The organism is Actinomadura darangshiensis (genome assembly GCF_004349235.1).
Lineage (GTDB): Bacteria > Actinomycetota > Actinomycetes > Streptosporangiales > Streptosporangiaceae > Spirillospora > Spirillospora darangshiensis.
This window is the reverse complement of sequence record NZ_SMKY01000048.1, coordinates 1-41,976: the sequence shown is the minus strand read 5'-3', so window position 1 is coordinate 41,976 and position 41,976 is coordinate 1. Positions and strand designations below refer to the sequence as shown.

Annotated in this window: 41 protein-coding genes; 24 read left to right on the top strand and 17 right to left on the bottom strand. The window is 71.6% G+C overall.

The annotated features are described in order from the left end of the window. Positions 1 to 130: 130 nt before the first annotated feature. Positions 131 to 361 (bottom strand): DUF6158 family protein, encoded by a 231-nt coding sequence (locus E1293_RS13720; protein ID WP_132197637.1) that lies wholly within the window; start codon positions 359 to 361, stop codon positions 131 to 133. Positions 362 to 462: 101 nt separating this feature from the next. On the opposite strand from E1293_RS13720, the gene E1293_RS13715 reads away from it, so the two are divergent. Together E1293_RS13715 and E1293_RS13710 are read left to right on the top strand one after the other, a co-directional pair. Next, positions 463 to 906, top strand: coding sequence for a 2,4'-dihydroxyacetophenone dioxygenase family protein (locus E1293_RS13715; RefSeq protein WP_132197635.1), 444 nt, complete (start codon positions 463 to 465; stop codon positions 904 to 906). Beyond that, complete coding sequence (locus tag E1293_RS13710; RefSeq protein WP_132197633.1) at positions 903 to 2,066, top strand: cytochrome P450; 1,164 nt, start codon at positions 903 to 905, stop codon at positions 2,064 to 2,066. The genes E1293_RS13715 and E1293_RS13710 overlap by 4 nt, the downstream gene beginning before the upstream one ends. Here the strand turns inward: E1293_RS13710 and E1293_RS13705 are convergent. Next, positions 2,047 to 3,669: a bifunctional phosphatase PAP2/diacylglycerol kinase family protein gene (locus tag E1293_RS13705; RefSeq protein ID WP_207938838.1), complete on the bottom strand. Its 1,623-nt coding sequence runs from the start codon at positions 3,667 to 3,669 to the stop codon at positions 2,047 to 2,049. The two genes, E1293_RS13710 and E1293_RS13705, sit on opposite strands and share 20 nt — an antisense overlap. 179 nt (positions 3,670 to 3,848) lie before the next feature. On the opposite strand from E1293_RS13705, the gene E1293_RS13700 reads away from it, so the two are divergent. From E1293_RS13700 to E1293_RS13670, 7 genes are all read left to right on the top strand, one after another. Continuing rightward, positions 3,849 to 4,751 (top strand): ABC transporter permease, encoded by a 903-nt coding sequence (locus E1293_RS13700; RefSeq protein ID WP_243716204.1) that lies wholly within the window; start codon positions 3,849 to 3,851, stop codon positions 4,749 to 4,751. Beyond that, on the top strand, positions 4,744 to 5,535 hold the full coding sequence (locus tag E1293_RS13695; protein ID WP_243716203.1) for an ABC transporter ATP-binding protein: 792 nt from the start codon (positions 4,744 to 4,746) through the stop codon (positions 5,533 to 5,535). The genes E1293_RS13700 and E1293_RS13695 overlap by 8 nt, the downstream gene beginning before the upstream one ends. A 320-nt stretch (positions 5,536 to 5,855) precedes the next feature. Beyond that, a complete protein-coding gene (locus E1293_RS13690) occupies positions 5,856 to 7,121 on the top strand; it encodes an ABC transporter substrate-binding protein (protein WP_207938837.1) in 1,266 nt (421 codons plus the stop codon). A gap of 5 nt (positions 7,122 to 7,126) precedes the next feature. Further along, entirely contained in the window at positions 7,127 to 8,230 is a 1,104-nt protein-coding gene (locus E1293_RS13685) for an ABC transporter ATP-binding protein (RefSeq protein ID WP_132197625.1), read from the top strand. Then, positions 8,227 to 9,171 carry a carbohydrate ABC transporter permease gene (locus tag E1293_RS13680; RefSeq protein WP_207938836.1) on the top strand — a complete coding sequence of 315 codons (945 nt, stop codon included), beginning with the start codon at positions 8,227 to 8,229 and terminating at the stop codon, positions 9,169 to 9,171. Before E1293_RS13685 ends, E1293_RS13680 begins: the two co-directional genes overlap by 4 nt. Further along, positions 9,168 to 10,043, top strand: coding sequence for a carbohydrate ABC transporter permease (locus tag E1293_RS13675; RefSeq protein ID WP_132197623.1), 876 nt, complete (start codon positions 9,168 to 9,170; stop codon positions 10,041 to 10,043). The genes E1293_RS13680 and E1293_RS13675 overlap by 4 nt, the downstream gene beginning before the upstream one ends. Before the next feature lie 53 nt (positions 10,044 to 10,096). Then, positions 10,097 to 10,618 carry a YbhB/YbcL family Raf kinase inhibitor-like protein gene (locus E1293_RS13670; protein WP_132197621.1) on the top strand — a complete coding sequence of 174 codons (522 nt, stop codon included), beginning with the start codon at positions 10,097 to 10,099 and terminating at the stop codon, positions 10,616 to 10,618. Between the two features lie 47 nt (positions 10,619 to 10,665). Here E1293_RS13670 and E1293_RS13665 read toward each other — a convergent pair whose 3' ends face one another. Beyond that, positions 10,666 to 11,166: a MarR family winged helix-turn-helix transcriptional regulator gene (locus E1293_RS13665; RefSeq protein WP_132197619.1), complete on the bottom strand. Its 501-nt coding sequence runs from the start codon at positions 11,164 to 11,166 to the stop codon at positions 10,666 to 10,668. 87 nt (positions 11,167 to 11,253) lie between these two features. On the opposite strand from E1293_RS13665, the gene E1293_RS13660 reads away from it, so the two are divergent. Next, the gene (locus E1293_RS13660; protein WP_132197617.1) at positions 11,254 to 11,943 is read left to right on the top strand and encodes a DUF4386 domain-containing protein; all 690 of its coding nucleotides are present in this window, start codon (positions 11,254 to 11,256) and stop codon (positions 11,941 to 11,943) included. 39 nt (positions 11,944 to 11,982) lie between these two features. On the opposite strand, the gene E1293_RS13655 is transcribed toward E1293_RS13660, so the two are convergent. Then, positions 11,983 to 12,957 carry an ArsR/SmtB family transcription factor gene (locus E1293_RS13655; RefSeq protein WP_132197615.1) on the bottom strand — a complete coding sequence of 325 codons (975 nt, stop codon included), beginning with the start codon at positions 12,955 to 12,957 and terminating at the stop codon, positions 11,983 to 11,985. A gap of 59 nt (positions 12,958 to 13,016) precedes the next feature. Between E1293_RS13655 and E1293_RS13650 the strand changes: the two genes are divergently transcribed. Continuing rightward, on the top strand, positions 13,017 to 14,210 hold the full coding sequence (locus E1293_RS13650) for an MFS transporter (protein WP_132197613.1): 1,194 nt from the start codon (positions 13,017 to 13,019) through the stop codon (positions 14,208 to 14,210). Positions 14,211 to 14,262: 52 nt separating this feature from the next. Here E1293_RS13650 and E1293_RS13645 read toward each other — a convergent pair whose 3' ends face one another. Continuing rightward, on the bottom strand, positions 14,263 to 15,579 hold the full coding sequence (locus E1293_RS13645) for a KamA family radical SAM protein (RefSeq protein WP_132197611.1): 1,317 nt from the start codon (positions 15,577 to 15,579) through the stop codon (positions 14,263 to 14,265). Positions 15,580 to 15,954: 375 nt separating this feature from the next. Here E1293_RS13645 and E1293_RS13640 point away from each other — a divergent pair, with 375 nt between their 5' ends. The 6 genes from E1293_RS13640 (at position 15,955) to argS (ending at position 21,530) form a co-directional block, all read left to right on the top strand. Continuing rightward, positions 15,955 to 16,680 (top strand): DUF998 domain-containing protein, encoded by a 726-nt coding sequence (locus E1293_RS13640; RefSeq protein WP_132197609.1) that lies wholly within the window; start codon positions 15,955 to 15,957, stop codon positions 16,678 to 16,680. Continuing rightward, the gene (locus E1293_RS13635) at positions 16,677 to 17,540 is read left to right on the top strand and encodes an alpha/beta fold hydrolase (protein ID WP_243716201.1); all 864 of its coding nucleotides are present in this window, start codon (positions 16,677 to 16,679) and stop codon (positions 17,538 to 17,540) included. The genes E1293_RS13640 and E1293_RS13635 overlap by 4 nt, the downstream gene beginning before the upstream one ends. Continuing rightward, entirely contained in the window at positions 17,537 to 17,902 is a 366-nt protein-coding gene (locus E1293_RS13630) for a hypothetical protein (RefSeq protein ID WP_132197607.1), read from the top strand. The genes E1293_RS13635 and E1293_RS13630 overlap by 4 nt, the downstream gene beginning before the upstream one ends. A 110-nt stretch (positions 17,903 to 18,012) precedes the next feature. Then, complete coding sequence (locus E1293_RS13625; protein WP_132197641.1) at positions 18,013 to 18,426, top strand: hypothetical protein; 414 nt, start codon at positions 18,013 to 18,015, stop codon at positions 18,424 to 18,426. Between the two features lie 124 nt (positions 18,427 to 18,550). After that, the gene (gene plsX, locus E1293_RS13620) at positions 18,551 to 19,732 is read left to right on the top strand and encodes a phosphate acyltransferase PlsX (protein WP_132197605.1); all 1,182 of its coding nucleotides are present in this window, start codon (positions 18,551 to 18,553) and stop codon (positions 19,730 to 19,732) included. Between the two features lie 52 nt (positions 19,733 to 19,784). Next, positions 19,785 to 21,530, top strand: a complete 1,746-nt coding sequence (gene argS / locus E1293_RS13615; RefSeq protein WP_132197603.1) for an arginine--tRNA ligase — start codon at positions 19,785 to 19,787, stop codon at positions 21,528 to 21,530. Between the two features lie 182 nt (positions 21,531 to 21,712). On the opposite strand, the gene E1293_RS13610 is transcribed toward argS, so the two are convergent. From E1293_RS13610 to E1293_RS13580, 7 genes are all read right to left on the bottom strand, one after another. Beyond that, positions 21,713 to 22,600, bottom strand: a complete 888-nt coding sequence (locus E1293_RS13610) for an LLM class flavin-dependent oxidoreductase (protein ID WP_132197601.1) — start codon at positions 22,598 to 22,600, stop codon at positions 21,713 to 21,715. Continuing rightward, on the bottom strand, positions 22,597 to 22,842 hold the full coding sequence (locus E1293_RS13605; protein ID WP_132197599.1) for a DUF2630 family protein: 246 nt from the start codon (positions 22,840 to 22,842) through the stop codon (positions 22,597 to 22,599). Before E1293_RS13605 ends, E1293_RS13610 begins: the two co-directional genes overlap by 4 nt. A 6-nt stretch (positions 22,843 to 22,848) precedes the next feature. Next, the gene (locus tag E1293_RS13600) at positions 22,849 to 23,751 is read right to left on the bottom strand and encodes a hypothetical protein (protein ID WP_132197597.1); all 903 of its coding nucleotides are present in this window, start codon (positions 23,749 to 23,751) and stop codon (positions 22,849 to 22,851) included. An 82-nt stretch (positions 23,752 to 23,833) separates the two neighbouring features. Beyond that, positions 23,834 to 24,688 carry an aldehyde dehydrogenase family protein gene (locus tag E1293_RS13595; protein ID WP_132197595.1) on the bottom strand — a complete coding sequence of 285 codons (855 nt, stop codon included), beginning with the start codon at positions 24,686 to 24,688 and terminating at the stop codon, positions 23,834 to 23,836. Beyond that, on the bottom strand, positions 24,681 to 26,114 hold the full coding sequence (locus E1293_RS13590) for an aldehyde dehydrogenase family protein (protein WP_132197593.1): 1,434 nt from the start codon (positions 26,112 to 26,114) through the stop codon (positions 24,681 to 24,683). Before E1293_RS13590 ends, E1293_RS13595 begins: the two co-directional genes overlap by 8 nt. Before the next feature lie 6 nt (positions 26,115 to 26,120). Continuing rightward, positions 26,121 to 27,050, bottom strand: coding sequence for a deoxyribose-phosphate aldolase (gene deoC, locus E1293_RS13585; protein WP_132197591.1), 930 nt, complete (start codon positions 27,048 to 27,050; stop codon positions 26,121 to 26,123). Between the two features lie 18 nt (positions 27,051 to 27,068). Beyond that, on the bottom strand, positions 27,069 to 27,647 hold the full coding sequence (locus tag E1293_RS13580; RefSeq protein ID WP_132197589.1) for a helix-turn-helix transcriptional regulator: 579 nt from the start codon (positions 27,645 to 27,647) through the stop codon (positions 27,069 to 27,071). Between the two features lie 327 nt (positions 27,648 to 27,974). Here E1293_RS13580 and E1293_RS13575 point away from each other — a divergent pair, with 327 nt between their 5' ends. Further along, positions 27,975 to 28,430, top strand: coding sequence for a hypothetical protein (locus tag E1293_RS13575; RefSeq protein ID WP_132197587.1), 456 nt, complete (start codon positions 27,975 to 27,977; stop codon positions 28,428 to 28,430). Positions 28,431 to 28,544: 114 nt separating this feature from the next. On the opposite strand, the gene E1293_RS13570 is transcribed toward E1293_RS13575, so the two are convergent. After that, entirely contained in the window at positions 28,545 to 29,576 is a 1,032-nt protein-coding gene (locus tag E1293_RS13570; RefSeq protein ID WP_132197585.1) for a medium chain dehydrogenase/reductase family protein, read from the bottom strand. A 121-nt stretch (positions 29,577 to 29,697) separates the two neighbouring features. Here E1293_RS13570 and E1293_RS13565 point away from each other — a divergent pair, with 121 nt between their 5' ends. The 4 genes from E1293_RS13565 (at position 29,698) to E1293_RS13550 (ending at position 32,742) form a co-directional block, all read left to right on the top strand. After that, positions 29,698 to 30,339, top strand: coding sequence for a TetR/AcrR family transcriptional regulator (locus E1293_RS13565; RefSeq protein WP_132197583.1), 642 nt, complete (start codon positions 29,698 to 29,700; stop codon positions 30,337 to 30,339). 104 nt (positions 30,340 to 30,443) lie between these two features. Further along, a complete protein-coding gene (locus E1293_RS13560; protein ID WP_132197581.1) occupies positions 30,444 to 30,836 on the top strand; it encodes a GntR family transcriptional regulator in 393 nt (130 codons plus the stop codon). Further along, a complete protein-coding gene (locus E1293_RS13555; protein ID WP_132197579.1) occupies positions 30,833 to 31,708 on the top strand; it encodes an ABC transporter ATP-binding protein in 876 nt (291 codons plus the stop codon). The genes E1293_RS13560 and E1293_RS13555 overlap by 4 nt, the downstream gene beginning before the upstream one ends. Beyond that, complete coding sequence (locus tag E1293_RS13550) at positions 31,705 to 32,742, top strand: ABC transporter permease (RefSeq protein ID WP_132197577.1); 1,038 nt, start codon at positions 31,705 to 31,707, stop codon at positions 32,740 to 32,742. Before E1293_RS13555 ends, E1293_RS13550 begins: the two co-directional genes overlap by 4 nt. Before the next feature lie 12 nt (positions 32,743 to 32,754). On the opposite strand, the gene E1293_RS13545 is transcribed toward E1293_RS13550, so the two are convergent. Both E1293_RS13545 and E1293_RS13540 read right to left on the bottom strand, forming a co-directional pair. Beyond that, positions 32,755 to 33,798, bottom strand: coding sequence for a beta propeller repeat protein (locus tag E1293_RS13545; protein ID WP_132197575.1), 1,044 nt, complete (start codon positions 33,796 to 33,798; stop codon positions 32,755 to 32,757). Positions 33,799 to 33,852: 54 nt separating this feature from the next. Beyond that, the gene (locus tag E1293_RS13540; RefSeq protein WP_132197573.1) at positions 33,853 to 34,611 is read right to left on the bottom strand and encodes an IclR family transcriptional regulator; all 759 of its coding nucleotides are present in this window, start codon (positions 34,609 to 34,611) and stop codon (positions 33,853 to 33,855) included. Positions 34,612 to 34,736: 125 nt separating this feature from the next. On the opposite strand from E1293_RS13540, the gene E1293_RS13535 reads away from it, so the two are divergent. Together E1293_RS13535 and E1293_RS13530 are read left to right on the top strand one after the other, a co-directional pair. Continuing rightward, positions 34,737 to 36,689 (top strand): acyl-CoA dehydrogenase family protein, encoded by a 1,953-nt coding sequence (locus tag E1293_RS13535; protein WP_132197571.1) that lies wholly within the window; start codon positions 34,737 to 34,739, stop codon positions 36,687 to 36,689. A 193-nt stretch (positions 36,690 to 36,882) separates the two neighbouring features. Next, positions 36,883 to 37,713, top strand: coding sequence for a class I SAM-dependent methyltransferase (locus E1293_RS13530; RefSeq protein ID WP_132197569.1), 831 nt, complete (start codon positions 36,883 to 36,885; stop codon positions 37,711 to 37,713). A 270-nt stretch (positions 37,714 to 37,983) separates the two neighbouring features. On the opposite strand, the gene E1293_RS50185 is transcribed toward E1293_RS13530, so the two are convergent. Together E1293_RS50185 and E1293_RS13520 are read right to left on the bottom strand one after the other, a co-directional pair. After that, positions 37,984 to 40,866 (bottom strand): ATP-binding protein, encoded by a 2,883-nt coding sequence (locus tag E1293_RS50185; RefSeq protein ID WP_279473107.1) that lies wholly within the window; start codon positions 40,864 to 40,866, stop codon positions 37,984 to 37,986. Between the two features lie 42 nt (positions 40,867 to 40,908). Continuing rightward, entirely contained in the window at positions 40,909 to 41,943 is a 1,035-nt protein-coding gene (locus E1293_RS13520) for a CaiB/BaiF CoA transferase family protein (protein ID WP_132197567.1), read from the bottom strand. Positions 41,944 to 41,976 lie beyond the last annotated feature (33 nt).

The window sequence follows — 41,976 nt, the reverse complement described above, 5'->3', positions numbered from 1 at the left end:
GCCCACTCCCCCCGAGGACCCCCCACCGGGATCCTGCACGGACCCTGCCGCCCTCATGTGCCCGGCGCCCGCACCTTTACCCGAAGCAGACGAACAGCCGGTCAACATGGGACGGGAGCGGGGACGGGGGTCAGCGGGCGCGGGCTCCGTCGCGGAGCCGCTCGGGGTCGATCTCGCGCCCCGGACGGCGGCGCAGGTACTCGGCCTCAAGCTCGTTCATGCGGCGGGTGTGCTCGCCGTAGGCCTGGTCGGCGGCGTGCCGGAGCGCGTCGAGCCGCGTCTCGTACAGGCTGCCGAGTTCGCGGAACAGGTCGTCGTCGGTGAGGTCGCCGGGGTCGATCCCCAGGTCGCGGCTCGTCATCGTGCGCTCCCTCCTGCATGGGCGTCCCGTCCCCTACCCGGTGCCCGCCGGGCGAATCGCGGGTCTTGCACGAGGCCGGTTACCTACCTAGCGTTTGCTACATGACTGAGACGAGCGGCCCCCTGGTCGGGCACGTCCACTCCGACGATCTCCCCTGGGTGCACATCGGGCCCGTCGGCCTGCAGGTCCTCCGCGTGTCGGCGGACACGTGGGTCGTCCGCAACCGGTTCGAGGCGGGCTTCCAGCTGCCGACCCACAAGCACACCGGCGGCGTCCACGGCTACACCTTCTCCGGACGCTGGCGGTACAAGGAGTACGGCATCGACTACGTGACCGGGACGTTCATCCACGAGCCGCCCGGGTCGATCCACACCCTGACGATCGAGGAGGACAGCGACATCCTCTTCATCATCGAGGGCGCCTTCATCGAGTACGACGCCGACGGGAACATCAGCGGGGTCGTGGACGGCGAGTCCACCCTCAACTCCTACTACGCGCTGTGCGACGACGCGGGGATACCGAGGCCGCAGGGCATCCTGTCGTGATCCCGGACGACTTCCCGGACGCGTCGTTCACCGGCGGCCACCCGTTCGCCCTGTACGAGCGGCTCCGCGCGGAGGGCGGCCTCGTCCGGCATCCGCGGCTGCCGATGTGGGTAGCGGCGTCGCACGCGGTGGTGCACGCGGTGGCGAGCGACCCGGCGGCCTACCGGTCCGGCGGCGGGATCCTGATCGACGAGATCGGGCGGCCGTTCGACACGCCTCCGACGATCATGCACACGGACCCGCCGGACCACGCCCGGTACCGCGGGCTGGTCGCGCCCGCCTTCCGGCCGTCGGTGATGCGGCGGCTGGAGGGCGAGGTCAGGGCCCGGGTCAGGGCGCTGCTGGCGCCGATCGAGGCGGGCCGGCCGTTCGACGTCGTCGGGGAGCTGGCCGTCCCGCTGCCGCTGCAGGTGATCTGCCTGCTGCTCGGCATCCCGGAGGACGACTGGCCGCGCTTCTTCCGCTGGACGGAGGCGATCATCCCCGGGGCGGCGCCCGAGCTGTCCGCCGAGGAGCGCGACACCCTGCACCTGGAGTGCGGGACGTACCTCCTCGGCGTCGCGCACGAGCGCCGCGCCGAGCCGCGCGACGACGTGATCTCGCAGCTCGCCCTCGCCGAGCCGGCCGGCGAGCGGCTGACCGACATGGAGCTGGTGATGTTCCTGATCCAGCTCCTCGTGGCGGGAAACGAGACGACGCGGCATTCGATCTCGGGCGGGCTGCTGGCGTTCGCCGAGAACCCCGGCCAGTGGCCCGCGGACGACCTTCCGGCGGCGATCGAGGAGATCCTCCGCTGGACGTCCCCGGTCGTCTACTTCCTGCGCGCCGCGACGCGTCCGGTCGTGCTGGGCGGGCAGAAGGTCGAGGCCGGCGAGTACCTCATGCTCCTGTACGGCTCGGCCAACCGCGATGCGGCGGCGTTCGGGCCGGACGCCGACCGCTTCGACGCCGCACGGCGCCCGGAGGCACCCGGTCTGGCGTTCGGCTACGGGCCGCACTTCTGCCTCGGCGCGGCCCTCGCCCGGCTCGAACTCCGCGTCCTGCTGGAGGAGCTCGCCGACCGGTTCACGGCCGTCGCCACCGAGGGGGTGCCCCGCTACAACGGGTCGCCGGTGGTCGTCGGCCTCCGGCACTGCGTTCTCAAGGTGACGGGGAGGTGAAAGGACAGAGAACTCTCAGGGCGCCGGCGTGCTTGCCGAACCGGACGGCCGGCGGCAGCGGCGCCACCTCGCCGTCCCGCGCCAGCCGCAGCCCGCCGTCCGGCGAGACGATCTCCATGCCGGTCGCCCGCCAGGCGCGGTAGCCGGGCGTGACGTGCAGGTGCCCTACGAGGATCGCGGCGACCGCGCGGACCCGGGGGACGCGCCGCCCGGTCGTGATCATCCGGACGTCGAGCCTCCCGTCGTCGAGCCGCTCCCGCCAGGTCGGGGCGGCGCCCCGCGAGCCGAACGCGCAGTTGCCGACGAACGCCAGCCAGACGCGGCGGCGCCGGCCGTCCACCGTCAGCTCGACCGGCTCGGAGTGCCGCAGCGTCCGGACGGCGGCGACGGCGAGCGCCGGCCACTTCCCGATGCGCCTCTCCAGCCGCTCGCGCCGGTCGACCAGCTCGGTGTAGGCGCCGAAGCTCGCGGTGTTGAGGAACAGGCGCTCCTCGTCGCGGTCGGGCCCGGCGGCCAGGGGCGTGACGTAGGAGACGTCGACCCGGCCGACCTCGGCGTTCCGGTACGCGGCGATCGCCTGCGCGGCCGACTCCACGCCGAGTGCGCGGGCGAAGTGGTCGAACGTCCCGCCCGGGACGACCAGCAGCGGGACGTCGTGCCGCAGCGCGGTCCGCGCGGCCGCGTTCACCGTGCCGTCCCCGCCGACGACCGCCAGGACCGCGGCCCGCTCGGCGGCCTCGGCGAACACCTTGTCGACGTCGTCATCGGGATCCAGCCGGACGATCTCCGCCGCGGGCAGCTCCGCCTCGATCAGCGCGAGCGCGACCTCCGCACGGCCGGGCACGATCCGGGCGTCCGCGTCACCGGCGGTGCCGGAGCCGAGGTTGACGACCGCGACGAGGCCGCGTCCGTCCGGCGTGACCTGGACGTTCCCGCCTTCGGCCCGGGTCACGCGGGCCACCGGAGGGCGGGCGGGCCACACCATGCGGGTCCCGACCGCGGCGAGCGCGCCGATCCCGGCGCCCGCCAGCACGTCGCCCGGATAGTGGGCGCCGGTGTAGACGCGGGCGAAGGCCACCGCCGCGGCCGTCGCCGCGACCGGGACGGCCACCGCCGCCGGCGCCTCCAGCGCCACACCGGTCGCGAACGCGGCGGCGGACGCCGTGTGCCCGGACGGGAACGCGTGCGAGGTCGGCAGCTTCCACCGGATCCGGATCGGCGGCACCAGGTCCACGACCGGGCGCTTGCGGCGGAACGCCTGCTTGCCGAGGATGTTCACGGCCGGGCTGGCCACCGCGATCGCGATCGACCCGCGCAGCGCCGCGCGCCGCAACCGGGGGTGCCCGGTGAGCCCCAGCGTGCCGGCGGTCGTGAACCACAGCATCCCGTGGTCGGCGGACCGCGACAGCCTCGGCAGGACGTACTCCAGCCCGCGCAGCCGGGCCGCCGCGACCCGGTCGAACGCCCACCGGTCGGCCCTGCCCAGCCGGCGCAGCACGCCGATGCGCAGCAGGCCGGACCGGCTCTCCTGCGCCGCCCGGCGCCGACGGCGAATGACGGACCGTGACGGCGCGGGTCCGCGCCGTGTGTGGTTGAGCCGCATCTCCCGGGTATCCCCAGGGACGCCGACATGATTCCGCAAAGATCTCAAATCGGGGGTCACATGCGGGCGAACGTCACTCTCGACTCATCGACTGCAATAGGCTTCGCGGCATGAGTCACCCGGAACGGCTCGGTTCCCCGGGTGGCGAGTCGGTCGGAACGATCGCGGAGCTTCCTCACGTGAACGAGACGCTGGCCGACTACGCCGCACGGTACGGGCTGAGGCAGAGCGCTGCGCGCCCCCCGCTGCGCAAATACATCCAGGATGTGTGGGCCCGCCGGAACTTCATCTGGGCGTTCGCCTCCGCCAAGAACATCTCGATGTACACCGACTCGCGGCTCGGTCAAGTCTGGCAGCTGCTGACACCGCTGCTCAACGCGGCCGTCTACTACCTGATCTTCGGGCTGCTGCTCGGCACCAGCCGCGGCGTCCCGGACTTCATCCCGTTCCTGGTGACCGGTGTCTTCCTGTTCGGCTTCACGCAGCGCTCGGTGACGTCGGGGGCGAAGTCGGTCGGCGACAACCTCTCGCTGATCCGGGCGCTGCACTTCCCGCGCGCCACGCTGCCGCTGGCGATCGCCGTCGTCGAGCTCCAGCAGCTGCTGATGGCGCTCATCGTGCTGTTCGTGATCGTGTTCGCGTTCGGTGAGCCGCTCAGCTTCAACATGCTGCTGTTCGTCCCGGTGGTGGGCCTCCAGCTGATGTTCAACGTGGGCATCAGCATGGTGATGGCCCGGCTGGGCGCGTTCAACCGCGACATCACCCAGCTGCTGCCGTTCGTCATGCGGACGTGGCTCTACGCGTCCGGCGTCATCTTCAGCCTGCCCCAGATGATGCAGTCCGGCCACAAGCTGGCCGAGTACGGCTGGCTGGGCGAGCTGATGAAGGCGAACCCGGGCTATGTGTACGTCGAGCTGAGCCGGCACGTGCTCCTCGGCGAGTACCGCGGCTACGTCTCGACCAACCTGAAGATCCATGAGACCACGCAGCTGTGGCTGTACGCCGTCCTGTGGGCCCTGGTGGCGCTGGTCGGCGGATTCATGTACTTCTACCGTGCCGAGGAGCGATACGGCCGTGGCTGACACGAAGGTCCGCGGGACCCTCGACATCGACCCGACGCGGGAGCCGATCGTCGTCGTCGACGACCTGCACATCGTCTACCGGGTGTACGGCGCGGGCGGCAAGGGCAACGCCGCGTCGGCGTTCTCCCGCGTCCTGCGCCGCCAGCACCGCCCGTCGATGACCGAGGTCCACGCGATCAAGGGCCTGTCGTTCGTCGCGTACCGCGGCGAGGCCGTCGGCATCATCGGCACCAACGGCTCCGGCAAGTCGACGCTGCTGAAGGCCATCGCCGGGCTGCTGCCCCCGCACCGCGGCGGCGTCTACACCGACGGTCAGCCGTCCCTGCTGGGCGTGAACGCGGCCCTGATGAAGGACCTCACCGGCGAGCGCAACATCGTCCTCGGCTGCCTCGCCATGGGCATGTCGCCGTCCGAGACGAAGTCCAAGTACAAGGAGATCGTCGACTTCGCCGGGCTGAAGGAGGGCTTCATCCAGTACCCGATGCGGACGTACTCGTCCGGCATGGGGGCCCGGCTCCGGTTCGCGATCGCCGCCGCCAAGACCCACGACGTGCTGCTGATCGACGAGGCCCTCGCCACCGGCGACGCCAAGTTCCGGAACAAGAGCAAGCGCCGCATCGACGAGCTGCGCAAGGACGCCGGCGCGGTGTTCCTCGTCGCGCACCAGCTGGACACGGTCAAGGAGATGTGCGACCGCGTCATCTGGATCGACGAGGGCCGCATGCACATGGACGGCGACCCCGCGGAGGTCATCGCCGCCTATACCGAGGCCACCGGCAAGTAACGGGCGTCGCGCAAGGGGCCGGTGAGACTGGCGTTACCACAGTGACGCAGAGTTACCGGATCGTCTCTGGATGAGACGGGCCAGGCGATCTACCGTCGAAGGGGCAACCTCCGAGCGAGGAGACCCCCATGGCCGAGCGGCTCAGTGTTCCCCGAGGGGGGACGGCCCCCCACGCCCCCCGGTCCGACTCCGTCGGATTCAGCAGACGCGGCTTCCTATCCTCCACAGCACTCGCGGCCGGCGCGTACGGCGCCCTGGCGGGGTGCGCCAGTGAGAGCAGCGGTCCCCAGGCGAAGAACAGCGGGAACGCTCCGAAGGAGGTGTTCACCGCCCCCGCGAAGAAGCTGAGCGGCTCGCTCAGCATCCTGATGTGGAGCCACTTCGTGCCCCGGCACGACAAGTGGTTCGACAAGTTCCTCTCCGACTGGGGCAAGAAGGTCGGGGTGGACGTCCGGGTCGACCACATCAACACCGTGGACGTCCCCCGCCGGGCCGCGTCGGAGATCCAGGCGGGCCGCGGCCACGACCTCATCCAGCACATCGCGCCGTTCTCGCAGTACGAGCCGTCCGTCCTGGACATGACCGACCTCGTCCAGGAGGCCAGCAAGCGGTGGGGCAAGCAGCTGGAGCTGTGCCGCAAGTCGAGCTACAACCCGAACACCAAGCGGTTCTACTGCTACTGCCCCGGCTGGTCGCCCGACCCCGGCGACTACCGCAAGTCGATGTGGCAGAAGGCGGGCATGCCGAACGGCCCCACGAGCTGGGACGACCTGCTGCGCGGTGCCGCGCAGATCAAGAAGCAGACCGGGGTGCCGTGCGGGATCGGGCTGTCCCCGGAGACCGACTCGAACATGGCGGCGCGGGCGCTGCTGTGGTCGTTCGGCGGGTCCGTCCAGGACGAGAACGAGCAGGTCGTCCTCAACTCCGAAGCGACCGTCGCCGCCGTGGAGTTCATGGCGCGGCTGTTCAAGGAGGCGGAGACCAGCGAGGTCTTCTCGTGGACGCCCGCGTCCAACAACCAGGCGCTCATCGCCGGCAAGTCGTCCTACATCCTGAACTCGATCTCCGCGTGGCGCACCGCGATGGGCACGAACCGGACGATCGGCGACGACATCTTCTTCGTGCCCGCGCTGCGCGGCCCGAAGGCGTCGATGGCGGCGCAGCACGTGATCCAGCAGTGGATCGTCCCGAAGTACGCGGGGAACCCGGACGCGGCCAAGGAGTTCCTGCTGCACTACACGGCGAACTTCCCGTCGGTGTCGTACTACTCCGAGCTGTACGACCTGCCGGGGTGGCCGTCGATCGTGCCGCAGCTGAACGGCTGGCTCGACAACGACCCGTGGGGCGCCAAGCCCGCGAACAAGCTGAGCCTGCTGAAGACGGCGACGTCGTGGAGCGCGAACATCGGCTACCCGGGCCCGTCCAACCCGGCGATCGGCGAGATCTTCAACACCAACGTCCTGCCGACGATGTTCGGCAGCGCCGCCCGCGGCCAGGCGTCCCCGCGCGACGCCGTCAAGGAGGCGGAGGGCCGCATCAACGCGATCTTCAAGAACTGGCGCGGCCGCGGCCTCGTCGGCGGCTGACCCCCGTGAACACCGTAGAGGTGAAGGGGCTGGTGAAGACCTTCGACGGGCATGTGCGGGCCCGCCGGGGGCGGTCGGACCAAGTCCGCGCGCTGGACGGCGTCGACCTGGCGGCCGAGCCCGGGGAGTACCTGGTGCTGCTCGGGCCGTCCGGCTGCGGGAAGACGACGCTGCTGCGCACGATCGCGGGCCTGGAGCAGCCCACCGAGGGCGAGGTCCTGATCGGCGGGAACGTGGTGAACGGGCTTCCGCCGCGGGTCCGGCAGATCGCGATGGTGTTCCAGTCGTATGCGCTGTATCCGCACAAGACGGTGCGGGACAACATCGTCTTCCCGCTGCGGGCGGAGGGCATGGCCCGGGAGGAGCGGGAGAAGAAGGCGACCTGGGCGGCGGAGCTGCTGGAGATCGAGCCGCTGCTGCGCCGCAAGCCCCGCCAGCTGTCGGGCGGTGAGCGGCAGCGGGTGGCGCTGGCGCGCGCCCTCGTCCGGGACCCGGCGGTGTTCCTGCTGGACGAGCCGCTGTCCAACCTCGACGCGAAGATGCGCGCGACCGCGCGGGACGAGCTGAAGCGCTTCCAGGAGCGGGTCGGGACGACCACCATCTACGTCACCCACGACCAGGCGGAGGCGATGGGCCTCGGCGACCGGATCGCGGTGCTGGAGCACGGCCGCGTCCGGCAGGTCGGGACGCCGCAGGAGGTGTACGACGACCCGTCCGACACGTTCGTCGCGACGTTCATCGGGTCGCCGCCGATGAACCTCGTCAAGCGGGACGGCGTGCTGGTGGGGTTCCGGCCGGAGCACCTGCTGCCCGTCGAGAACGTGGTGACGGAGCCGCGGCTGACGATGCCGTTCCAGGTCGAGCGGATGGAGTACCTGTCCGGCGACCGGCACGTCTACGGGACGATCACGGGCATCGGCGCGCAGACCCGCGTGATCGCCCGGCTGCCCGCCACCGTGGCGACGCCGCTGGAGGCCGGGGAGACGCACGCGTTCGCGGTGCCGTCCGAGCGGCTCCGGTTCTTCGACGCCGAGTCGGGCAACCGGACGGCGCCCGTGCCGATCGCGGATGCGGCGATCGGGGACGCGCCCCCGGGAGACGCACCGTGACGCACGCGCGGAGCGGCCCCAAGCCCGCCGTGGCGACGGCGGAGGGGCGGCGGGTCAAGGCGGGGCTCGCCGACCGCGACGGGTTCCTCGCGTGGGTGATGCTGCTGCCGTCGGTCGTCTACATCGTCGCGCTGGTCGGCATCCCGTTCCTGCTGGCCATCGCGTTCGCGTTCTCGGACGTGACGACCGGCGACCCGTCCTTCGACTTCGTCGGGTTCCGCAACTTCGACGAGATCTTCGCGGACGGGGTGTTCTGGCGGGCGCTGCGCAACACGCTCGTCTTCACGCTGGTGAGCATGGTGCTGATCGTCCTGTTCGGGAAGATCCTCGCCAACATCCTGGTGGCCGACTTCCGCGGCAAGTGGTTCGTCCGGTTCCTGGTGCTGCTGCCGTGGACGACGCCGGTGGCGCTGTCGACGATCTCGTGGCTGTGGTTCCTCGACTCGATCTACTCGCCGGTCGACTGGGTGCTGCGCCATCTCGGGCTGATCGACGCGAACATCGTGTGGCTCGGGCAGCCGGGCACCGCGATGGGGTCGGTGATCGCGGTGCAGACGTGGCGGCTGACGCCGCTGGCCGCGGTGATCGTGATGGCCGGGCTGGTCGCGATCCCCCGCGACATCGACGAGGCGGCGCGGATCGACGGCGCCGGGTTCTGGCGGCGGATGTTCGAGGTCACCGTCCCGCTGACGCTGCCGGTGATCGCGGTCGCCGGGCTGTTCGGCGCGATCATGACGTTCACCGACATGACCGTCCCGTACGTGCTGACGCGCGGCGGCCCGACCCACTCGACCGACGTCCTGGCGTCGTGGGCGTACTTCCGGGGCATCGAGGGCGGGGACGTCGGCCAGGGCGCCGCCATCGCCCTGTTCCTGTTCCCGCTGCTCCTCGCGGGCGCCATCGCGATCCTGCGCACGGTCCGACGTTGGGAGGCCCAATGACCACCGATGTCGTGGCGCTTCGGCGCAAGTACGCGCGGCGGCATGTGGCGGCGCGGTGCGGCGTGTACGGTGCGGCGATCCTGGCGGCGCTGGTGTGCGCGCTGCCGTTCCTGTGGAGCGTGGTCAGCGCGTTCAAGCAGAACCAGGACCTCTACAACCCGGAGAGCAACCCGTTCTTCTTCAACAAGCCGGCGACGCCCGACCATGTGACGTTCCTGTTCACCGACACGCCGTTCCTGACGTTCGTGGTGAACACCCTGATCGTGGGCGCGGCCGTGGTGCTGGTCACGCTGGTGCTGGCGCTTCCGGCCGCGTACTCGCTGGCCCGCCTGGACCGTCCGTGGGGCACGCCGATGGGCATCGCGATCTTCATGGTGTACCTGGTGCCGCCGTCGCTGCTGTTCCTGTCGCTGACCCGCGTCGTGGTGGCGCTGCACCTGGAGGACTCGCTCTGGTCGATGATCGTCGTGTATCCGACGATCACGATCCCGGTGTCGGTGTGGCTGCTGATCGGGTTCCTGAAGGCCGTTCCGAAGGACGTCGAGGAGCAGGCCATGGTGGACGGCTACAGCCGGCTCGGCGCGTTCCTGCGGATCGTCCTGCCGCTGGTGTTCCCGGGCATCGTGGCGGTCGTCGTGTTCAGCTTCACGCTCACGTCCAGCGAGTTCGTGTACGCGCTGGCGTTCGTGTCGGCGAGCCCGGAGATGGTGGTCAGCACGGGCGTGCCGACCCAGCTCGTCCGGGGGGACGTGTTCTTCTGGCAGTCGCTGCAGGCGTCCACGGTCATCACGGCGGTGCCGATCGCGTTCCTGTTCAACCTCTTCCTGGACCGTTTCGTCACGGGCTTCACCATGGGCGCCGTCAAGACGTGAGGCCCCTGATAGAGATGGGGGGGAACAAGCAGATTCTGATGTAGGAGGTCGCCATGGCCGGCAAGCCGCCGCTTCCGCACGAGCACCTGCCCGAGGTTCCGTCGTTCACCGTCACCAGCGACGACGTCACCGAGGGCGAGCGCTTGGCGGACAGGCACGTGTTCAACGACTGGGGCTTCAGCGGCGGCAACGAGTCCCCGCACCTGAGCTGGTCGGGGTTCCCCGCCGAGACCAGGAGCTTCGCGGTGACGTGCTTCGACCCGGACGCGCCGACCGGCAGCGGTTTCTGGCACTGGTCGCTGTTCGACATCCCCGCGAGCGTCACCGAGCTGCCCACCGGCGCCGGCACCGAGGATTCCAAGGTCGGCGTGCACGCCCGCACCGACTATGGGACGAAGGCGTTCGGCGGCGCCGCCCCGCCGCCCGGAGACCCGCACCGCTACGTGTTCACCGTCCACGCGCTGGACGTGGATTCGCTCGGCCTCGACTCCGACACGTCCCCGGCGGTCGTGGGCTTCAACATCACCGCCCACACGCTGGCCCGCGCCGCGATCGTCCCCGAGTACGGCGTCTGAGCGTCCGCCGAGGCCGTCCCGCAGCACGCCGGGGCGGCCTCGCCGTCTCATCCCGTCCGGCCGGGCTTGACGCCGCGGTAGCCGGGGTGGACTCCCCTGCCGAGCCCCTGCTGCTCGGCCATGCGCTCCAGTAGCGCCTTCACCTGCCGGTGCTCGTCGTCGGACAGCGCCTGGCACATCTCCTTCTCGTGCGCCGCGCCGGCCTCCGCGAGCCCGGCCAGCAGGGCGAAGCCCTTCTCGGTCAGGTACAGCGCGTAGAGGCGCCGGTCGCCGGGGTTGCGGCGGCGTTCGATCAGCCCGCGCTCCTCCAGCTCGTCGGCGAACGGGACGAAGCGGCTCGGCGGCATGCCCAGCCGGCCCGCGAGTTCCCGCTGGCTGCGGCCGGGGGCACCGGCCAGCATGCGCAGCAGCCCGGCCTGCGGCGGCGTCAGGTCCAGCTCGGCGATCCGCTCGGCGAACCGGGCGGCCCCGTGCGCGCCCAGTTGGGCCAGCAGGAACGCCACCCCCACCGGGATCGCGGGACGCCCCTCCTCCTCGTTCATATCCATGTGTACATGATAGCGGCTTGACAATCGTTCTGCTTTGTAATCATTATCGGATGTATAGCAACGACCGCACGACAACGAGGAGACGTCATGACCACCGCTTCCGCTCCAGAACGTCCCGCGACCTCCGGACACCGGCCGCAGTCCGGGCCGCCGCTGCTGGTCCCCGCCCTGTCGTTCACGGCGCTGACCGTCGGCTACGTGATCGCCAACCGCGCCACCCCGCACCCGGACGCCACGGGCGCCGAGGTGCTGCGGTACGCGCAGGAGCACGGCACCGCGATCAACGCGGGCTCCTGGCTGCTGCTGGGCTCCGCCATCCCCCTCGCCCTGCTGGCGGCCGTCCTCTACCGGCGGCTGCGCGCCCTCGGCATCACCGCGCCCGGCTCGGCGATCACCTTCGCCGGCGGGCTGCTGGCCTCCGTCGCGCTGGCGCTGAGCGCGATGCTCGCCTGGACGGGCGGGCGGCTGCCCGCGGACGCGAGCCCGGCGCTCGCCCGCGCGCTCGCCGACCTGTCGTTCCTGGCCGGCGGCCCCTTCTACGGCGCGGGCTTCGCGATGCTCGTCGCCGGGATCTCGGTCACCGGCCTGCTCGCCCGGCTGCTGCCGCGCCCGCTGACCTGGATCGGGCTCGTCCTGGCCGCCGCGGGGATGGTGTCCACGCTGACCCTGCTGGCCGACGGGTTCGCCCCGCTCATCCCGGTCATCCGGTTCGGCGGCCTCATCTGGCTCGTGGTCGCGGCGGCGATGCTCCCGCGCACCCGCCAGAAGCGTGCCTGAGCCGTCCGCGCCGAGGCCGTCCCGCGAACCGGGGCGGCCTCAGGCGTCGCCGGCGAGGACGTCCCCGACGGCCGTCCGCCGGTACAGGACGGACCGGCCGCTGCGCTCCCGCGTGACGAGCCCGGACGCGCGCAGCACGGCGAGATGGTCGCCGACCCCGCCGACGCTCATCCGCAGCCGCGCGCTCAGCGAGGTGGTCGAAGCCGGTTCGGCGAGGAGGCGGAGCAGGTCGGCGCGAGTATGGCCGACCAGCTTCGCGAGGGCGCCGGAGTCGTGCGGCGGACGGGTCTCCCAGAGCGCCGCCACTCCCCTGGCCCGGTACATGAGCGTGTACGGCCAGTCCTGTTCGAGCGCGGCGCCGAGCTCGGAGAAGACCACGGGCACGAACATCAGCCCGCCGCCGCCGAGCCGGAAGGTGGCGTCGGCCCGGATGTCGGCCTCGATGACGCCGTCCCGCCAGCGGACCTGCCGGGACAGGCCGTCCAGCGCCTCCGCCCAGCCGTAGGCGGCCAGCCGCCCGGCCCGGTGGACGATGTCGCGCTCCAGGATCGACCGCAGCACCGGCCAGTCCGGCTCCAGGAGGGCCAGCCAGGCGGTCTCCAGCCCGGTCGCGAGCCGTTCGGCGACGTCAGGGGCCTCCAGGACGTCCCGGACGACGGCATCCGGCTCCGGCAGGCCCGCCAGGTTGCGGGCGATCTCCCGGCGCGCCTGGCCGAGCGGCGTCGCCCGCACGGTCGCCAGCTGCTCGGCGATCGTGAGGTTCGGCCGGGCGGGCGGCGGGACGACGAAGTCGGCCATGTACCCGTGCTGCCGGCGCAGGAAGGCCAGCGCCCTGATCGCCGGGTCTCCGGCCACCCGCCGGTAGGCGGGCCGGGCCCGCTCCACCCACGGGCCCATCAGGCCGATCGGCACCCGGCCGGCGAGCAGGCCGAGCGCGCTCTGCACCTCGATCAGGGGCGCGATCCCGAACCGGCTGGCCGCGAGGTCCCCCGGCCCCACCTCGATGCGGTACATGTTTCGCTCCTCCCCGAAACATTATCCGGGCCGTGGCCTCCGGCCGCAGAGTCGCCGTCATGACCGCACCCCCGACGACCTCCGCCCGGTACCGCGACGTGTTCGGCGTCCAGGAGTTCCGGACGCTGTTCTCGCTGCAGACCCTCCAGGTCGGCGGCGACTCGATCCGCACGATCGCGCTGTCGGTCCAGGCGTTCGAGCGGACGGGCTCGCCCGTCGCGGCGGCCCTCGTCTTCGCCGCCGGGATGCTCCCGTACGTGGTCGGCGGCGCGCTGCTGCTCTCCCTCGCCGACCGCGTCCCGGCGAGGCGGCTCCTCACCGGCTACCACCTGCTGCGCCTCGCGGTCACGGCGGTCCTCGCGCTGGGCGGCCTGCCGCTGCCGCTGGTGATGGCGCTGCTCGTGGTGGCGGGGCTGTTCGCGCCGGTCGGCGGCGCGACCGTCCAGGCCCGCCTCCCCGCCCTGCTCCCGGGGGACGGCTACGTCCTCGGCCGGTCGCTGTTCACGATGACCAGCGCGGGCGCGCAGATCGCGGGGCAGGCCGCGGGCGGGCTGCTGCTGTCGGTGCTCACCCCGTCCGGGACGCTCTGGCTCGCGACCGCCAGTGCGGCGCTGGCCACGGCCCTGGCGCGGTTCCGGCTGCCGGACGTCCCGGCCGCGGCCCGTCCGGCGTCCACGGGCATGGCGGCCGAGACGTGGCGGACCAACGGGCGCCTGCTGAGGGCCCGCGGCACGCGGGGGCTGCTCCTGGCCGGGTGGCTGCCGATCTCCCTGTCGGTCGGGTCGGAGGGGCTCGCGGTCCCGTACGCGGGCCGGCTGGGCGATCCGGACGCGGCGGGGCTGCTGCTGTCCGCCGCGGCGGCCGGGATGTTCGCGGGGAACCTCGTGGTGGGCCGGTGGATACGTCCCGGCCTGCGGGAACGCCTCACCCTGCCGCTCGCGGCGCTGACCGGCGCTCCGCTCCTGCTGTTCGCCTTCGAGCCGGGCCTGCCGGTGGCGTGCGCGCTGATGGCGGCGGGGACGTCCGGGCTCGGCTACGAGCTGGCCGTCCAGCGCCGCCTGGTGGACGCGGTGCCCGAGGAGATCCGCGGGCAGGCGATCGGCCTGTACGGCAGCGGCCTCATGACGGGCCAGGCCGCCGGCATCGCCGCCGCGGGCGCCCTCGGCGAGTCGCTCTCCCCCGCCCACGTCATCGCCCTGTGCGGCGCCGCCGCCCTGGCCGCCTCCCTGGCCCTGGCACGCCACCTGCGCTGACGGGTGTGGCGTGTTGCCCCGCCGTGAGGGCAACACGCCACAGACGGGCGGGCTACTTCTGCCAGGGGAAGCGGTCGGCGAAGGCCGGCTTCAGGTCGTCCAGCCAGACCGCTTCGGGGTCGTACTGGGCGAAGAAGGGCTTGCCGACCAGGTCGGCGTCGCGGCACTGGATGAAGTGCAGCGCGAACACCTTCTCGCCCATCAGGTCGAGGACGCCGTCCACGCAGACCTTCCCGGGGGTCGCCGACATCGACGGGCCGCGCACCGTCCGGGACAGGCCGGAGACGTTCTTGTAGGCGTCCCGGAAGATGTCGTAGGCGTGGGCGAGGGGCACGGCGAAGTAATCCTGCGGGCCCGTATCGCGCTCGACGAACATGTAGTAGGGGATCAGGCCCATCCGGGTCTGGGCGCGCCACATGGTCTCCCAGGTCGGGGCGTCGTCGTTGATCGTCCGGATGAGGGGGGCCTGGGTGCGGATGATCGCGCCGGTGTCGCGGATGCGCCGGCACGCCTCGCTGACCATGAGGGGTTCGAGCTCGCGCGGGTGGGTGAAGTGCGCCATGAACGCGAGGTTCTTGCCCGACTCGACGACCTGCTCGAACAGCCGCAGCATGTCGTCGGCGTCCGGGTCGGTGACGAACTTCTGCGGCCAGTAGGCCAGCGATTTCGTCCCGATCCGGATGGATTCGAGCTGGTCCAGGTCCAGCAGCGGCTCGACGTAGCGGCGCAGCACCGGCTCGCCCATGATCATGGCGTCGCCGCCGGTGAACAGGACGCTGGTCACCTCGGGGTGGGCGAGCAGGTAGTCGCGCAGCGCGGCGGGCTCGTCGCCGGCCATCTTCAGGTCGGCCTCGCCGACGAACTGGGCCCAGCGGAAGCAGTACGTGCAGTACGCGTGGCAGGTCTGGCCCTGTTTGGGGAAGTACAGGACGGTCTCGTCGTACTTGTGCTGCATGCCGGGGATCTTGCCGTCCCCGAAGCTGGGGATGTTCAGCTCCATCTGCCCGGCCGGGTGCGGGTTCAGCTTCATCCGCACGTCGTGGGCGGCGGCCTCGACCTCGGCCTTGGGGGCCTCTCTGCTCAGCAGGTCGGCCAGGTGCGCGACGTCCTTGGCGGGGAGCATGTCCTCTTGGGGGAACACCAGCCGGTAGATCGGATCGTCGGGCGCCGCCGACCAGTCGATGAGCTCCTCGATGACGTAGGCGTTGGTCCGGAACGGCAGGACCGTGGCCACCGCCCGGGTCGCGAGCCGCTGCGCGGGCGAGAGCCCCGCGCGAGCGGTCAGCTCGTCCAGGTGCTTCGCCGTGAAGGCGCGGAACTTGCGACCGGTGGATCGCACTGCGGGAGCCGCGTCGTTCACCAGTGTCACGTGTTGGTTCTCCTTGCTGTCAGCGGGGAAGCGCACCCCCGGCGCGTCGTCACGGACCGTGATCCGAACTGCTCGGGACACCCCCATTCAACCCTTTAGGACGGGTTCATGCCGAATTGATACCCCCTACCACGCGGAGACAAAGGCAGGTCAACGACGATTCCGGCAAATCGCTCCGTCATCATCGTGGACGTCCCGGCGTTCAGACAACGACTACGGGACGTCAACTTCTCCATCACCCTGCGGCAAGGCTTCGGCCAGCGCATACTCGTCTAACGCCGCCCCAGGTCACACACTGACGGGATCTTCGGAAATACTGGCCGGGGCGGGCAGGACCGATCGGCGCACACGGCGTGCGGACGAGAGGGGGGCCGGATGGACTCTGACGAGCGGGACGGGCCGGGCACAGCTCCCCCATACGTGATCGTCCTGGCTTCAGTGGCAACGGCAAGTTACGCAACTTTTTTCTTGGAGAACCTGCTCAGCCCCAAGCTGGACTTCTTCAACGGCTATGTGAGCGAGCTCTCAGCCGCCGACCAGCCGTTCCACCTCGTCTACAGCGCGGGCGACTTCATCACCGGCGTGCTGTCGATCCTGGTGGCGGTCGCGACGCTGCGCAGGCTCACCCGCAAGCCGCTCGCCACCGCCGGCTGGGCGTTCCTCGCCCTGTTCGGCGTGTGCGCCATCGGCGACGCGTCCTTCCCCCTCGACTGCGCGCCCAGCCTGGAGACCTGGTGCGCGCTGCGGGAGCGATCCGAGCACGTGTCGTTCTCCCACGAGTTCCACTCGGTGACCAGCTCCGCCGTGATCGTCTGCGGGGTGGCCGCGCTGCTGCTCCTGTCGCTCGCCGCGCGCCGGTACGGCTGGTGGCCGGCCCTCGCCCGCTGGGGCTGGCGGCTCGCGCTCGCCGAGTCGGTGTTCGCGCTGGGCACGCTCGTCGCGATGTACATGGGGCAGTGGCTCGGGGTCGTCCAGCGGGTGCAGATCAGCGTGCTGTGCCTGGGGCTGCTGACCATCGCCTGGGCCCTGTACTCCGACCACCGGAAGGCGGCACAGGCCGCGCGGAAGGCGTCCGCGGCGCCGGAGAGGGCGTCCCTGTGAGCGCGATCATCAACATAGGGCGCGAGCAGGTGCACGTGGTCGAGTCGGGGCCGGCGGACGCGCCGCCGCTGCTGCTGTCCTCCGGGCTCGGCGGCGCCTGGTTCGACTGGGCCCCGTCCATCGCGCTGCTGCGGGACGAGTACCGGGTGATCGTCTTCGACCGTCCCGGCCTCGGGCTCAGCCCCGCCGCGGCCGCGCCGCCGACGCTGCGCCGCGACACCGCGATCATGGCGACGCTGGCGGAGCGGGCCGGCCGGCCGGTGACCGTCCTCGCGCACTCGATGGCCGCGTTCCACGCCGAGGCGCTGGCCAGGACTCGTCCCGGGCTCGTCGCGGGCGTGGTGCTGGTCGACCCGAGCTACGAGCGCGACCCGCACGTCGCGGTGCGGCTCGCCGCCGCGCTGACCCCGCTGGCCGGGGCGGCGGGCGCGGTCCTCGGCGCGACGCGGCTGGCGAAGGCCGCCGGGCCGTTCGGCCGCCGGCTGGTCCTGAAGCACACGAGCCGCCGCGACGAGGCCGTCCCCGGCGACGTCGTCCGGTCGGTGTACGGGCGCGGGACGGTGATCGGCACGGTCATCGCGGAGGAGCTGGCGTACCGGGAGATGGCCGTCGACCTGGCGCGGCTCCGCGAGCGACGGCCGTTCCCGCCCGTCCCGCTGGCCGTCGTGACCGCACTGGGCGACGTGGACAAGCCCGGCGATCGGCGCGAATGGGCCGAGGGGCACGCGTGGCTCGCCCGCATGAGCCCGCTCGGCACGCGGATCGAGCTGCCGGACGCCCTGCACATGGTCCCGCTCGACCGTCCCGACGTGGTGGCCGACGCGGTCGCGGGGCTCCGGGAGCGGGGAGCGGCGGCATGAGGCGGATCATCGTGCTGGCGGTCGTGCTGGCCTTGACCATGTCCGGCTGCAAGGTCATGCAGCGGATCTCGGACGGTGCGTACCGCAACGCCGTCACCGACGGGGTCGTGGACGAGTTGCAGGCCAAAGGCATCGAGCTGCAGGCCCGTCCCATGTGCGAGTCTCCGGGCCGCGAAACGGACTCCGTCGTGCGCGTGTCCTGCACGGGCGAGACCACGACCGGCGAACGTGTCGCCGTAGAGGGCATCGCCTACGACGCCGATACGGAACGTCCACGCGAGTCCTACACCGTCACCATCGATGGGCGCGAGGTGCTGCGCAAGGACTGCCTCGGCCTGGGCTGCGACGACCAGAACCGCTGAGCCGCCGGCAGGGCAAGGAATCCGCATACGGAACGGAAAAACCCACCACGCAGTGCATACAGGCCCGTACCGTCGGTGACGTAGCGGGTGTGAAGATACCGCGCGTGAAGATGCCGCACCTCAACCTCAGCCGCAAGAAAGCGCTGATCCTCGGTGCCGCCGGGCTGCTGGTGCTCATCGCGGTGGGCGGCGGTGCGTACCTGCTGCTGTCGGGCCGCGACGAACTGCAGTACAAGACGCAGGCCGCGCTGCGCAAGGCGCTGCCGGTGACCGCCGCCGCCGAGCTGCACAAGCGCGGCGTGGACCTTGGGTCGCCACTGAAATGCGATGACCTGCCCGGCTGGACGAAGAAGAAGATGCGCGTGTCCTGCACGGGCACCACCTCGGACAAGAAGCCGGTGAAGGTGCTCGGCAGCGGCGAGGAGGAGACCCACAAGGCGTACTACACGATCCTCGTGGACGGCCGGCCGGTCGTGCAGAACGCGTCGTGCCTAGGCGCCGACTGCGTCCGGAAAGAGGGCTGACCGGGCCGGGTGACGATCGCCACTCCGGCCCGCCGCCGTCAAGACAGGTGAAAGAACGTCTTACGATGCGATGAGCTGCGTTCTTGCGGCGCACCGCGTTTTCCTTCACCCTCCTGGAGCGGCCATGACCGGCACCGGCGAGCCGTCGCGCCCGGCGACGCCTCGCCTCGCGGCGGTCCGCCCGCTGCCGATCGCGGTCGACACGATGGGCGGCGACCACGCCCCCGGGGAGATCATCGCCGGGGCGATCGAGGCCGTCCGCGTGCACGGGGTCCGGGTGGTGCTGGTCGGGCAGGCACCGCGGATCCGCCGCGAGCTGGACATGTACGGCTACGTCGGGAAGATCCCGATCGTGCACGCCGACGAGGCCCTGGACATGGGCGAGGGCGCGCTCGCGAGCTGGCGCAAGCCCCGCTCGTCCATCGCGATCGCCTGCCACCTGATCAAGCAGGGCCGGGCGTCGGCGCTGGTGTCGGCGGGCAGCACCGCGGGCGTCGTGGCGACGTCGCGGCTGCGGCTGAAGGGCCAGCAGGGGGTGCTGCGGCCGGCGATCGCCGTCGCGCTGCCGACCCGGCCGCGGCCGACGATCCTGCTGGACGCGGGCGCCACCGCGGACGTCAAGCCGGAGGTCCTCGTCCAGTTCGCCGCGCTCGGCACCGCGTACGCGCAGATCCTGCTGGAGCTGGACCGTCCGTCCGTGGGGCTGCTCAACATCGGCGCCGAGCCCGGCAAGGGCAACAAGCTCACCAAGCGGGCGCACGAGCTGCTCGCGGGCGGCAGCCACGGCCTCGCGTTCACGGGCAACGTGGAGGGCCACGACCTGCTGAGCGGACGCGCCGACGTCATCGTGGCGGACGGCTTCACCGGCAACGTCGCCCTCAAGACGATGGAGGGGACGATCGGCACCGCGTTCAGCGAGATCCGCGACGCCATGACGTCCAGCCCGGCCGCGCGGATGGGCGCGTTCCTGCAGCGCCGCCGCCTCCAGGACCTCCGCGACCGCCTCGACCCCGACACCTACGGCGGCGGCGTCCTGCTCGGCCTGAACGGAACCGTCGTCATCGCGCACGGCGCGTCCGAGGCCCGCGCGATCACCTCCGCGTGCGAGCTGGCGCACCGGCTGGCCACCGGACGGATCGTCGAGCGGATCCGCGAGCACGTCGCCGCGACCCGCACGTCCCGGTTCGGGCGCTGGACACACGGCGAACGCGACGGCGCCGACAAGAACACCGACGGCGGCGAGAAGGCCCCGGAGGCCCCGTCTCCCGCGGCGAGCACCGCCCCCGACCCGCCCGCCGCGCCGTAGCCGGGCGGAAAACCGTGTCCGGGCGCCGGGGCGGCGCCGATAACCTTGGGACATGCCCGATCCGCAACTCGTACTCGCCGCCCGGGTCCGGGCCGCGCTGAGCGCCGCCTTCGGACCGTCGTACGCGGACGCCGACCCGGTCATCCGGCCGTCGCAGTTCGCCGACCTTCAGGCCAACGTGGCGCTGCCGCTGGCCAAGAAGCTGGGCCGCAAGCCGCGAGACGTGGCCGACGAGATCGTCGCGAACCTCGACACCGCCGGTGTCGTGTCGGACGTGCAGGTCAGCGGGCCGGGCTTCATCAACCTGACGCTCAGCGACACGTGGATCGCCGGCGAGGCGCAGCGGGCCCTGGAGGACGCGCGGCTCGCCGTCCCCGCCGCGGACGAGCCGCAGAAGGTCGTCGTCGAGTACTCCTCGCCGAACGTGGCGAAGGAGATGCACGTCGGGCACCTGCGGACCACGATCGTCGGCGACGCGATCGCGCGGATCCTGGCGTTCCTCGGGCACGACGTCGTCCGCGACAACCACGTCGGCGACTGGGGCACCCCGTTCGGCATGCTGATCGAGCACCTCCTCGACCTCGGCGAGGAGGCGGCCGCGCGCGACGACTCGTCCGTCAGCGACCTGACCGCGTTCTACCAGGCGGCGCGGGGCAAGTTCGACGGCGACGAAGAGTTCGCCGACCGGTCCCGCAAGCGGGTCGTGGCGCTCCAGGCGGGCGACGCCGAGACGCTGCGGCTCTGGAACGTCCTCGTGGACGTGTCCAAGCGGTACTTCAACGCCGTCTACGGCCGGCTCGGCGTCACCCTCACCGACGACGACATCAAGGGCGAGAGCTTCTACAACGACCTGCTCGCCCCGACCGCCCAGGAGCTGGAGGACAAGGGCATCGCGGTGATCAGCGACGGGGCGCTGTGCGCGTTCCCCCCCGGCTTCAAGGGCCGCGAGGGCGAGCCGCTCCCGGTGATCATCCGCAAGAGCGACGGCGGGTACAACTACTCCACCACCGACCTCGCCACGATCCGGTACCGGGTCGACACCGAGCACGTCGACCGGATGATCTACGTGGTGGGCGCGCCGCAGTCGCTGCACTTCGAGATGGTGTTCGCGGTCGCGCGGACGGCGGGCTGGCTGAACGACGAGGTGAAGGCCGACCACGCGAAGATCGGCAACGTCCTCGGCACCGACGGCAAGATCCTGCGGACCCGCGCCGGCGGCACCGTCAAGCTCGCCGAGCTCCTGGACGAGGCCGTCGAACGGGCCGGCGCCGCGTTCGACGAGGTCCAGCACGACGCCTCGTTCGACGACGCGACCCGCGCCGCGATCGTCCAGGACGTGGGCATCGGTGCGGTGAAGTACGCCGACCTCTCGGTGGCGCTCGACAGCGAGTACACCTTCGACTTCGATCGGATGATCTCGTTCCACGGCAAGACCGGCCCATACCTGCAGTACGCGGTGGCCCGGATCCGGTCGATCTTCCGCAAGGGCGGCCTCGCCCCCGAGGACGCGACCGGCCCGATCGTCCTCGGCCACCCGGCCGAGCGGGCGCTGGCGCTGGAGCTGCTCGGGTTCGGCGCCGTCCTGAAGCAGGCCGGCGACACCGCCGAGCCGCACCGGCTGGCGAGTTACATCTACTCGGTCGCCGACGCCTACACGACGTTCCACGAGAACTGCCCGGTGCTGAAAGCCCCGGACGAGGCGACCAAGGCGTCCCGCCTGGCCCTGTGCGCGGCCACGCTGCGCACGCTCGTCACCGCCCTGGGGCTCCTCGGCGTCCCCACCCCGGAACGCATGTAGGGGCTGCGTTGGCCCAGGGGGGCGACCCCCTGGAACCCCCGTTACGAGCCGGTCGATCCTCACGCCACCGTGCGGGTTTGTTGTGACCGTGCGGGTCGGTGTCGTGTCGCTCCGGTCGACCGGCTCGACGGGCATGCGCGCTCCGCTCGCTCCACGCGCCTACCCGTGACCCCGGCTGAGGTTCAGGCCTGGAGTGCTCCTGCTCGTTCGCGGGTCACCTGTTCGCGGACGGCGGGGACCACCTCCAGGGCGAAGACGGGCAGCTGCTCCGGGTCGCCGGCGAACAGGAACGAGTCGACGCCGTGGCCGATGGCCAGCTCGGTCAGCTCGTAGATCCACTGGCGGGGCGGGCCGTGCAGGAAGCCCCGCGAGTCGCTCGCGTCCAGCGACCCTTCGAGGACGTAGACGCGGCGGATCTCGCCGGGATCGCGGCCGGCGCGCAGCGCGGCGTCGTCGAGGCGGCGCTGGCCGTCCGCGAGCCGCTTCGGCGGGACGAGGGACGACGGCGCGATCCACCCGTCGGCGACCCGTCCGGCGAGGTCGAGGCCGCGCGGCCCGGTGACGCCGAGCCAGATGCCGATCTGGTGCACGGGCACCGGACCGGCCTGCGCCGCCGCGAACCGGTAGTGCTCGCCCTGGAACCGCAGCCCGTTCTGGTCGCTCCAGTGCAGCCGGATGATCTGCACGGCCTCCTCTAGGGCCCGGCGCGCCGCCGCGGCGCCGAGCCGCGGACCGCCGTACGCCTCGATGCCGTCCGGCGACATCCCGGCCCCGAGACCGAGTTCGACGCGGCCGCCGCTGAGCCGGTCCATCGTCGCGATCGCCTTCGCGAGCGCGGCGGGCGGGCGCAGCGGCAGGCACGCCACCACCGGCAGCGCCCGGATCCGGGACGTGCCGGCCAGCACGGCCGCCAGCAGCGTGAGCGCGTCGGCGGTGTCGCGCCGGAACGGCCGGTCGCGGACGCCGAGCAGGTCGAGCCCGAACCGGTCCGCCTCCTGCGCGGCGCGGATCAGCGGGGCGGACACGTCCGGGTCCAGCGAGAGGCCGAAGCGCAGCGGTCCGCGGGTCACTGCAGGTAGCCTTCGACCTCGTCCGGCGGGCGGACGCCGGCGTCGTCCGGGACCTCCCCCGCCTCCTGCCGTGCCCGGCGGCGGCGCAGCAGGTCCCAGCACTGGTCCAGCGCGACCTCCAGCCGCTCCAGCCGCCGGTGCTCCTCCTCCCGGCCGAGCTCCCGCCGCTGGTGCCGGTCGCGCAGCCGCTGCTCCTCGCCCACGTACTCGCTGATGCGGGCCAGGATGTCCTTCTCGTCCATCGGCCGTCAGCGCTCGCGGCGCGAGTTGGTGAGCCCGCTGAGGAACCCGCCGTCGGTCCCCGTCGAGTGCTGCATCGAACCGGTGGTCTTCGGCTCGACGACGGGCGACGTGGGCGGCACCGTCCCCGCCGCCATCGCACGCCGGGCGGGCGTCTTGCGGGCCGCCGTCCCGGACTTGGCGGCGGTCCTCGATCTGGCCGACCCCTTCGCCGTGCCGGACCTCGTGCTCGCCGTCGCCCGGCCGGACGCCGACTTGCGCGCCGCCGTCGTCCTCGACTTGGGCGCGGTCGACTTCTTCGCCGTGCTCGCCGTCTTGGACGTGGACGTCTTCCGGGTCGTGGACGACTTCGGCGACGTCCGCGCTGACGTGGTCGACCGCGAACGGCCGGATGCCGCCGACGCCGACTTGCGCGCCGTGCTCTTGCCGGCGCTGCTCTTGCTCGACGACGGCGACTTCTTCGCCGTCGTGCTGCGCCTGCCGTTCGCGGACTTGGCCGTCGTGGTGATGACCTTCGCCGCCGCGTCCATCGCCTTGGCGGCGTCGGACATGGCCTTGGTCGCGCTGGTCATCGCCTTGGTCATCGCCGTCATGGCCTTCGCCGACGAGGACGCCTTGGTCGCCACCGACTTCATCTGCGTCGCGGCGGTCTTGGCCTGGCTCGCGGCCTTGGTGACCCGGGTCGCGGCGGCCGACGACGACGCGCTCGTCCGGCTGGACGTCGCCTTCTTCGCCGTGCCGCTCTTGCTCCCGGCCGACCGGGACGTCGTGGACCGCGTCGGCGACTTCGCCGCCGAGGTCCGCTTCGCCGCCGGCTTCTTGGCCGTACTGGACTTGGTCGCTGATGTGCTCTTCGCACGACCGGCCGGCCCTCGGCTCGATGTCGTACGCGATGCGGTCTTGGTAGGCACTGATCTCCCCCCAGTGATGATCAGATACGGGGAGATCTATTCCACGCTTCGTGACTCTCTACACACGCCGAGTCATATTGGATCACACGCCCACGGGATGCCAGACGGTCTTGGTCTCCAGGAACGCGGTCATCCGTGCGGTTCCGGGCTCTGCGGTCCAGTCGGCGTCCTGGGGGCGCAGGACGCGTTTCAGGTTCTCCGCGGCCTTCTCCTCCAGGTCGTGGACGTGGCCGGTGGGGGCGCCGGTGAGGTCGATGGCGTTGACGTCCATGTGGGAGGCCAGCCATGGGGTGATCTCCGCGCGGTGGCCGGTGAGGACGTTGATGACGCCGGCGGGCAGGTCGGAGGTGGCCAGTACCTCGGCGAGGGTGATGGCCGGCAGGGGCGCGGGTTCGGATGCGACGACCACGGTGGTGTTGCCGGATACGATCGCCGGTGCCACGACGGAGACCAGGCCGAGGAGGGGCGAGTCGGGGGCGATGACGGCGACGACGCCGGTCGGCTCGGGGGTGGAGAAGTTGAAGAACGGCCCCGACACCGGGTTGGCGGCGCCGGCGACAGCGCTGATCTTGTCGGCCCAGCCGGCGTACCAGACCCACCGGTCGATGGCGGCGTCCACCTCGGCGTTGGCCTGCGGTTTGGTCAGCCCGGTCTGGCGGAGTTCGGTGGTGAACTGGTCGCGGCGGCCTTCCAGCATCTCGGCGACGCGGTAGAGGATCTGGCCGCGGTTGTAGGCGGTGCGCCCGGACCAGCCGGCGAAGGCCTTGCGGGCGGCGACGACCGCGTCCCGGGCGTCCTTGCGGGAGGCTTGGGATGCGTTGGCGATGAAGCGCCCCTTGGCGTCGGTGACCACGTACGATCTGCCGGACTCGGATCGGGGGAACGCGCCGCCGATGAACAGCTTGTAGGTCTTGCGCACAGCCAGCCGTTCAGACATTGAGGTAGGCCTCCAGTCCGTGGCGTCCGCCCTCGCGGCCGAACCCTGATTCCTTGTAGCCGCCGAACGGGGAGGCCGGATCGAACTTGTTGAAGGTGTTGGCCCACACCACCCCGGCCCGCAGCCGCTGCGCGGTCCACAGGATCTGCGAGCCCTTCTCGGTCCAGACCCCCGCCGACAACCCGTACGGGCTGTTGTTGGCCTTCGTGATCGCTTCGTCGGGAGTGCGGAACGTCAGGACGGACAGGACCGGCCCGAAGATCTCCTCGCGGGCGATCCGGTGCGACTGCGCGACCCCGGTGAAAATCGTGGGCGCGAACCAGAACCCTTGGGACGGCAGGTCGCACGGCGGCGACCAGCGCCCGGCGCCCTCGGCCTCACCCGCCTCCGACAACTCCTTGATCTTGGTGAGTTGTTCGGCGGAGTTGATCGCGCCGATGTCGGTGTTCTTGTCCAGGGGGTCACCGACCCGCAGCGTCGCCATCCTGGTCTTGAGCCGCTCCAGGACGTCGTCGGCAACCGATTCCTGCACCAGCAGCCGCGACCCCGCGCAGCACACGTGCCCCTGGTTGAAGAAGATCCCGTTGACGATGCCCTCGACCGCCTGATCCAGGGCGGCGTCTTCGTAGACGATGTTGGCGGCCTTGCCGCCGAGTTCCAGGGTGAGTCTCTTGTTCGTGCCGGCCAAGGTCCGGGCGATCTGGCGCCCGACCTCGGTGGAGCCGGTGAAGGCGACCTTGTCGATCCCCTCGTGCGCGACCAGGGTGCGGCCGGTGTCGCCGGCGCCGGTGATGATGTTGACCACCCCGGGCGGCAGCTCGGCCTGGCGGCAGATGTCGGCGAACAGCAGCGCGGTCAGCGGCGTGGTCTCGGCGGGCTTCAACACCACGGTGTTGCCGCACGCCAGCGCGGGCGCGATCTTCCAGGCCAGCATCAGCAGCGGGAAGTTCCACGGGATCACCTGCCCCGCCACCCCCACCGGACGCGGGTCGGACCCGAACCCGGCATGGGCGAGTTTGTCGGCCCACCCGGCGTAGTAGAAGAACCACGCCGCGACCAGGGGAACGTCCACATCCCGCGACTCACGGATCGGCTTACCGTTGTCGATCGACTCCAGGACGGCCAGCTCGCGGGAGCGTTCCTGGATGATCCGCGCGATCCGGTACAGGTACTTGGCCCGCTCGCGGCCCGGCATAGGGCCCCACACCTTGTCGTAGGCGGCGCGGGCGGCCCGCACGGCCCGGTCCACGTCGGCCTCGTCGGCGCAGGCGATGTCGGCCAGCACCGACTCATCAGCGGGGTTGATGGACTTGAACGGCTCACCGTGGCCATCGGTGAACTCGCCGTCGATGAACAGGCCGTAGGAGCCGCGGATGTCCACCACCGCCCGCGACTCCGGCGCCGGCGCGTACTCGAAAACCGTCATGATCCCTCAGTCCAGGGTGAAGTAGTCGGGACCGGAATACACACCGGTGGCCAGCTTGCGACGCTGCATCAGCAGATCGTTCAGAACGCTGGAGGCGCCGAGGCGGAACCAGTCGGGGGTCAGCCAGTCCGGCCCGGCGGTCTCGTTCACCAGCACCAGATACTTGATCGCATCCTTCGTGGTCCGGATCCCGCCCGCCGGTTTCACCCCCACCTGGCGTCCCGTCGCGGTCCGGTAGTCGCGGACGGCCTCCAGCATCACCAGCGTCACCGGCAGCGTCGCGGCCGGGGAGATCTTGCCGGTGGACGTCTTGATGAAGTCGGCGCCGGCCCGCATCGCCAACCACGATGCGCGCCGCACATGATCCAGCGTGGCCAGCTCACCGGTCTCGAGGATCACCTTCAGGTGCGCGGATCCGCAGGCGTCCTTGACCGCCACGATCTCCTCGAACACCTTGCCGTAATCGCCCGCCAGGAACGCGCCCCGATCGATCACCATGTCGATCTCCGCCGCCCCCGCCGCGACCGCCGCGCGGGTGTCGGCGAGCTTGGCCTCCAGCGGCGCGCGCCCGGACGGGAACGCGGTCGCCACCGACGCGACCCCGATCCCCGTCCCGGCCAGGGAGGTGACGGCGACCTCGACCATGTCGGAGTACACGCACACCGCCGCCACCTTCGGCACCGACGCATCCGACGGATCGGGGCGGGCGGCCTTGGCGCACAGCGCCCGCACCTTCCCCGCCGTGTCCGCACCCTCCAGGGTGGTCAGATCCACCATCGAGATCGCCAGATCGATCGCCGCCGCCTTCGCCGTCGTCTTGATCGACCGCGATGCCAGCCTTGCCGCCCGCTCCTCGGCCCCCACCTGATCCACACCCGGCAGACCGTGCAGGAAGGCGCGCAGATCCGCGGCGCTGTTCAGAGTCTCCGTTGACACGCTCCCAGCATCGCCGAACTACGTCCCGGGCACAAAACGGACGGCCAACGAAGCGGTGTCGTCCAGCGCGCGGGCCCAGGCGGGTCGCACGGCCGCCTCGGGCCGCCCCTCGCTCACGGGACGATCTCTCAGCCTCCGCAGTGTCGCGTGCTGCCGGCGGAACTGGCGCGGCGAAAGCCCGTAGGCGCTGCGGAACGCCTGGCTGAAATGCGCCGGGTTGCGGTATCCCCATCGGCAGGCGATAGCGCTGATCGAAAGGGCGGTCAGCCCAGGGTCGGCCAGGTCACGGCGGCACAGCTCCAGGCGGCGCTCGCGCACCCACCCGGCCACCGTCTGCCCTTCCTGCTGGAAGAGCTTGTGCAGGTAGCGCAGGGAAATGTAGTGCGCCTCGGCGATCACACCCGGGGTGAGGTGCGGATCACCCAGGTTCTTCCGCATGAAGGCGTAGATCTGCGCCATCAGCGCCCCCCGCCTGGCGTGGACCGGGTGGGCCGGCACGGCGCGCTCGGCGGCGAGCGCGTTGCCCAGCGCAACGGTCAGCACGTCCAGCGGCAACGCGGACAGCCGCGCGATGTCGGACGGGCTGAACTCGTCCATGACCCACCACCATCGCAGTGATCACCCCGGCCGCAGCCGGGCCCCGTTTCGCCGACCCGGCGAGCCGCCACCCACCCGTCAACGCGCATTCAGGAGAGCATCCGCCGACTTCAGGCCTGCTTCACATCGACTTCACCCCTGGTCGAGGCGATTTCAAGGTCGCCTTTCCGGGGTGATCGCGCCCCTCAGCCGTCCACGGCAGAGGCCAGGGATGAAGCCGATCTGAAGTAGAGCCGAAGCCGCCGACCACTTTACTGGAAAAGTCAGCCAAGGCCGGTGGATCGGTAAGACAGGAGACGCCGGATGAAACGGAAAGGACATTTCACGATGATCAAGCTCAACTGGGCCAGGGCGGCAGCGCTACCGGCGGCAGTGGTCGCAGTGGCGTGTGTGTCGGCGCCGGCGCTCGCGGCCGGCAACGCGGCCGAGCCTGCCGAGTCGGCGCATGCGGCCAGGAGCGCGGGTACGCCCGTAGCCGCGCAGGCGGCGTGCGTGCTGCGCTTCCGCGTCAGTACGACCGAGGACCTCGGCGCGGGCGGCGACGAGCCCTACCTGAAAGTCAACACGGTCTTCTGGCGCGCCCCCGGTTCAATGGACGATGGCGCAGTCGCGGCCGTCAACAAGACCGTGCATGTGGGAGACGTCGTGCAGGCATGGGACGACGACTCTCCGGACGGAGACGACTTCATCGGCAGCGACACCGTCACGTCGTCGGGCACCCTGCTGAACTTCACCGGCGATGGCGCCGTGTACTCGGCCAGGTACCGGCTCGGTGCTTGCTGAATCCCCGGCTGCACCTTTCGATCGCGCATTGTCCACCGGCCTGCGTAGGCCGGTGGACAATGCGCGATTGGTCACCTGACTTCGTCTGCGCACAGCGCGGGCGTTTCACCTGGGCTACGGGGTCAGGACGACTTTTCCGGCGACCGTGCCGGATTCGGCTAGGCGCATGGCGTCGGCGACCTGGGTGAGGGGCAGTTGGGCGGCGATGCGCGGGGTGATGTCGCCGTGTTCGAGGGCGGCGAAGACCTGGGTGAGGTCGTCGCGCAGGCGGGTCCGGAACCGGGTCTTGGCCAGGGATCGTCCGGCCCAGAGGTTGTAGAAGTAGGCGCGGCGGCGGTTGGGCAGGGTGTTCCACAGGTAGACCCGGCCGAGCAGCTTGAGGACGGGCCACTGCTTGGAGCCCTCGTCGTCGCGGGTGGACGCGGTGCCGTAGGAGACGAGCGTGCCGCCGGGGGCGAGGAGGCGCCAGGAGTCGACGACGCCTTCGCCGCCGACGTGGTCGAAGACTGCGTCCACTCCGGCAGGGGCGAGTTCGCGGACGCGGGCGGCCATGTCGGCGTCGCGGTAGTCGACAGGGGTGACGCCCTGGTTCCGCAGGGTGTCGTGGTGGCGGGCGGAGGCCGTGCCGATGACCTTCGCGCCCGCGGCCTGGGCGAGCTGCACCAGGACCGAGCCGACGCCGCCGTTGGCGCCGTGCACCAGGACGGTCTGCCCGGCGCGGACGCGTGCCTTGCGGTGCAGCAACTGCCAGGCGGTGACGCCGTTGACGACGAGGGTCTCCGCCTCCGCCGCGCCGATTCCGTCCGGGACGGGCACCGTGTCCGCGGCGTCCACGAGCAGGTGCGTGGCCCAGCCGCCGACCTTGACCAGGGCGGCGACGCGGGTGCCGGCCAGGCTCGGGTCGGCGCCCTCGCCGGCGGCCACCACCGTGCCGACGAGGTCGTAGCCGGGCACGAACGGGAAGGCCGGCTGGTCGAAGTAGCGGCCGCGGCGCATCTGCTGCTCGGCGAAGGAGACGCCGGTCGCCTCCATCCGGATCAGGACCTGCCCCGGGCCCGGGGCGGGGACGTCCCCGTGCCGGATCTGCAGTCCTTCCGGCTCGACCTTGCCCGGCAGGACGACCTCGACGAGCTCTCCGGTGTTCATGTCGACCTCCACTGCGATAGAAGCTGGTGTGTTCGTTAGAAGTTATAACTCCCGTGAGGCGTAGAGTCAATAGCGTTCGTGATAGCTTCTAACTAACGGCGATGCGGGGAGGCGGCGGGTCATGGTGCAGACGGGGACTCCGCGCGAGCGGTACCGCGCTCAGGTGCGCGCGGAGGTCAAGGAGCGCGCGTGGGAGCAGATCGCCGCGGCGGGGGCGTCCGCGCTCTCCCTCAACGCGATCGCCAAGCAGATGGGCATGAGCGGGCCCGCGCTCTACCGCTACTACGCCAACCGCGACGAACTGATCACCGAGCTCATCAGGGACGCTTACCGGAGCCTCGCCGACACGCTCCGCGCGGCCTCCGAGGCGGGCGCCGGCCTGGCCGGGCTGGCCCACGGCCTGCGCGCCTGGGCCCTGGAGGACCCCCAGCGGTACCTGCTGATCTACGGCACCCCGGTGCCCGGCTACCACGCGCCCGACGAGATCACGGGCATCTCCCAGGAGATCATGGCCACGCTGCTCGACGCCTGCATGGCCGCGCCCGAGAAGCGTCCCGCCACGGCGTTCGACGAGCATCTGGAGGAGCACAGGGGTTGGGCGGGCGACCACCCCGCTCCGACCGCCGTCCTCCACCGGGCCCTCAGTTTCTGGACGCGGTGCCACGGCGTCCTGTCCCTGGAGGTCGCCGGCCACTTCGCCGGCATGGGCTTCGACCCCGCCCGGCTCTTCGCCGCCGAGTTGGACGACCTGCTGGCCCCCTGAGCGGACCGCGCCCCACCACCTGAACTGGGACTTTCTTCCCGGCGTTGACACCTGCCATAGCTATACCTCTAAAGTACTAGGACACTAGTTAAATGGAGGTGCCGGTGATCGAGTTCCATCTGGACACCGGGTCCGGGGTGTCGCCGTACATGCAGCTCGTCCGGCAGGTGCGGCATGCGCTGCGGCTGGACCTGCTGCGGGTCGGCGAGCAGCTGCCGACCGTGAAGGACGTGGTGGCGCGGCTCGCCATCAACCCGAACACCGTCCTCAAGGCGTACCGGGAGCTGGAGCGCGACGGGCTCGTCGCGCCGCGGCCCGGAGTCGGGACGTTCGTGACGCGGACGCTGGCGGACGAGTCGCTCACCGCGCACGGGCCGCTGCGCACGGACCTGGAGCGCTGGCTCGCCAAGGCGCGGCTCGCCGGGCTGGACGACGAGAGCATCGAGGCCCTGTTCATGACGACCTTTCGGTCCGCCCGCGAGGAGGACATAGCGTGACCGCCGTGATCCAGGCCCGCGGGCTGGGCAAGAAGTACGGGCAGCGGTGGGCGCTGTCCGAGTGCACCCTGGACATTCCGGCCGGACGCGTCGTGGGCCTCGTGGGCCCGAACGGCGCCGGCAAGACGACGCTGCTGAACCTGGCGGTCGGGCAGATGCAGCCGACGGCCGGGAGCATCGAGGTGCTCGGCGGACGTCCGGCGAGCGGGCCCGAGCAGCTGGCCAAGGTCGGGTACGTCGCGCAGGACGCGCCCACCTACGCCGGGCTGAGCGTCGGCGAGCACCTGCGGCTCGGCGCGCGGCTCAACCCGCGGTGGGACGACGCCGTCGCGCGGGAGCGGATCGGCCGGCTCGGGCTGGAGCCCGGGCATCGGGCCGGGAAGCTGTCCGGCGGGCAGCGCGCCCAGCTGGCGCTGACGCTGGGCATCGCCAAGCGCCCCGAGCTGCTGATCCTGGACGAGCCCGTCGCCGCGCTCGACCCGCTGGCGCGGCGGGAGTTCCTCCAAGGGCTCATGGAGGCCGTCGCCGAGCATTCGCTGAGCGTCGTCCTGTCGTCCCACCTGGTGTCGGACCTGGAGCGGACGTGCGACTACCTGATCGTGCTCGTGGAGTCGCGCGTCCAGGTCGCCGGTGACGTCGACGACCTGCTCGCGACCCACCACCGGCTGACCGGCCCGCGCAAGGACACGCTGCCGCAGGATCAGCACGTCGTGTCCGAGAGCCACACCGACCGGCAGAGCACCTACGTCGTCCGGACGGACGGCCGCATCCACGACCCCGCCTGGACGGTCGGGCAACTCGGCCTTGAGGACCTCGTCCTCGCCTACATGACCCCGGCCCCGAGCCGCCCCACGCTGGAGGCGATCCGATGATCTGGCTGACATTGCGGCAGTTCCGCGTCCAGGCCGCGGCGGTGTTCGGCGGGCTCGCCGTCCTCGGCGTCTTCCTCGCCGCCACCGGCCCCGGGCTGGCGGACGACTACGGCCGCGGGCTCGCGTCCTGCACCGCCCAGCACAACTGCGACCAGTTCGGCTCGCGCTTCTTCTCCGAGCACTGGGGGAACTACGGCGTCCTCGTCGCGATCATCATCGCCCTGCCGGGCCTCATCGGCGTCTTCTGGGGCGCTCCGCTCATCACGCGTGAGCTGGAGACCGGCACGCACCGGCTGGTCTGGAACCAGAGCATCACCCGGACCCGCTGGCTGGCCGTCAAGCTCGGCCTCGTCGGGCTGTCCGCCATGGTCGCCGCGGGCATCGCCGTACTGGCCCTCAGCTGGTGGGCCGACCCGCTGGACAAGGCCGGGGTGAGCGAGCAGCCCCGGATCACGCCGCTGCTGTTCGGCGCGCACGGCGTCGTCCCGATCGGCTACGCGGGCCTCGCCTTCGTGCTCGGCGTAACGGCCGGCGTCCTCACCCGCCGCACCCTGCCGGCCATGGCGATCACCCTCGCCGTGTTCGCCGCCGTCCAGGTCGTGACGCCGCTGTGGATCCGGCCGCACCTCGTCCCTCCCAAGAGCGCGACCGTGACGATCACGCAGCAGAACCTTTCGCAGATGACGCTGGACAACGGGGCCGACGTCATGGAGGTGCAGACGAGTGCGGCACCGGGGGCTTGGACGATCGAGAACCGCACGGTCGACGCGTCCGGGCACGAGGCCGCGCTGCCGCCTTCCCTGATGAACGGGGCGTGCGCCCCGGCGCCGCCGGAGGCGGGACACGAGCCTCCGCCGGGGCCTCCGGAGAAGTGCTTCACCGAGATCGCCAGGCTCGGCTTCAAGCAGAAGGTCGTCTACCAGCCGGCCGACCGGTTCTGGCTCTTGCAGTGGGCCGAGACCGGGCTGTTCGCCGTGCTCGCCCTCGGCCTGTCCGGTCTCTGCTTCTACTGGACGCGCCGCCGCCTCTCCTAGAAGCCGCCTCTCCTAGAAGGTGCTCACCGCCGCCGGCGCGTCGTTCGCGCGTCCGACACCCCAGATGGTGGACGTTCCGGTGGCGGTGATGTCCCACAAGTCCATCCCGGACGGGACGGCGACCGCCTGCCAGGAGCCGCCCGCGTAACGGAAGAGGCGGTCGCCCTCGTCGTACGGGGTCGACGCCCAGAGGGTTCCCGTGCCGTCGGCGGTGAGGTCGGCGATCTGGTCGGCGGGCCCGTCGACCGCCGTCCAGGCGGTGCCGTCCCAGTGCGCGAGTTCGTTGTCGAGGGTCGCCCAGACGTCGTCGGGCCCGACCGGGAGGACCCTCGTGATGCCCTTGGAGCCGGAAGGCGCGGCCGCCCACGTCCAGGACGTCCCGTCGAAGTGCGCCACGGCGGGACGCCGGCCCGTGCCGTCCTCCCCCGGCCGCGCACCGACCGCCCACACGTCGGTCTCGGACAGCCCCTGGACGTCGTCGATGATCGTCCGGCGGTCGGGCACGTCGAAGCCCCGCCAGGTGGAGCCGTCCCGCCTGAGCAGGCGCGGCTGGTCCGAGTCGGGATAGACGGCTTGGGCGATCCACGTGCCGGGCCTGCCCGTGGTGAAGAGGCGGACCGACGCCGATGACGGCGTGCCGACCTTCTGGAAGGCCGAGCCGTCGAACGTGAACAGCTGGTCGACGTAGCCGGAGTCGTAGGCGCTGCCGCCGAGCCACGTCTGCCCGGCGCCGGACACCACCTTCGCGATCAGGCCGTTGCCCGTCCAGCCGTTGATCGCGTACTCCCGCCAGGACGAGCCCGTCCAGCGCCGGACGACCGGGTTCCCCGCGCTGTAGAGGGCGCAGGTGTCGATCCACGGCACGCAGTAGGCGCCCTGCCCGCCGCCGATCCATACGCCGCCGGAGCCGTCGGGGGCGACGTCGTCCAGTTCGGCCCGCGGCCAGAGGAACGGCAGGGGCACGGTGTGGACGTCGTTGTCGGCGGCGTGCGCCGTCAGGGGAAGGGCCAGCAGGGCGGCGCCCGCGACCGCCGCGCTCACTAATGATCGCCTCATGGGCAGCACTATGAAGCACCGCCGCCGATTGTGCCAGTGTCTACTGGCATAGTTTCAGGCGGTGAGCGTCAGCGTCCGCTGGATCCGCTCGGCGGTCGCCCGCATGAGGTGCGCCGACCGCTCGATCTTCGGCAGCTTCCCCGGCCGGCAGGAGATCGCGAGCGCGCCGACGACGGAGCCGGTCGCGTCCGTGACCGGGACGGCGGCGCAGCCCGTGCCGAGCGCGTACTCCTCGCGGTCCAGCAGCAGGTCGCCGCACGAGTCGATGGTGCGCAGCAGCCGCGCCGGCTCGGTGATGGTGTGCGGGGTGAGGTCGTGCAGCGGATGCCGGGACAGGTAGTCGCGGCGCCGCTCCTCGTCGAGCTGGCTGAGCACGCACTTGCCCATCGCGGTGGCGTGCGCGGCGTCCTCGAACCCGATCCACAGGTCGACGCGCGGGGCGCGCGGGCCGTCGGCGATGTCGATGAGGCGGATCTCGTCGTCCACCTGCATGCCGAAGTAGGACGCGACGCCCAGCTCGTCGCGCAGCTGGATCAGGGTGGGGCGGATGCGGGCGAGCAGCTGCTGCGTCCGGCTCCGCCCGTGCAGGGTCTCGACCCGCTCGCCGAGCACCCAGACGCCGTCCGGGAGCCGGGTCGCGTAGCCCTCGTGGGCGAGGGTGCGCAGCAGGTGGTACGTGGTCGCGAGGGGCAGCTTCGCCTCGCGGGCGAGCTGCTTGGCGGGGGCACCGTTCGGATGCGACGCCACCGCCTCCATCAGATGCAGGGCGCGCTGCACCGAGGCGATGAGAGTGGGCTTGCGTGTCTCATCCATTACACACAGCGAACCCCTCTGGCCCGTCAGGGTCAAGGCCGTCGGTGACAGTCGTTTTCATTTGAGCATCTCCGCCGCCGGTCCGGGCGGGGTTTCCCCAACCGGCCACGGGAAAAGTGCGTTCCATGAGCCAGCGAACGCATGCGCACGTCGACGAGCGGACGGCACGGAAGGTGGCCGAGGAGGCCCGCGAGACCGAATGGCGGCTGCCGAGCTTCGGCAAGCAGCTGTTCCTCGGCGACTTCCGCCTCGACCTGATCCACCCGCATCCGCGTCCGGCCGGGGAGCCGCGGCGCAAGGGCGAGGAGTTCCTCGCCAAGCTCACCGAGTTCTGCGCCACCCGGATCGACCCCGCGGTGATCGAGCGGGACGCGCGCATCCCGGACGACGTCGTCACCGGCCTGCGCGACCTCGGCGCGCTCGGCATGAAGATCCCGGAGAAGTACGGCGGGCTCGGGCTCAGCCAGCTGTACTACGGCCGCGCCCTGATGGTCGCCGGGTCGGTCAGCCCGGCGCTGGCCGCGCTGCTGTCGGCGCACCAGTCGATCGGCGTCCCGCAGCCGGTCAAGATGTTCGGCACGCCCGAGCAGCAGGAGGAGTGGCTGCCGCGCTGCGCCAGGCAGGTCAGCGCGTTCCTGCTCACCGAGCCCGACGTCGGCTCCGACCCGGCGCGGCTGCGGGCCACCGCCGTCCCGGACGGCGACGACTACGTTCTCAACGGCGTCAAGCTGTGGACGACGAACGGCGTCATCGCCGACCTCGTCGTCGTGATGGCGCGCGTCCCGAAGTCGGACGGCCACCGCGGCGGCATCTCCGCGTTCATCGTGGACATGGGCACGCCGGGCATCACCGTCGAGCACCGCAACCAGTTCATGGGGCTGCGCGGCATCGAGAACGGCGTGACGCGGTTCCACGACGTCCGCGTCCCGAAGGCGAACCTGATCGGCGCGGAGGGCGCCGGCCTGAAGATCGCGCTGACCACCCTGAACACGGGGCGGCTGTCGCTGCCCGCGATCTGCGCGGCGAGCGGCAAGTGGGCCGCCCGGATCGCGCGGGAGTGGTCGAAGGAGCGGGTGCAGTGGGGGCGGCCGGTCGGCGAGCACGAGGCCGTGTCCCGCAAGATCGCGTTCATCGCGGCGACCGCGTACGCGATGGAGGCGATGCTGGACCTGTCCAGCCAGCTCGCGGACGACGAGCGCAACGACATCCGGATCGAGGCGGCGCTCGCCAAGCTGTGGTCGTCGGAGATGGCGTGCAAGGCGGCGGACGAGCTGGTCCAGCTGCGCGGCGGCCGCGGCTACGAGACCGCCGAGTCGCTCGCGGCGCGCGGCGAGCGGGGCGTCCCGGCCGAGCAGATGCTCCGCGACCTGCGCATCAACCGGATCTTCGAGGGCTCCAGCGAGATCATGCACCTGCTGATCGCCCGCGAGGCGGTGGACGCCCACCTGTCGGTGGCCGGCGACGTCATCGACCCGGACGCGTCCACCGGGCAGAAGGCGCGGGCCGCGGCGAAGGCGGGCGGGTTCTACGCGCGCTGGCTGCCGACGCTCGTCACCGGCGCCGGGCAGCGCCCGAACTCCTACGCCGAGTTCGGGGCGCTCGCCAAGCACCTGCGGTACGTCGAGCGGGCGTCCCGCAAGCTGGCCCGGTCGATCTTCTACGCGGCGGGACGCTGGCAGGGCGGCCTCGAATACCGGCAGGGGTTCCTCGGCCGCATGGTCGACATCGGCGCCGAGCTGTACGCGATGAGCGCGGTGTGCGTCCGCGCCCACGCCGACGCGTCGGCGGAGGGCCCGGTCGCGAGCGCCGGTGCGGGTTCGGCGACGGCGCCGGGCAAGTCGGCGCTGCTGCTCGCCGACGCGTTCTGCGGGCAGGCGCGCGTCCGCGTCGAGGAGCTGTTCGACGGGCTGTGGCGCAACACCGACGCGGTGGACGTGAAGCTCGCGCGGGCCGTCCTCGCGGGTGACTTCGCGTGGGTGGAGGAGGGCGTCCTCGACCCGTCCATCCCCGGGCCGTGGATCGCGTCGTCCGAACCGGGCCCGAGCGAGAAGGAGGACGTCCACCGCACCATCGGCTGACATCGGACCATCGGCTGACCGGGCGACACGCCCGCCGCACGCCCGCCGTCCGCCGTCGCGGGGCGTGCGGCACCCGCGCATGGGTAGACTGACCCGACCTTCGCGCCAGAGATCGAACCCGCCCACGGGGATCGGGCTCTCCGATCCGGCGAACGAGAAGCCGAACGCCAACGCACCCAGCGAGCGGGAAGTAATGCAGTCACCTGGTCAGAAGAAGTCCATCGCAGGCACCCTCCTCAACCTCGTCGGCAGCGGCCCGAAGAAGGGCGCCGCGGCGCCCGCCGCGCCCGTCGAGGACGCGGACGGCAACGTGGTCCAGCCGGCCGCCGGGGAGGGCGCGCTGGAGAACCATCTGGGCGGGGACGAGGCCCGCAACTACCGCAAGTACGAGTACGAGACCGTCGCCCCGCACGTCGGCCGGTCCATGCTGGAGGTCGGCTCGGGTCTCGGGCACTTCTCCGAGCAGTTCGCCGGGCGCCTCGACTACCTCGTCGTCAGCGACAACGACCCGTACTGCGTCGGTGAGCTGAGCAAGCGCTACGACGACAACGACGACGTCGAGGTCATCGACCTGGCCCTGCCGGCCGACATCAAGATCCGGCAGAAGGTCGACACGGTCGTGATGATGAACGTCCTGGAGCACATCAAGGACGACGTCCAGGCGCTGCGCGACCTCGCCGCCGTCACCGAGCCCGGCGGCCGCATCGTCATCTGGGTGCCCGGCTACATGCAGCTCTACGGCGACTTCGACCGCAAGGTCGGGCACGTCACCCGGTACACGCCGGCGACGCTGGAGAAGTCGGTCCGGGAGGCGGGGCTCGTCCCCGAGGTGCTCAAGCCGATCAACTTCCTGGGCGGGATCGCCTGGTGGTTCGCGGTCCGCCGCGGCGGCGCCGGCTACCCCGACCCGAAGCTCGTCAAGATCTACGACCGGACGGTCGTGCCGCTCACCCGCACCATCGAGCGGTTCGTCAAGCCGCCGTTCGGGCAGACGGTCCTCTGCGTGGCGCGCGTCCCGCGCTGACCTCCGCACTCCGGGCGGGGACGGGTCACGAAAGACGGCCCGTCCCCGTCGCTTTTTTCTGTCGGCCGAAATGGCATGTCTGATGCCCCGTGCAGGGCGTCCGACCGGGACACTGGCAGTGGCCGGACGGTTCCGGGCCGCCTCTCCCGGGTGGAGCAAGCACCGCCCGCCTGCGCGGGCCGGGGCCGAGACGGCCGGCCACGATGTTCCCGTGTGGTCCGACGGTCCGCGTGGCGGGGGTCAGCGGAGGGGAGATCCCCGCCGCCCGGATCAGGCGCCGACCTTCGGGGTGGCGAACAGGGCCAGCCGGTGGGCGGTCGCGGCGGCCTCGCCGCGGCTCGCCACGTCCAGCTTGCCGAGGATGTTCGACACGTGGACGCTGGCCGTCTTCGCCGAGATGAACAGCGCCTCGGCGATGTCGCGGTTGCTGCGGCCCTCGGCGACCAGGCGCAGCACCTCGAACTCGCGGGGCGTCAGGCCGAGCGGCGCGGACCCCCCGCGCGGCGCCCGGGTGCGCCGGAGCAGGTCGGCGGCCTCGTCGCCGAGCGGGACGGCGCCCAGCCGGCCGGTGATCTCCACGACGGTGCGCAGCAGGTCCGCCGCGCTCTCGTGGTCGCCGCCGGCGAGCGCGGACTCCGCGGCCCGGCACAGCGCCCGCGCGCGGTAGTAGGGGTTGCCGAGGTCCTCCCATGCGTCGGCGGCCTTCTCCCAGGCCGCGCGGTCGGGGCGGCCGTGCGCCTTCGCCAGCTTGGCCTCGTACGTGACCCTGTACGCCCGCTGCAGGGGGCCGCTGGTCTCCAGCCCCTCCGCGCGCTCCTGGACGCGCCGCAGATCGCCAGCCGCCTCCTCGCCCAGCTGGTCGCACGCCGTCACGGCGGTGACGAGCACCGGCCACGCGTACCGGGAGTCGTCCGGCAGGCCGCCGTGGTCGAGGACGGGCCGTACCGCCTCCATCGCGGCGGCCGGATCTCCCTCTTCGAGCGCGATACTCGACTCCAGCCAGAGCATGCTGAAGTAGTCCTGCGTCTTCATCCACTTGAGCTTGAGCTTCATGATCTCCGCGGCCCTGGCCAGCCGCGTCCTGGCCGTCGCGAAGTCGCCGCGCGACAGCGCCACCCAGCCGGACAGGACGAGCAGCGAGGTGCGGGTCGTGATGGCCGGGTCCTGCTCCAGCGCGTGGTTCATCACGGCCATGGCCTCGTCCCACCTGCCGAGGGAGACCAGCGGCTCGGCCTGGTTGATGGACAGGAACGTGCCCTGGGTGCGGGCCACACCGTACTCGCGGGCCAGCTCCTTGCCGCGTCCTGCGATCGCCGCGGCCTCCTCGTGCCGTCCCGCGCCCTCCAGGAAATGCGACCTGATCACGTAGTAGCGGAGCAGGACGCGGTGGTCGCCGCAGCGCTCGGCCGTCTCCCTGACCTCGGTCAGGCGGTCCTCGTCCTCGTAGTCGGTGCGGGCGCAGAACAGCGTGATCAGCGCCTCGGCCTCCGCGACGGGGTCGCCGAGGGCACGCGCGATGGACAGGGACTCCAGCGCCGCCTCGCGAGCCTCGTCCATGGAGGTGGTGATGCGCACGTAGTTGCCGAGCGTCGACAGCGCGCGGGCGCGCAGGATGGTCGGCGGGTCGACGGGCAGCGCCTCCACGGCGGCGCGCAGATCCTCCACGAAGCCGGGACGCGCCATCTGGTTGAGCATGCGGCCGCGCAGTTCGAGGAGCATCGCCCAGCGGGCCGTGTCGCGCTCGCCGTCCGCGTCCTCGACCGCCTTGATCGCGGCGGTGACGAGCTTGACGCCGCGGTCGTACTCGCCGGCCTGGTCGGCCGCGGTGGCGGCGTCCTCCAGCACCTTGACCTGGTCGGCGCCGGTGTGCTCGGCCGCGTCGGGCACCTTGTCCCAGAGCTGGAGGACGCGTTCGAGCATTCCGAGGCACTCGGCGTAGGCGAGCGCCTTGCGGGACTCCCCTGCGGCGCGCCATGACGCGACCAGCGCCCACGTGCTGTCGTGGGCCTTCATCCAGTGGTAGCTGAGCTCGACCCAGAGCCGCCCCGCCGGGACGAGCGCCGGGTCCTTCTCCAGTGCCTCGGCGTAGCGGGTGTGGAGACGCGTGTACTCGCCGGGCAGCAGATCGTCGTGGACGGCCTCGCGGATGAGGGCGTGCCGGAACGCGTAGCCGTCACCGTCCACGACCAGGACGTTCGCGGCGACGGCGGGCCGCAGGACGCGGGTCAGCGCGGCGTCGTCGAGCCCCGACACCGCCGCGAGCAGCGCGTGCTCGATGCGGGTACTGCCGCCGCTCGCGTCGCGCAGGACGTCCTGCGTCTCCTCGGGCAGCCGCTGGACGCCCGCGAGCAGCAGGTCGCGCAGCGACTCGGGCAGCTCGCACGCCAGCGTGCCGTCGTCGTCGAGCAGCGCCTCGATGAACAGCGGGTTGCCCTCGCTGCGGGCCTCGATGCGCTCGACGAGGCCGGGCGGCGGGGGCTGGTCGAGCAGCTCGGTGACGAGCGCGGCGACGTCGGCGCGCGACAGCCGGCCGACCCCGATCCGGCGGACGCGCTCCAGCCGCTCCAGCCCGGCGAGGAGCCGGCGCAGCGGATGGGTGCGGTGCAGCTCGTCCGACCGGTACGTCATGACGATCAGCAGCGGCGCGCCGCCGAGGTTGCGGACCAGGAACTCCAGCAGGTCGCGGGTGGAGCGGTCGGCCCAGTGGGCGTCCTCGATGACCAGCACGACCGGGCCGCGCTCGGCCAGCCGCTCCAGCAGCGTCAGCACGACCTCGAACAGCCGCGCGCGCTCCTCACCGGACGCGGCGTCCGACTCCGGCTCCCCGAACTCGGGCAGCAGCCGGGCGAGGCCGCCGGTGTCGCCGCGCGGGACGAGCCCGGCGACGCCGTCGATGCCGATGTCGCGGACGAGCCCGCGCAGGACGGTGGTGAACGGGGCGAACGGGAGGCCGTCGGAGCCCAGCTCCAGGCAGCCGCCGATCAGGACCCTGACGTCGGCGTCCCTGGCGAACTCCCTGATCAGGCGTGTCTTGCCGAGCCCCGCGTCGCCGCCGACGAGGACGGCACCGGGCGCGGCGGCGAGGGCGTCCCGCAGCCCTCCGAGCTCGGCGGACCTGCCGACCAGGACGGGACTCATCGCACGTGCGTTCACGTCACAAGCATGCCAAACGTATGGGACATTCCCACCCGAATTTCACTCCGTGAGATGACGCCAGGTCTGGCCGCGGTGCTCGTCCAGCTCGGGAACCGCCCCTTGCGGCAACGGCGGGTGGACGGTCGTCCGCACGGGCCCTTCGTCCTGGATCTTCCGCTGCGCGAAGTGGTCGAGCCCGAGCATTTCGGCATGCGAGAGGAGCGGCGCCACCGGGGCGCCCGCCCTGGTGAGCCTCTCGATGGCCTCGGCCTGGGTGAGCCTGGCGACGGCCGCCGAGACGGCGCCGTCGAGTTCGCCGATCCGCTGGAGCCGCTCGATGAACGGAACGGCGGCATGCTCCTCGATCCCGAGGGCCTGGCAGGTGGCCGCCCACAGCCGCTCCTCGGACACGACACCGAGGGTGATCTTCCGTCCGTCCTTGGTCGGGTAGACGCCGTATCCGGGGACGGGCCCGGCCCCCGACCGCCGCGTCGCCGCCGGGACGGTGCCGACCCAGTGCGCCAGGACGTCCGCCATGCCGAGGTCGATGCGGTCGCCGACCCCCGTCTCGCGCGCCTTGAGGCAGGCGGCGGTGATCGCGAACGCGGCCATCGTGGCGGCCGACATGTCCGCGAGGGGAAGCTCGTCGGCCTCCGGCGAGACCGCGTCGTTCGGGAGCGCCGCGGCATGGGCGCGGTAGTTGATGTCGTGCCCGGGAACGTCCCTGAGCGGCCCTTCGGCCCCGTACCCGGAGATGGAGCAGTAGACGAGCCGAGGATTGAGCCCCCTCAGCACCGGTTCGCCCACCCCGAGCCGCTCGGCGACACCGGGCCGGAACCCTTCGACGAACACCTCGGCGTCCTCGGCCAGCTCCTTGAGCCTCCTGAGCCCGTCCTCCGACTTCAGATCGAGCGAGATGCTCCGCTTGTGCCGGTTGAGGACGTCGAAGTGGTCGCGGAACATGCGCATCGGCTCCCCGCCGGGCGGCTCCACCTTGAGCACGTCGGCGCCGAGCTGGGCGAGCAGCTGCGTGGCATACGGCCCAGGCCGCCACATCGTCAGATCAAGAACACGCAGTCCGTCCAACGGCGCCATGGCGCTCCTCCCCTATCGACCGCCTCACCGTCC

Bases quoted from the DNA above. Each gene is read 5' to 3' on its own strand.
- E1293_RS13570 (WP_132197585.1), bottom strand. From the start codon at position 29,576: ATGAACACCGGAGAGCTCGTCGAGGTCGTCCTGCCGGGCAAGGTCGAG.
- E1293_RS13670 (WP_132197621.1), top strand. From the start codon at position 10,097: ATGGCCGGCAAGCCGCCGCTTCCGCACGAGCACCTGCCCGAGGTTCCG.
- E1293_RS13550 (WP_132197577.1), top strand. From the start codon at position 31,705: ATGATCTGGCTGACATTGCGGCAGTTCCGCGTCCAGGCCGCGGCGGTG.
- plsX (WP_132197605.1), top strand. From the start codon at position 18,551: ATGACCGGCACCGGCGAGCCGTCGCGCCCGGCGACGCCTCGCCTCGCG.
- E1293_RS13580 (WP_132197589.1), bottom strand. From the start codon at position 27,647: ATGGACGAGTTCAGCCCGTCCGACATCGCGCGGCTGTCCGCGTTGCCG.
- E1293_RS13590 (WP_132197593.1), bottom strand. From the start codon at position 26,114: ATGACGGTTTTCGAGTACGCGCCGGCGCCGGAGTCGCGGGCGGTGGTG.
- E1293_RS13640 (WP_132197609.1), top strand. From the start codon at position 15,955: ATGGACTCTGACGAGCGGGACGGGCCGGGCACAGCTCCCCCATACGTG.
- E1293_RS13630 (WP_132197607.1), top strand. From the start codon at position 17,537: ATGAGGCGGATCATCGTGCTGGCGGTCGTGCTGGCCTTGACCATGTCC.
- E1293_RS13530 (WP_132197569.1), top strand. From the start codon at position 36,883: ATGCAGTCACCTGGTCAGAAGAAGTCCATCGCAGGCACCCTCCTCAAC.
- E1293_RS13705 (WP_207938838.1), bottom strand. From the start codon at position 3,669: ATGCGGCTCAACCACACACGGCGCGGACCCGCGCCGTCACGGTCCGTC.
- E1293_RS13575 (WP_132197587.1), top strand. From the start codon at position 27,975: ATGATCAAGCTCAACTGGGCCAGGGCGGCAGCGCTACCGGCGGCAGTG.
- E1293_RS13650 (WP_132197613.1), top strand. From the start codon at position 13,017: ATGACCGCACCCCCGACGACCTCCGCCCGGTACCGCGACGTGTTCGGC.
- E1293_RS13625 (WP_132197641.1), top strand. From the start codon at position 18,013: ATGCCGCACCTCAACCTCAGCCGCAAGAAAGCGCTGATCCTCGGTGCC.
- E1293_RS13565 (WP_132197583.1), top strand. From the start codon at position 29,698: ATGGTGCAGACGGGGACTCCGCGCGAGCGGTACCGCGCTCAGGTGCGC.
- argS (WP_132197603.1), top strand. From the start codon at position 19,785: ATGCCCGATCCGCAACTCGTACTCGCCGCCCGGGTCCGGGCCGCGCTG.
- E1293_RS13660 (WP_132197617.1), top strand. From the start codon at position 11,254: ATGACCACCGCTTCCGCTCCAGAACGTCCCGCGACCTCCGGACACCGG.
- E1293_RS13520 (WP_132197567.1), bottom strand. From the start codon at position 41,943: ATGGCGCCGTTGGACGGACTGCGTGTTCTTGATCTGACGATGTGGCGG.
- E1293_RS13665 (WP_132197619.1), bottom strand. From the start codon at position 11,166: ATGGATATGAACGAGGAGGAGGGGCGTCCCGCGATCCCGGTGGGGGTG.
- E1293_RS13595 (WP_132197595.1), bottom strand. From the start codon at position 24,688: ATGTCTGAACGGCTGGCTGTGCGCAAGACCTACAAGCTGTTCATCGGC.
- E1293_RS13605 (WP_132197599.1), bottom strand. From the start codon at position 22,842: ATGGACGAGAAGGACATCCTGGCCCGCATCAGCGAGTACGTGGGCGAG.
- E1293_RS13655 (WP_132197615.1), bottom strand. From the start codon at position 12,957: ATGTACCGCATCGAGGTGGGGCCGGGGGACCTCGCGGCCAGCCGGTTC.
- E1293_RS13675 (WP_132197623.1), top strand. From the start codon at position 9,168: ATGACCACCGATGTCGTGGCGCTTCGGCGCAAGTACGCGCGGCGGCAT.
- E1293_RS13545 (WP_132197575.1), bottom strand. From the start codon at position 33,798: ATGAGGCGATCATTAGTGAGCGCGGCGGTCGCGGGCGCCGCCCTGCTG.
- E1293_RS13715 (WP_132197635.1), top strand. From the start codon at position 463: ATGACTGAGACGAGCGGCCCCCTGGTCGGGCACGTCCACTCCGACGAT.
- E1293_RS13540 (WP_132197573.1), bottom strand. From the start codon at position 34,611: ATGGATGAGACACGCAAGCCCACTCTCATCGCCTCGGTGCAGCGCGCC.
- E1293_RS13720 (WP_132197637.1), bottom strand. From the start codon at position 361: ATGACGAGCCGCGACCTGGGGATCGACCCCGGCGACCTCACCGACGAC.
- E1293_RS13535 (WP_132197571.1), top strand. From the start codon at position 34,737: ATGAGCCAGCGAACGCATGCGCACGTCGACGAGCGGACGGCACGGAAG.